Below are 57671 nucleotides of genomic sequence, written 5' to 3'. Positions count from 1 at the left end.
CCTCAACGATCTTTGCTCCGATCTGCTGATCTCCACCAAGAGGACCGCTGTTATATCCACGAACCGGGAGTCCTGTCTGATCCGTGATCATGCGTGCCGTGGTTCCTGTTCCACAAAGGAAATGATTTTTCAAGATTTCTTTATTTGTTTCGCACCATGCGATCAGCTCTGCCTTTTTATTGTCATGCGCGATCAGTGCTATATTTTTCTGTTTTCCAATGGTCAGTGTTACATAATTTTCATTCATATGCGCCATCCTCCGTTATCTGTCTGTGCCTGTATCTATTGCATACCAATTCAAATTTTCTGCAATACATATCGTTAAGTATAACATATTTTTCTTCGTTCTTCCACAAAAAAATAATAGAATGACCAGTGTTCACCCATACTGTGTGACCAGTAGCGATATGTGAACACCAGCCATTCTATTATTATGATACGAAATCTTTTATTCCGGCAGCTTTACTTTTCCATCCAGTATCATTTTCACAAACGCCGTATCCCGGATGATCCATGGATCTTTCGCCATCCGCATATTCGTTTCATATACTGTTTCCGGCTGCTCCCATCTGAGGTAATACCCTTTTGCCACTTCACTTGGAGTCAGATGAAGTTCTCCTTCTTTCTCTGACACCTTACAATAAAAGAAATATGAATGGCAGATATATTTACAGGACGGATCAAATATGTCACGGCGCATCTCAAGGATTTCTCCCAGTTCATGCCATGAATCCTCTAAAACTGTAAGTCCGGTTTCCTCACTGATCTCGCGTTTCAGGGTTTCTGACAACTTCTCCCCCTCTTCCATTCCACCGCCCGGCATCTTATATTCGCCATCCGTACTGCACTGCATTGCAATCTTTCCATCCCGGAAGATTACTCCACGCACATTATATTTCTCATATACCTTCGTTGTGTCATCATAATTATTCTCATCAAAAACAGCAAGCACTTCCATCTTTTCTGCCTCCGTATTCTGCAGCTTAGGGCCGTATTTTTATCATATATTAAAATGTCTGATATTGTGTGCAAGCATATCTGCCATATTACGCAGATTTTCTGTGGAATCTTCAATATTTTGAAAGCTGTCCGTTATTTCGGTAATAGATGCACTCGTCTGCATAGTTCCCTCAACGTTCTGCTGTGCAATCTCCGACAGGGAATCGATGACATCTATGATCTCTGCTCTTGCACTCTCTAATTTTCTTGTCCGGCTCTCAATCTGACGGATCCGTTCGATAGATGCATCAATCTCACCCATGACACCGTTTACCATCTGTTCCGTACTCTCAATATGCATATTTTGTTTTTCAATAATTTCCTGTGTCCTGCCCATCGTCTCAACCACACGTTCGGAATTTGCGATCAAAGTATTTACAATTTCACCTATATTACCGCTCGCCGTATCGGACTGTTCTGCAAGTTTCTGTATCTCTGATGCCACAACTGCAAAACCTTTTCCCGCTTCACCTGCGCGTGCAGCTTCAATGCTTGCATTTAAAGAAAGCAGGTTTGTCTGGGACGCGATTTCAGAAATAAACTGTGATGCTTTCTGAATATTCTGTGCCGAGATATTCGTCTGTTTCGTCTGGTCTGCGATCGTTGCAACAGCCTCCTTTACCTCTTCGCTGATACGTTTTAATTCATCGATCGTAACAACTGCTGCATCGCTTGACTGCTTCATCTGATCTGCACTGTCATTCAGCTCATCTGCTGCCTTTCCTGTCTCAATGATCAGATTTCCCATATATTTCACATTATCTGACGCCTTCTTCGCATCCTCTGCCTGTAAATTTGCACCGTTTGTAACAGAATCAACGGTTGCCTCCACCTCACGCATTCCATCATAAGTCTGATGGGAGGTATCTTCTAACGTATTGGATGCCTCCATCAGCATATCCGTACTTCCCTTGATACCCTTAATGATCTTTAGCAGCTCATTCTGCAGATTCTGTATTGCTTTCGTCAGATCACCGACTTCATCTTTCCGCTCTAAAATTTTACTGTCAAACGCTACATCAAGATGTCCTGCTGACACTTCCTGCACACTGGCGATTCCCTTTTTTAATGCACGTGTAATGGAAGTTGCGCTGATCTCCACGATTATAATACAGATGACAAGTACCACAAGTACGATCGCTACGATCGTATTGATAATCTTTATGACGCTGTTGGATATTTTCTCTTTTTCTGCACCTGCGAATACCATTCCGACCGGAGTACTGCTGTCACCTTTCTGATAGACTGGAACGTAGTATCCGTAGTAAATCGTACCATCCATGGATACATTATCGCTGAAATACCCCTCGCCGCCATTTAATACTTTTTCAACAATTTTATCCCCCGCCGGACTTCCTAATATCCTGTTACCATTTTTGTCAACTGCAGAGGTCATGATTCTCTGCGATCCGTAGAAAAATGTTACATCCATCCCGGACTCCTGTTTAATCGTATCAACCAGGTTTTCCGACTGGGAAATATTATAACTTCCTTTCCAGATATCCCCATTTTCTGCCTGTAAATAAGTTCCTGCATTCTGGTCATAAGCGGCCTGCGTTGCGATTGCCGTTCCCTTTAACGAATTTTCCATCTGATCAATGATCACACCTTTTACGATCGTTGATGCGATCAGAAGGATAATCCCGCCTAACAGGAGCAGTGGAATCAAAGAACAGAGTAAAACTTTTTTCCGAATTGTTAATTTCATAATTTTATCCTCCCCTAGTCCACAATCACAACGTTTTTATAATACCAGTCAATACCACCTGAGATCGTTGCATCATCCAAGGTTCCGTTTTCTGTTCCAACTGTCTCCCCTGTATTCGTCTCCATCACTCCGTCAAAAATATTGTTTGTACCGCTTAAGATCTCTGCAGTCGCCTCGTCAACTTTTTCCTGTGTTCCTTCTGCCGCAAATGAAGCCAGATTCGTCAGCTGTACCAGTCCCTCTGCCATACCTCCATAATAATTGGACCCATCCCACGTTCCATTGATAATACTTTTGACCGCTGACGTATAATATGCACTCCAGTTCCAGATCACGCTTGTCAGACAGGCATCCGGCGTTTCTTTACTCATATCCGAGTTATAACCGATCCCATAAACTCCCCGCTCCTGTGCCAGTGTCTGTGGATACGGTGTATCGCAATGCTGTGCCATCACATCACAACCCATATCTAAGAGCTGTTCGGATGCTGCTTTTTCCTTATCTGGATCATACCAGCTATTTGTGACTGCCACATAAATCTCTGCATCCGGATTTACAGATTCCACACCGATCGCAAATGCATCGATTCCCCCTGTCACCTCAGAATTTGACGAATCCTGCGCTGCCACATAACCGATCTTATTCGACTTTGTATTCATACCTGCTACGATACCACTCAAATATCTTACCTGATAGATGCGGCCGAAATAATTATTAAAATTCTTTCCATTTGACATATAGCCGGTTCCATGTGAGAAATAGATATCCGGATATTTTTCCGCCATCTCTGCCGTCACTTCCATATAACCCCAGCTTGTTGTAAAAATAATATTACATCCATCCGAAATGCAGGCTTCGATTGCCTCCTCCGTTGCTTTTGCATCTGAATCGTCCACAATTTTTCTCTCGATCTGATCATCGCTTAATCCCAGATTTTCCTGCATTCCCACGATACCCAGATCATGTGTGTAAGAATATCCGCTCCCCTCATCCGGGTCTGAGATATAAAGTACGCCAACTTTTATATCTTCTTTGGCAATTCCTGCTGTACCTGATGTCTGTCCCGTTTCCGACTGCGAACTGCCGCTGCCGTTTCCGGCTGCTTCCGTCGTTAAATAACCATTGTTTGTTGCATAATCATCCGGCGTACCACCTGTTTTTCCGCCGCATCCTGCAAGTATGCCTGTCACTGCAAACAATACAATCAGCTTTCCAACTCTTTTTCCTTTCATCCTTTGTTCTCCTCATCACAAATTTTCACAACAACTTTGTTTCATTATACAAAACAGGAGAACATTTGTAAATAAATCTTGGTTTTATGACAATAAATTGATACTTTTGACCTATTTTTCTGAAAATGCTCTTTGGGCATGCAGATAAGACAGATTAAATGTCCGGAGTGTCACAGGCTGGTTCATTCTGTTATTTTCCTGCATATATTCCCACTTCCAGTTATACATTTCATCCCCATAATAAATGTTTTCCGGATGATCTTTTAAGTACTCTGCGATCACAGGTGCCGCATCGGTTGATAAGCATGAGAGATAACTGTAATCTCCCGCGGCATTTCCATTTTCAATCTGCGCCAGATCATAGGCGGCAATCCCAGCATCCACATGGGCAAAGGCAAACAGCACATAACTGATGCACACAACCGCCATTCCATACGTAAACAACGGGAACCTGCGGTTCCAGATATAACAGATCGTTCCTGCCATAAGAAACGCGATCACTGCCAGCACCGTCAGTACAACAACACGCAGAAATGTAAGCTGATATGCCCTGATATACAGGATCATTCGCCATGCGCTTGATGCCGTCATAATCATCGTACATACGGAGATCACAGTCCAGACGATATCTGCTGCCCTGCTCCTCTGAAAGAAATGTTCCATTACAAGAACTGTTCCAAGATTTAAGATGCATACCAAAAGAAGCTGAAAAAATCCCTGTCTTGCATATTCGGCATAGGTAACTCCTTCCGGAAGCTCCCCGCCACCGCCAAACAGATATATGATCTGTATGCCGCAGAATACAACATATAATACTGCAACCAGGACTGTTACCGTAAGCATCGCTGTCGTTTCTGTAAAAATTTTTGTTTTCCTGTCCTGCCGTTCTTTTCTATATGCCGAATATCTGACACCACAGTAAGATGAAATAAAACCAAAGCATAACATGCAGCAAATTCCTGCCAGATTTGCCGGAATCCTGATTCCTGCAAAAAATTTTGTGATCATACTTGAAAATACCAGATCTGCTGACACTAACAATCCACCGATCAGAAGAACCACCGGTATTGCTATTGCAATTCCGATCAGGATCTCACGCACTTTTCCATTTTCCTTCTTCTCACGTAAACGGATAAAATCGTTTCCATCACCAAATGGTCTTGTAATACTGCTAATCGCTCCACATACAGCATTTACTCCACTGCACAGATACTCCCAAAAATCCCATTGATTTTTATCTGCCAGATTTCGTATAAGGAAGCACACTGTGAATGCAAAAATCCAGCAATAATTCATCCAGATAATCCACTCATTTCCGGTCGTAAATGTATTGACCGCCAGAATCAGCATATATGCAGCGAAAAATATTGTTGTGTTAAAAATTTTCCTTTCTTTTACCGTTTTAACGATGTAACAAATATATCCGATCGTTGCCGCAACCCACAGAAGCACTGCAGCTCCTGTCATATTTTTGTAAATACAGACCGTATAGATCAGTGCGTAAACAAAACTTGCCGGCGCAAGTTTCTTAAAAATCTCCGCATTTTCTTTCTGTTGCTGTTTTCTTTTTTCCTGCCACTGCGCTTTTTGCTCCTCGTAACTGACTGTAAGATTCTGATCCATTTTTTATGCTCCCTTCTCTTCTTCCTTCTCCAATAAACTGTCATGTTCCCGCTTCATCTTTCCATAACCTGTTATGATTCCGCTTCATTTCACACAAAACGTTAAGTTTCCTCATCTGTTTTAACATATTCTAAAATATCTCCCGGCTGGCAGTCCAATGCCCGGCAGATCTTGTTTAAAGTGTCCACTTTGATTGCTTTTGCCTTTCCATTTTTCAGTATGGAAATATTTGCCATTGTAATGCCTACTTTTTCCGAAAGTTCGGTCACACTCATTTTCCGTTTTGCAAGCATTACATCTATATTTATGATAATTGCCATTTTTCTCTCCTTCACTATATCATGTGCAAAATCAGCACATGATCCAATTCGTCGTTCGTCAATCATACAAGCATGTTGACTCTCTTGCTCTCATTATATCGTAAGTTCATTTTCCTGTTTTAATTCATAAGCCTTCAGAATCAGATGTGATAATGCTGCTGCCAAAATGGATATCATAACTGAAATCAAAACCGCAGTAATCATAAAAATACTGACTCCCGGCTGTCTGACTGCTAAAAATACCAGAAAAACAATTCCTGCAAACCACACAACCGCAAGCAGTAATGCGAAATGGCTGATATTTCGAAAACATCTTGCATTTTCTTTCGAGAATGAATTATCTTTTCCAATCTGCACACATACTTTCCAGAACTGGTACAGAATCGCATAACAGATCACCCCTATGCACCAGCCGTACAACAGTCCCGGCATAAAAAGATACGCCAGTGTTTCATCCGCATCTCTCCATGATATCGCAAGTACCGGCATAATATACAGAAAAAACACCGCTCCCATCAGTGCCAGTACAATTGTGATTGCTTTTAACCATCGTGAAATTTCTTTTTGCTGCATAAATACTTCTCCTTTTTCTGATTCATTTTTCAATTCAGCTTTCAAGTTTTTGACTGCAAAAATGCTGAATCCAAACTTGCTTCTTCCTGCATTTTATTATACACATATATTTTATTTTTGCAATATGTTTTTATCGTATATCAATAAAGTTTTATTATAAAATAATATTTGTACTTTTTCATTCTTTTTCGTCAGAACAAATAAAATCCCCTATAAACAGCCAGATGCTACCTGCCACCTGTTTTTCTGTTTATAGAGGATTTTGTTATTTACCGCTCATTGCATTATTTTTTAATCCGATATCATCGTTGATTATTCCTTAAATATTTTTTCCACTTCTTCTATAGTTTTATCAACATCTTCGGCAATCTTTTCTGTAGAATAACCCAATCTGTACATATTCCGAATAACGTCGTCTTTATCTGCTCGATTATAAATATTGTTCTATTTCTGAGAGTGTTTTTCCAGTTGCGTCTATGATTTTTTCTATTGGGAAGCCGGACTTAATCATATTGTGAATCATTTCTGCCATAGCTTCTTCTCTGCCTATTTCAATTCCTTCGTTTTTGCCTTCCTCTTTACCAGCTTCATATTCTGCCTTTCGGAGTTTCTTTTCTTCCCATTCTTTATCATACTCTAATATACTTACCATCTTTTCTCCTTTTTACGCTGTCTTTTGCGCATAACAAGTTTGGACGTAAGTACAAACTTGCATGTGAAAAATCTCATTTTTCACATTACCTCCGAGCGATTCTTCCGCAAGAAATCGACTAAGATTCCTTCTTTGATGCATTCCGTGATTGCCCTTTCAACTGCATCATTCAGATTCAGCGCTGATGCATATTTTCGGACTCTCGCAACATAAATGGCATATTCCTTCAATGTCTGACACTGTTCCATCAGGTCTTTGTTGTGTCCTTCGTTCACATTCAGCATCAGAACTTTTAACTCTAAATCCGGCTCTCCAGCCAGATGCTCATATGCCTCAGACAAACGCAGTTCGACCCGGTCGTCCACTGCATCCGTTCCATTATAAAACACCATAAACTTCGGTGTCGGAATCTTCTGCAGCTTTGACAAATACAGTGACTTATCGTTCACAAACTGCTGATACTCAATCCCAATATAGATCAGATCCCGCAATGGTATATTGGGATTGATCGTTGACTGATGTTCATAGAGATAAATATTCGTCTCTAACATAAATGCCAGGTCATTTTTCATTCCCATATAGATTGCGTTTTCCAACGTGACGATCTTAAGGGCTTCCGCATTCTGATAATGGTTTCCGGTCACTGCGTTGTACAGGGATAAGAGATTCTCTTTCTCTGAGAACAGCATGCGGAATACAGTGTCTTTGTACTGACGGTTGGCTGTCGGTATCTTTTCTGATACCTGTGTGCTCTTCTTCATATTCGGTTCCTCCTGTGTGCAGGAGGCTCATCCAGATCTCCTGCTTTTCATTTTTATGGATAAAAAGCATAGATTTCTGAAATGTTTTTTTGAATTTTAGACGGATGTATACATCCTGATAGTCATACAGACAGAATTGCCGGATTCGTAATTATAGCACCGGATAGATGTCTGCATCGTAGAAATATGCTTTGAGTTATTTTATCATACGTCATCCTTAGTATGCAACTCATTTGAATTTTCTTGTGCAATTTACACAAAAAGCGCTACTGTTCGCACCTGTAATGCAGGCAACGGCAGTTAAGCCGCACCTACACCATACACGCCCGCGCATTATAAGTTCCCGATATTTCCGGCAGTTCTGACATCACAGTCAATTCTAAAATATCTCCCGACGCCCACACAAGAATCGTTTCTTTTTGAACCGGAGTAAGTCCGGTTTTTGAAACACTCGCGGAAGATTCCATGGAACACCCTTCCATGGAACAATATTTCACAGAACAACATTCCATGGAATACGCCGTAGAGCATTGATTTCCACCCGGACTGCTGCCTGCGTTTCGACTTTCCTGTGACATACCAGTACTTATCATAAGCTCCGCATGCGAACCCCTTCTCTGCTCTTCCGATCCATTTGACAATCTTATTTCCGGTACGACCGGCATATCCTGCACATTCTGTGCAGGCGGCACAGACCGTGTTCCGGATACCATCGATTCTTTTGGCTTGTGCGCATCACAGTTTTTTGTGACAGTCTCTTTTTGCCGCTCCACTTCATCACATTTTTTCGGATCCAGATCTTTTTTTCTCCGCTTTATGCGCACGACCCGAGGTGCTTTTACCGTCTCAATATACAGTACCCTTTCTTTCTGTTGCATCTTATCTAACAAAATCTCAAGAAAAATCGTACCATAATAATTTCTCCGGTATCTCTCCTGTTCCCTGAATTCGGACTGCACCCATTCTTCTTTTGCGGTCTTTTTTATTCTGACAGAGTCATCCCCATAAAACTGCTCTGTCATTATGCCTTACTGTTATAATAGCCATTGTTATAATAACTGCTGCTATTTTGTGTGCCGTTTGTATAGCGTGCATAACGGTTATAGTTACTGCTCGCCGTCACATTTGATTTTTCGAGTTCCGTCACCTTTTCTTTTGCATATTTGCTGATCTGTCCTGACAGATCTGACACTTTTTCGGCAAACCCATCTTCACCGGCAAACATTTTCTTTATCTGGCTGATGTCGGCTGCCTTTAATTTCTTTTCATCCAGCTCTAATGTTCCGTCACCATTTATCGTAATTCCGATCTCACGGAGTTCTTTATTTTCCGCATTTGCATAATTCTTCAGCTTTTTGGCAAAATTTGAATCCACGCTGTCGCCGGACTGTGTAAGACGTTTCATCAGATAATTATAGTCATTTACAAATGACTCTATATGATCTGTCACATTCTCTTTCACTTTTGCCTCATCTTCCCCGTCAAATACAGAAGTACCATCTGTTTTTAAAAACTTCCCCAACCGTTTTTCCACACGTTCCGCAGCCGTCTCCATTCCACTGTATAAAAGTGTCTGGTCTCTGTTTGCGATCAACTGCGCCGCAGATGATGTTTTCCCACTATTTGCATTTAATTTTGAAAGAAGCTGACTGATCGACTGACCCGAACTTCCTGAAATACTCTTTTTTGTTCTCTGCTGTTTTGTCGAAAATATTCTTGTCTTTGCAATACGGTTCATCCGCGCACGCACAATGGTGCTATTTAATCTGTTCCCAACTCTCATACTCATTTTCCCCATTTCACAACTCATTTTATAACAGATAAGCGCTCCCCCGGAGGGTTCAGTATAAAAATACATTTTTCACACGCAAGATCTGTGCTTACGCACAAACTTGAAATGCGCTGGAAAGCAACGCAAAAATGGCGCCTGTTTCCCGGTTATTTCATTCCTTGAAAATCAGACGCCATCCTTAGCTTTCTTCTGTTATATCATTTATATCGTCACAAATTAAAAATACTTTACAAAAAAATTCTTGACACTCCTCTTGTACTATTGTATTATTTCATTAGTACAAAGAAACGAGGTGATACGATGGCATGGAACCTTAATTCCGACCGCCCTATTTTCATACAGATCGTAGAGCGGATCGAAATGGACATCATTTCCGGCAAATATAAACCCGGAGACAAACTGCCTTCCGTCCGTGATCTTGCTGCCGAAGCAGCGGTAAACCCAAATACGATGCAGAAGGCTTTTTCAGAACTTGAACGAACCGGTCTTGTTTTCTCACAGCGGACAACCGGACGATTTATTACGGAGGACACTTCCATGATCGATGAATTAAAATCAACACTTGCAAAAGATAAAATTACAGAACTGCTCTCATTTATGCAGCAGCTCGGCTTTCAGGAAAATGAAATTCTGGCTATGATCGATCAGACCATGAAAGGAGAAAAATGATGGACACATTACTTGGATGTAAAGATCTTACGAAAAAGTTTGGCAATAAAACTGCGATCGATCACATTGATTTTTCGATCGAAAGTGGTCATATCATAGGACTTCTCGGTCCAAACGGCAGTGGAAAAACAACACTGATTAAAATGATCAACGGACTTTTAACCCCGACTTCCGGCACACTCTATTACAAAGAAAATCCGATCGGTGTCGAGAGTAAACGCCACATTTCCTACCTGCCGGATCACACTTACCTGAACATGAACCAGCGTGTGAAAGAAGTCATCGCTTTCTTTCAGGACTTTTATGAAGATTTCGACAGGGAACGCGCCTACGATATGCTGCAAAAACTGAATATTAATCCAAATGATTCTCTAAAAAGCATGTCAAAAGGAACCAAAGAGAAGGTACAGCTTATCCTTGTCATGAGCCGGAAAGCGGAATTATATATTTTAGATGAGCCGATCGCGGGTGTCGATCCTGCTGCAAGAGATTATATTTTAGATGTGATCTTAACCAATTACGACCCGTCCGCTTCCATCCTGATCTCCACACATCTGATCGCTGATATCGAAAATATTTTAGATCAGGTCGTTTTTATCCAGAATGGACAGATCCGTCTTTCCTCTTCCGTTGATGATATCCGCGCCGAGGAAGGCAAATCCATCGATTCACTGTTCCGGGAGGTATTCAGATGTTAGGAAAATTATTGAAATACGAATTTAAAAACACATACAAATTAATGTTCATCATCTACGGCATCATGGCATTCGTCACCATTCTCGGCTGCATTGCCATGTACAGTAACAGTGATCCTGCAGGTATGACGAACCAGATACAGGAGATTTTCTTTACAGCAGCTATGGTATTTTATGTACTTGGTGTATTTGCACTTTTCGTGGTAAGCTACGTATATATGTGTGTTCATTTTTATAAAACCATGTATTCCGATCAGGGATACCTGACACACACACTGCCGGTTGGTCAGATGTCGACGTTCAATGTAAAACTGTTCGTTTCCTTTTGCTGGCTGATGTTATCCTTAATCATCCTGTTTCTGTCGATCATTTTCTTAGGCTGCGCAGCAAACAGAGGATTTTCGTTTGATTCAGACTTTTATATGGCTATGGCAGATTTCAAAAATCTGTTTGGCATACCATTTCATACCTTTATTATTTATATGATTCTTTCCATGATCATATCCTGCCTGCAGTATCTTCTGATGGTATTCGCCAGCGGTTCTATCGGCCAGCTTTTTACAAAACATAAAATAGGTGCTTCCATCGGTGCCGGAATTGTGTTTTACATGTTAGGTCAGATCGCAGCTTCCATCCTCATGGTACTTACCGGATATTTCGGTTTCATGAATAACATCAATGTCGCTGTCTATGATGTCTCTGAAAACGCTGCATTCGGTACAGCCTTTTCTTCTATGTTGCATTCCGGATTGCTCTTTTCGATCATCGAATGTGTGATTTTCTATATCGTGTGCATGGTTATTATTAAAAAACATCTGAATCTGGAATAACCGTTCATTCCAAAATCACTACTTTCACTTGAACAGCCGCTCCGTCTTTCAAACCGGGGCGGCTATTTCTTTATCTTGTTATTTCTTACCAAAGCACTATCCCATTTTATGCTGTCACCCGGTGTATCTTCTTTTTCAATACCAGCAGACTTCCACGCAGCCACTCCACAAATTTCGACAGATAACGTAAAACCGGTTCCGTTGCGATTGCAAATACCGCTGTCAGCATCATACACTGCATTGAGATATCCCTGATTGCGAACAGATGGCTGACAAATATCATGCAGAACAGCCATCCGGCAACCATTCCCACCATTAACACGCGGTGCCCGATTGTCATTGGTTTTGCGATCTGATATAAGATCATAAATCCAACAATGGCGACCAGGATCGTACAGGACGTTGATATATCTCCTTCGTTTACACCAAATTCCTGACAAAACAGCACCAGACTGCTGACAGCCAGAAAATCAGTAAGTCCGGCTGGCAACGCCTTTAATAATACATTTGTCATAAAATGTCCCTGTATACGGTCTTTATTCGGCTCTAACGCAAGCACAAAGGATGGTATGCCGATCGTAAACATACTGATCAATGATATCTGAGATGGTTCCAATGGATAATTGATCATAAAAATCATGGAAAAAACTGCCAGCAGCATGGAAAATATGTTTTTTACCAGATATAAACTTGCTGAACGCTGAATATTGTTTACCACTCTTCTGCCTTCCATCACTACTGATGGCATCCTCGAAAAGTCATTATCCAGCAGCACAAGCTGCGCCACCTGTGATGCCGCCTCGCTCCCCGATGCCATCGCAATACTGCAGTCCGCATCCTTTAGTGCCAACACATCATTGACGCCATCGCCTGTCATGGCAACTGTTCTTCCCTGTGCTTTCAGTGCTTCCACAAATTTTAACTTCTGATCCGGTGTCACCCTGCCAAAAATCTGATATTTCATCACTGCCTGCGCAATGCTCTCATCCGTCGTCAGTGTGGAAGCATCCACGTAGTTATCTGCGCCACAGATTCCGGCTTTTTGTGCAATCTCTGCAACTGTCTTTGGATTATCACCGGAAATTACCTTGATCTCAACACCTCTCTCTGTAAAATAGGAAAAGGTTTCCTTTGCCCCCTCTCTAATAGCATTTGTCAGCATGATAAATGCAACCGGCAATGCCTTTTCCGTAAGTTTCTGTCCGTCTAAAACTCCTTCGTATCTGCCATACACAAGGACACGATATCCTTTCTCACTGTATGCTTCAATTTTTTCTTTATAATGCTCATAATCTTCCCGAAGCACAAACTCCGGTGCCCCGATCAGATAACTGTCTCCCCCGGAAATGATTCCGCTGTACTTTGTTTTGGATGAAAATGCAAACACTTTGTCTGCTTTTTTTATATTCACGGTATTCCCTGTCTTAAAGTATGCTTTGACCGCCTCCATCGTTGCATTATCTGCATTCATGTTTACAGCAAATTCAGCGATTTTTTCTCTGACCTGTCGATATTTCTGTTCCTGTTCTTCCCTGTCTCCTGCATCGACATAAACCCTGGTACCATCATCTCCATCCGGAACCGTTTTCATCAGATCTTCTGTGAGAACAAAAGTATCTACCTCCATGTCAGGAACTGTGATCGTTCCCGTCTTGTCCACACAGAGTACATCCACTCTCGCTAGCGTCTCAATACATTTCATGTCGTGAATTAAAACCTGCTGTTTTGCCAGACGCATGGCACTTACCGCCATAGCAACGCTTGCTAACAGATAAAGTCCCTCCGGTATCATACCAAGGATCGCAGCCACCATGCTTGTTACACTGTCCCGCAAAGGAGTACCTGCATACACAAACTGCTGCACAAAAAGAACCACACCGATCGGAATGATTACAATACCAACTGCCTGTACCAGACGGTTTAAAGAACGGATCATATCTGACTGTTCCCCTTCTTTTGTCTGGGTTGCCCGATGGGTCAATTTCGATATGTAAGACTCTTCTCCAACCTTTGTCAGTCGTGCAAGACAGCTTCCTAACACCACAAAACTGCCGGACAGAAGTTCGTCCCCGCTTTTCTTTACGATCTCATCTGACTCACCGGTAAGAAGTGATTCATTGACATTTAACTGTCCGTTTAACACAACCGCATCCGCTGGTATCTGTCCACCCGCAGAAAGCTCCACAATATCATCCAGTACCAGTTCATCCGCGGGAATCTCCTTTTTACTGCCATCCCGGATCGCCCTTGTTTTAGGACTGTTTAAAATAGAAAGATCATCCAGTACTTTTTTAGAACGGATTTCCTGCACAATACCGATCAATGTATTTGCAATGATGATCGGAAGAAAAGTCAGGTCACGGAAAGCACCAACGCCGATTAACAATAACGCGATCACTAAAAATATCAGGTTAAAATATGTAAATACATTTGATTTTATAATTTCTTTTGTCGTCTTTGTAGCCGACTCTGCTTTTTTATTCCAGAGACCTTTTTCCATTCGCTCTGCCACCTGCTGTGCGGTCAGTCCCCGGATTGTTTCTGCCTGTTTCTGATTTTTGTTTTCTGTCACTGCTTTTTCTGCCTGTTTCTGCTTCTCATTTTCTGCCATTTCTTTCTCTGTCTGGTTCACGTTTTCCTCCATATAGCCATACCTCTTAGTATTTACTCACTATCGCTCTGGCGCATTTACAATTCATCATAACTTTGCTTACAAGTATAACCATTATTTTGAAAAAAAGTGGGTTTTAGGTAAGATTTAATGAATATTTTAGATGTGTTAAGAAACATTTATAAAAAAATTAGATATCTGATACAATTTCTAACAAAAAAGTACCGGATATCAGCTTTTTATCACTGATTCCGGCATTTTTCTTAAATATATCTTTCTTCGCAGTTATTTTTATTTATTGCTTAAATATTCATCAATACCTTTTGCGGCAGCTTTTCCTGCACCCATGGCAAGAATTACAGTTGCAGCTCCGGTTACAGCATCACCACCGGCAAATACACCTGCCTTTGAAGTAGCACCATTTTCTTCTTCTGCGATGATACATTTTCTGCGGTTGATTTCAAGTCCCTTTGTAGTGGAAGAGATCAGCGGGTTCGGGGAAGTTCCAAGTGACATGATCACGGTATCTGCCTCGATCTCATACTCAGATCCCGGAATCTCTACCGGGCTTCTTCTTCCGGATGCATCCGGTTCACCGAGTTCCATCTTAATGACTTTCGCGCCTTTTACCCAGCCATTCTCATCTACAAGAATTTCTGTCGGGTTCTGGAGCAGATCAAAGATCACTCCCTCTTCTTTTGCATGATGTACTTCCTCCACACGCGCCGGAAGTTCTTCCTCGCCACGGCGGTATACGATATGTACCTCCGCGCCAAGTCTCTTTGCAGTTCTCGCAGCATCCATAGCAACGTTACCGCCGCCGACAACGATAACTTTCTTGCCTGCTTTGATCGGTGTATCATACTCATCTTTAAATGCCTTCATCAGGTTGTTTCTGGTCAGGAACTCATTTGCAGAAAATACACCCATTGCCTGCTCGCCAGGAATACCCATAAATCTTGGAAGTCCGGCACCGGAACCGATAAATACGGCCTCAAATCCCTCGTTTTCCATTAATTCATCGATTGTAACAGATTTTCCGATAACAACGTTTGTCTCGATCTTAACACCGAGTGCTTTTACATTTTCCACCTCAGCAGCAACAACCTTCTGTTTCGGAAGACGGAACTCCGGGATACCGTAAATCAGTACACCGCCTGCCTCATGAAGTGCCTCAAAGATTGTCACATCATAGCCAAGTTTTGCCAGATCACCGGCACAGGTTAAACCTGCAGGACCGGAACCAATGACTGCAACTTTATGTCCGTTTAACTTCTCTGCTTTTTTCGGTTTAATGCCGTGTTCTCTTGCCCAGTCAGCAACAAAACGTTCCAATTTACCAATTGCAACAGCTTCGCCTTTGATTCCACGGATACATTTTCCCTCACACTGGCTCTCCTGCGGACAGACACGTCCACAGACTGCAGGAAGTGCAGATGACTGGCTGATGATATGGTATGCCTCCTCAAAATTCCCCTCTTTAACCTGTGCGATAAATGCAGGGATATTGATGGAAACCGGACAGCCTTTCATACACTGTGCATTTTTACAATTTAAGCAGCGTGCTGCCTCAGCTTTTGCCTCTTCCTCGTTATATCCTAAACATACCTCTTCAAAGTTAGCCGCACGAACCTGTGGTTCCTGCTCGCGAACCGGTACTCTATTTAATACGTCCATTCTCTCTATCTCCTTTTCAAACGCTCAACCCTACTGACAGTTGCCACAGCCGCCGTGATGTGTATCACCTTCCTGCAGCTTTAACATCGCTCTTCCCTCTTCTGTCTTGTACTGTGCCTGACGTTTCATCGCCTGGTCAAAATCAACCTGATGCCCGTCAAACTCCGGTCCGTCCACGCAGGCAAATTTTACTTCCCCGCCTACTATCAGACGACATGCACCGCACATTCCGGTTCCGTCTACCATGATCGGATTCATGGAAACAACGGTCGGGATTCCAAGCTCTTTTGTCAGCTTACATACGAATTTCATCATGATCATCGGTCCGATCGCTACACAGTGATCATAGCGTTTTCCTGCATCCCAGAGTTCCTGTAACTGATTGGTTCCCATACCGTGGAATCCATAAGAACCATCATCGGTCGTCACATAGAGATTTGTCGCAACTTCTTTCATCTGGTCTACTAAGATCAACAGATCTTTTGTCTTAGATCCCATGATCACATCACAGTCCACACCGTGCTCATGCAGCCATTTTACCTGCGGATATACCGGTGCTGTACCAACACCTCCGGCAACGAAAAGGATCTTCTTTTTCTTTAATTCTTCAATATCTTCGTCAATCAGGTCAGACGCACATCCAAGTGGGCCTACAAAATCCTGGAATGCATCTCCTTCCTGTAAATATGCCATACGCTCTGTAGATGCTCCGACAGTCTGGAATACGATCGTGATCGTACCTGCTTCCCTGTCATAATCACAAATGGTAAGCGGAATACGCTCGCCCTCCTCATCAATCTTTACAATTACAAACTGCCCCGGCTCACAGTACTGTGCCACACGAGGTGCTTTGACATCCATAAGATAAATCTTATCTGCCAGTTTTTCTCTTCTTACGATTGGATACATGGTCTCCTCCTAACATTTTTATATACATCAACATGCCCGTCAAAGTATTTATTTTCATACTTTAACATAATAAAGGAAAACACGTTAAATTTCAACGGCTTTCCTCTATTTTTTCTCAATTAGTTCTGTTTTTTTTCAAATTATTACTGCCAGATCCTGCAAAAAATTCCATTTTCTTTATTTTAAACACTATTGCGCCTGTGAAAACAGGATACGGTCGTTATCTAAACGCTTTCCGGCACAGACCGCAAACTGTTCTAACAGATCCTCCACAGTCATGCCTGCCCGTTTTTCCCCGCTCACATCCAGAATAATATTTCCGGAATCCATCATAAGCGTGCGGTTTCCAAGTTCTAATGCCTGGTGCATATTGTGGGTTACCATAAGGCAGGTGATCTTTCTCTCTGCAACGATCTGTCTGGTCAGGTCGAGCACTTTTTTTGCGGTTGCCGGATCCAATGCCGCCGTATGCTCATCTAACAGCAGGATCTTTGGTGTGACCATCGTCGCCATAAGAAGCGTCAGTGCCTGGCGCTGTCCTCCGGAAAGAAGTCCTACCGGCTGCTTCATGCGATCCTCTAACCCCATATCAAGCAGTGCAAGGTGCTCCCTGAATTTTGCTTTATCCGCCGCATTGATACGGCTGAAGTAGGCATTTTTTGAAGTTTTTGCACGCAGATACGCAAGTGCCATATTTTCTTCGATTGTCATGTGCGGTGCAGTTCCTTTTAAAGGATCCTGGAACAGATGACCAATCACCTTGCTCCGCACATGTTCTTTCTGGTAAGTAATATCCTCCCCATCTAACACAATCAGTCCCCGGTCGATAAAAAATGCTCCGGTGATCGCATTAAATAATGTAGATTTACCTGCTCCATTGCTTCCGATAATTGTTGCAAAGTCGCCATCCTTCAATTCCAGATTCAGATTTTTTAATGCGCATTTTTCATTGACAGTTCCCGGATTGAAGGTCTTGCTGACATTTTTCATAATTAACATCACGGTTCCTCCTTCTTCTGGTTCTGTTTCTGGATCTGCTGCATATATAACTGGTTTTCAGCCTTTGCCTGGCGGCGTTGTTTCACAAACGCAGCCTGCTTCTTAAGATAAGGCAATGCGATCGCAAACGCAACGATGAGTGATGATACCAGTTTTAAACATTCTGCCGGAACATTTAATCTTAACGCGATCGCTACGATAAAACGATACAGACAGCTTCCTAGCACTACACCGACCACACGCTTTAACACTCCGCCTTTTCCAATGATCGATTCTCCGATGATCAGGCTCGCAAGAGCGATCGTCACCATTCCTGTTCCAAGATTGATATCGCAGGATTTCTGATACTGTGCAAGCAGTCCGCCGGAGAGTCCTGTCATGGCATTTGCCACACAAAGACCGATCGTGATCATAAGTCCGGTATTGATACTTGATGCCCTTACCATATCCGGGTTATCACCGGTCGCACGGATGGAAAGTCCCAGTCTCGTATTTAAAAACCATGCCAGTATCACGCCTACAATCATAACAAATACTGCTGCGACAATGAGTTTATACCAGGTTCCTCCGATGTGGTCTTTCGCCCATGAAAATACCGTATCGCAGGAAAAAAGATTGAGATTGGATGCAAACCCCATGACTGCAATATTGATCGTATACAGTCCGGTATTTACAATAATTCCGGCTAAGATTGACTGAATGCCCATTCTGGTCTGTAAAAATGCGGTAACAAATCCAGACAGCACACCTGCTGCGGCTGCCGCAAACAATCCTAACACCGGATGTCCGGCAAGCGTCACTGTCGCACAGACCGCACAGCCCAACGTGAAACAGCCGTCTGTTGACAGATCCGCAATATCCAATATGGAAAATGATACAAATAATGCCAATGCAACAAGTGCATAGATAAAACCAAGTTCCAACGCACTCTGTACAATGGAAAGTGTAATGATCGAACCCATAATCCCCTCCGGCTCATTTTTTCTTATATTCCGCTTTTATTCAAATTCTTCTGCAGTCGTAACTTCTTTTAATTCCTCACACATATCTTTGAACACGCCATCATCAATACCAACGGCTGCCGCTGTCTCTGTATTGACAGTCACAATACCGCTGTCTAAGGTACGGACTGCTGTTGTTGCAGGATCCGCACCATTTACAAGAACATCTGCTGCCATATCTGCTGTTGCAGTTCCAAGTTCTGTGTAGTTAACTCCATAGCCTAAGAATGCACCGTTTAATGCAAAAGAATCTGCTCCTGTATAATGAGGAATCTTTGCATCTGCAAATTTTTCAAAAATCGCAAGTTCTGCTGTCATGATCGTATTATCGGTTGGAGTAAATACTGCATCCACTCCTTCTGCCACAAGTGCATCTGCCGCTGCGGATACTTCTGCATTGGTGGTTCCTGTCTTTTCAATGTACTCAATACCATTTTCCTCACAGAAAGAAATCGCATCTGCAACCGGTACCTTAGAAGAATCCTGGCTCTTATCATATAACAGTCCGATCTTTTTAACATCCGGGTTGGCTGCCATGATCAGCTTCATGACTGCCGTGGTGTCAAGTGCATCGGATGTACCTGTGATATTTGCTCCCGGTGCCTCTAAGTCTGCAACAAGCCCTGCACTGACCGGATCTGATACTGCGGAAAATACAACCGGGATCTGGTTATCCTCTGTTGCGTTCTGCATGATCATGGCTGCCGGGGTTGCAATCGGAATGATCACATCCACTTTCTCTGCCACAAGATCTGTTGCGATCTGATTTAATGTGGAAGAATCTGCCTGACCGTTATAGGTATAATCTGCATAATCGAATGTCACACCAAGTTCTGCACCTTTTGCATCAAGCTCTGCCTCAATTGCTTTCTCAATCTGATTTAAAGATGCATCATCCACATACTGGACGATACCTACTTTATAAACTGTTCCATCTGCATTTGCAGCTTCTGTCACATTTCCGTCCTCATCCTCTTTTATCTCTGCAGTATCTGCATTATTCTGTGCATTTCCATCTGCATTTGCATTACTTCCTGCGTTATTTCCGCATCCACCAAGCACACCTGCTGTCATTGCCATCATTAATACTACTGCCATCATTTTTCTTTTCATTATTTTTCCCTCCAGATTTTAAATTTGGAAAATCCGTTTTGAGAGGTGGAATTCGTCATGCAGCGTAACAAAAAATACTTTTTTATTACACAAAAAACCGCCTCAGGTTCTTGCCTGAGACGGTAATAGTATCTATTATCGCGGTACCACTCATATTGACTGAAAAGTCCACTCGCTTCATGTACAACCATACATGCCGGATGGGTAACGGGTCCGGTTCCCGGCGACGCCTACTGTATCTGTTCAGGCCGCCCTCAAAAGTCCATTCAGCAAATCCATCCATACTGCAATCCCACCGCCTGCAGCTCTCTGTGATATCAAAAATCGCTTACTACTCTTTCTCAACGGTTTTTCTTTATGGGTATACTTTAATATATTAAAGTGATTTTGTCAACACATTTTTTATTTTCTTTTTTATTTACTTTTTTCTCACACGGATTCATGTTATAATGTTGATGTATTATCCCATATAACTCCATAAATATAATTATGGGCTGGGAAATCCATATTTTTATTCAAAAGAAAAGTGGTATTTACCACGGAAGGGAGGATTTTATAATGTATAAATTTACAGACGACTATTTAATTGGAATTGACGAGATTGATAATGAGCATCGTCGGTTATTTCAGATGATAAATGAAGCGATTGACCTTTCAAAAGAAAGTTCAGATACCTCTGTTATCTCCAAGAATCTGGTTTCCGGATTGAAAAATTACGCCGCAACACATTTCGCCCATGAGGAAGCTTACATGGAGCATATTCATGATCCTGAGCTTCCGATCCAAAAAAAAGAACATGAAGCATTTACAAAAAAAATCAACACTTTTGCTCTGGATACTTCTTCCCCGGAAGCAGCAAGGCAATCCCTAAACGACCTGCTGGCTTATCTGGCTCGCTGGTTATACCGGCATATCTTAAGCAGTGATACGATGATCGGAAAAATGTCTTCTATTTCTGCTGATGAAGAAGATCCATTTGCATTTTGCGAAAAATACAAAACCGGCGTTGAGTTAATTGATACTGAGCACCGACGGCTGTTTGAGATCATTCACGATACCAACGATCTGATTCACGCAGAACTTCTGCATGACAAATATGATGAGATCATGCACCTGCTTGTAGAATTAAAAGACTATACAGAATTTCATTTCCGTGATGAAGAAAATCTCATGGAACGCATCCATTATCCGGAAATCAGTGCTCAGAAACGTGCACATACTGCCTTCGTGGAACGTCTTGTTGAGGTTGATTTAACAGATTTGGACGAAATGGATGACAATCAGCAGGAATATCTGATTGACCTGATCAATTTTTTGTCCGGCTGGCTGATCAATCATATCTTAGGTTCCGATAAAAAGATTGGTGAGTATATGCGTGAACATGGAATCAAGGAAGAATAGGCTCAAAGAAAAACAAGAACACAAAAAATAATATCTGCTTACTAAAAATTTTAAAAGGACAGAAACTGGAATCTTCGGATTCCAACTTCTGTCCTTTTCCTATGCATCTATTTGTTACTGTTCACATCTCCAAGTGTGACCAGCAGCGATTATTCTCCCCAGCTTACACATGCAGAACATATCCGGTTTACGAGAAATAAACCAGCTCATCTTCCGGTTTTTCTGCCGGTTCAATGGATACCGGATAAAGCACCGGTCCTTTTCCTTTGTATTCCCTCGCAAATTCCACATGCACTTCCGCTGTGATATTGATCCAGGATTTGTGCGGGATCTTGTCCTCATCCGCATATTTACACTTAAATCCGATAAATGTCACATCCTCAATGCAGCATGTCATTGCAAAACGCCCCGGTACAAACACACCTTTTTTGAGTTTTTCCGGATTATATACCAGAGCAAGAAAAGATACTTTTTTGCCTTCATATTTCTTAGGGTTGTCCATGCAGTCCATGTACCAGATCGCATAATCTGCATCTGTAACTTCGATAACATCCGCGGAAAGATCAAACGGAAGTTCCTCCGGGCGCTCATCTAAGCTGCCATCCTCACGTTCGAAAACAAGCTGTGCCTTACGATTCTGTGCCTTAACATTACGGCGGCATTTTCCTTTATCCGTACTGTCATCACAACGGTTAAAGATCACAACATCCGCCTGGAATAACTGTTCCATTACCATAGTACGCATATTTGCAAGATACATATCAAATGTTGTTGCATCCACGGTTGCTAACTGCTGTACGATCACCCAGTGTTTCGGAAGCTCCATATCCATCAGCGTTCCCATGCCCCAGGTACCGTTGTATTCGATAAACACCTGCTCCGGCAGATATTCCGCCTGAACCTTGTTTAAAAATTCTTCTGTAAAATCTTCTTCGTTTTCTACCATGACGAGTCTTGCATTGATCTTTTTTAACTCTGCCTCATCATATTCGATATCTCCGTCCTCGCAGCAGATCACGACGCTTCTTCCGCCCTCGGTAAATCCATCATCAAACAGCGTCTCTTTTACAAGAGTCGTCTTTCCACTGTCCATAAAACCGGTAAATAAATATACTGGTATTTCGTTCATATAAATCTCCATTCTTTCGCTGCCATCCAGCGCATCTCAAGTTTGTGCGTAAGCACAAATCTTGCGTGTGAAAAATGTTATTTTTCACACTAGTCTCCGATCTTCCGCTTTTACGCGATTCCAAACAGCTCCTCTAATCTGTGTTCGTCAATATGTGTACCGATCACACAGAGTCTTCCGGTATAATCCGGCTCTCCCTCACGGATCTCATACTCACCCGGAACCATATCAAAGTAGATCCAGGAACCATTTACATCTGCAACCATACCTTTTGCACGGAGGATCTCACCGTAATCGTCTGTCTCACAAAGCGTCTTTAATACTTCCTCGATCTGCTCTTTTGTAAATTTATGAGGAGTCTCTTTGCCCCAGCTTGTAAATATCTCATCTGCATGATGATGGTGATGGTGTTCATGGTCATGACAGCCACAGGTGCAGTTCTCATCATGTTCGTGATGATGCTCATGCTCGTCGTGATCATGGTCATGATGGTGTTCATGCTCGTCGTGATCGTGGTCATGATGATGTTCATGTTCGTCATGATCATGGTCATGATGGTGTTCGTCCTCTTCATGATCATGGTCGTGATCGTGGTGATGTTCATGCTCGTCATGATCATGGTCATGATGGTGCTCATGCTCATGTTCCTCTGCTTCTTCCTTTGCATGCTGCTCTGCAAGAAGTTTTACTTCCAGAGAATCCTGTCCCTCTACTACTTTTAAGATCTGCTCACCTTTGATCTCATCCCATGGAGTAGTGATAACAGCAGCTTTTGGATTCAATGCCTGAATCTGTTTTACACAAAGCTCTAACTGCTCTGGTGTTGCCTTCTGGCTTCTGCTTAAAACAACAGTCGTCGCATATTCGATCTGGTTATTAAAGAACTCGCCAAATGCTTTCATCTGCTTGCTTGCCTTTAATGCATTGACAACTGTGATCAGTCCGTTTAATTTGACATCCTCATCTTTTTCCACGTCGATCACAGATTTCATAACATCAGATAATTTACCGACACCGGACGGCTCGATCAAAATACGGTCCGGATGGAACTTCTCGATAACTTCATGTAAATTCTTACCGAAATCACCTACTAAAGAACAGCAGATACAACCGGAGTTCATCTCTGTAATCTCAATTCCGGCATCCTTTAAAAATCCTCCGTCGATACCGACTTCACCAAACTCATTCTCAATCAGAACGATCTTCTCGCCCTTAAAAACTTCCTCGATCATTTTTTTAATAAATGTTGTTTTTCCGGCTCCAAGGAAACCAGATATAATATCAATCTTTGTCATTGTCTTATCTCTCCCTTCACAAACACTACTATTTTACTCTAGTTTTTCTTCTTTTGCAATTTTTTGCACAGATTTCATGAAACTTTTATATTTGGCACGGTGATCCCTGTTTTTCACTGATCCATAGTTCCGGATAACCTGTTGCAATAACCCTTACTTATGAAACTGCATCTGATACAGTTTCTCATACACTCCACCTTTTGCCAGCAATTCTTCATGTGTTCCTTCCTCGGCAATCCCCTCTTCCGTCAAAACAAGTATACGCTGTGCATTTTTAATTGTTGAAAGTCTGTGTGCGATCACAAATGTTGTCCGGTTTTTCGCCAGTTTCTCTAAAGAATCCTGTACAACTTTCTCACTCTCATTATCAAGAGCACTCGTTGCTTCATCAAAAATCAGGATCGGCGGATTTTTCAAAAATACTCTTGCAATGGAAAGACGCTGTTTCTGTCCACCGGAAAGTTTGATTCCCCTCTGCCCTATATCGGTATCATACCCATTCGGCAGCGACATGATAAAATCATGTGCATTGGCATTTTTTGCTGCTTCAATGACTTCCTCACGTGTCGCATCCGGCTTTCCATAGCGGATATTGTCAAAAACTGTTCCAACAAACAGATATACGTCCTGCTGTACGATACCGATCTGGTCACGCAGGCTCTTTAATCTGATATCCCTGACATCACATCCATCGATCTTTACTGCCCCTGCCGTCACGTCATAAAATCTTGGGATCAAAGAACACAGCGTACTCTTTCCAGCCCCCGATGATCCCACAAGTGCCATATACGCCCCTGACGGAACATTCAGATTAATATGGTTTAATACACATTCTGTATTTTCCTCATACTTAAAAGAAACATCCTCAAAACTGATATTTCCTTTTACATTGACCAGTTCTTTTGCATCCGGTTTATCTGCAATATCGGGTTCGACCGCCATAATTTCCTGAAAACGCTCAAAACCGGTATAACCATTCTGAAACTGTTCCGTAAAATCGATCAGGGTTCTCACCGGGTCTGTAAACACACTGATATAAAGTAAAAATGTAACCAGATCACTGATATCCACGCTTCCCTTTGCGATCAGAATCACACCTGCAAGTATAACATTGACCTGGATCAGGGTAGTAAAAGTGCCAAGTCCCGCTGAAAAACTTCCCATATAATAATAGCTGTTCTTTTTTGCACGTAAAAACCCTTCATTTCCCTGACGGAATTTTTCTTTTTCAATATCCTCATTGGCAAAAGACTTTACCACACGGATACCGGATAAGTTATCCTCGATCTGTGCATTGATATCTGCAATCCGTTCACGATTACTGCGAAACGCACGACGCATTTTTCCATTCATGTAATAGGCAAACAGAAACATAAACGGCAGCACCGCAAACGCAGCAAGTGCCAGCGCCGGTTTAATACTCATTAAAATTATAAATGCACCGATAATCTTTATCAGGGACAGAATAATATTTTCCGGTCCATGATGCATCAGCTCCGTGATATCAAAGAGATCCGTCGTAATACGGGACATCAGCTGTCCGACTTTCTGGTCATCGTAAAAGGAAAATGACAGTTTCTGAAAATGCGCAAAAATTTCTGCCCGCATATCATATTCGATCTTAGCGCCCATCACATGCCCCTGGTTTGCAATAAAAAAACGGCTGTAACAGTCTATCGCTACAAGTGCAAACAGCATAACAGCGATCCACCGGATCTGTCCTAATATCTCCTGCGGCTTTAAATAGATCAATGTGGAAGTCACATAACGGATCACAAGCGGGATCACAAGGGCAACCGCTGCAGATACCGTAGCAAAAAACATATCTGCCCAGAATACTCCAAGATATGGTTTATAATATGAAATCATCTTTTTCAGATTTTCACTCATAAAGTTCCTCCATTTCAGTCTCTTTTCATTCGTAATGATTCATTATTTACGGAACACATATTCTTTTATTTTATCTATCCTGTCCCAAAAGTCAAGAATATGTGCTATACTAAAAGAAGCACACAGTGACAATGAATTTATCGCAATAACTGCCAATGTCCGGCTGAAATATATCCATTGTCAAATATGATAAAAAGGAGTACATGTATGGATACAATCAAAAGTAAATACCACGAAACACTTGCTGCAACAATCATCAAAAATCTTGAAAAACGCCAGATGGAAGGTTACTACTGTCCAACTGTGGAAGATGCGGAAAAACTTGCATTTTCTTTCTTAAAAGACGGACAGAGTGTATCTTTCGGCGGCTCCATGACTTTAGAGGAAACTGGAATGTTAACAGCTCTCCGCCACGATCCATCAATCCATTTAATCGACCGTTCTACTGCAAAAACACCTGAGGAAACAAAAAAAATGTATCATGATGCACTTTCCAGTGATGTTTATTTCATGAGTACCAATGCGATCACAGCAAACGGTGAACTTGTGAATATCGATGGAACCGGAAACCGTGTTGCTGCACTGATCTATGGTCCGGAAACCGTTATTATTTTGACCGGCATGAATAAGGTGGCTGCCAATGTAGAAGAAGCCTTAAGCCGTATTCATAATGTTGCCACACCACAGAACTGCATCCGTCTTAATAAAAAGACACCTTGTTCCACGACAGGTACATGTGCCGACTGCCTTTCACCTGACTGTATCTGCAACCAGGTTGTTATCACCAGAAGAAGCGGTATCAAAGGGCGTATCAAAGTACTGCTGATCGGAGATTCTTTCGGCTATTAAATACCTGATCTAAATAATAGAATATATCATGTGCAAAATCAGCACATGATCGTGATCTACACTCGCTTCGCTCGGCAGTCTTATTATATCATGAACTAAAAAAGGATCTGTGAAAATATGAAAGTTGAGCTATTACTTTTTAATATTTCACAGTTCCTTTTTTCATCTCTGTCATTTCTTTTTTGCAACCATTTTACAACCATACTCTTCGGTCTCCGGATTGCTGTTCTGCTTACGAACCACTTTATACTCATAACGCATTCCTGAATCAGTTACATCCATATAAAGCTGTAGCTGCATTCCAATATCCAGACAGCCGGAAATCCCTTTAAACAGTACACCATTTGCGCTCATATTTTTGATGGTAACCGGTATCGGCTTATGGAGCGTTATCATATTATTTTTTATCCTGACACCTTCGATCTTGCCAGATGCTTCAATCTCATAACGCTCAAATTTTCTGCCTTTTTTCTGTTCTTCATCGTACAGCGCAATCGACATTTCGTTTGCGATCACCGCCCCCTGTACGGTACCTAAATAAGAATATATTTTGTTCTCCAAAAAAACAAGCAGTCCCACTGGTTCTTTCGGCCGATATGCCATCGCACTCGCCCGCACTTTGATGATATTTGTCAGCAGATTATGACCAAGAATTACCGTGTCTGCAAGTACACTGTTTTTTTTCTGTTCACGGATAATTACCCGGCAGTTTTTTAAATTAATCATAAAATATCATCTCCGTTCTACTCATTTCGTATATTCTGTCTCTATCTTAAATTCGTATTTCATGCATCTTTTCTTATATTATAAACATATTTATGCATTTCTGCAATACCATGCCCTTTGCTCCACGATATTTCTAAAGATTATCCACCTTACGAATAGACTTATTATCGCAATAAAATATATCTGGTAAATAACCTCACTCAGAGAAAAAAAAGACTACCACACATGCGGTAGTCTTTTTGCACTACAACTAATTATTAGTTGTATTTTCTTTTTCTAGCTGCTTCAGATTTTTTCTTACGTTTTACGCTTGGTTTCTCGTAGTGTTCTCTTTTACGAATCTCCTGCTGGATACCTGCTTTTGCGCAGTTTCTCTTGAAACGACGTAAAGCGCTATCTAAAGTCTCGTTTTCTTTTACAATTACACTAGACATTATCTCACACCTAACCTCCCTCCAGTTGCGTATTGTGCATATTCAACTGTTTGGGTAATATTTATTGCACTATATAGCATTATAACATATTTTCCCGGTTCGTCAACCTATTTTTGAAATAATTTCAGATTTTTATTTGAAATTATTTTACGGTAATCTGAACTTTAACAGTTTTCCCATTCGCTGTGACAAGAATGGTTGTCTTTCCTTTCCGAATGCCCCGGACAACACCTTTACTGTTTACTGTAGCGACTTTCTTGTTCTTAGACTGATATGTTATTTTTGTTTTTGGCATTGCAGTGGCTTTGATCGTCGCTTTTTTACCCTTTTTTATAGTAAGCGATGCCTTAGTCACATCCAATGTTTTTCCTGAGAATGAAACAACTGCAGGTGTATATTCCTTTTCTGATCTGTTAAGATAATACCAGCAACCACTGTTTTTTCCATTCTCATAATTTTGCTTTACAACTGATTTCTTATCTACAGTAAGTGTCACATCATCAACATAAATACTTCCCTTATATGCCTTATTAAAACCAGAGATGAACAGATGTCCATACACACTTCCCTTTGATGCAGAAATCCTGTCACAGTTATCCAATGGTATTTTCACATTGACAACATAAAAATCACCATATTTTTTTACTTCTTTCGAATTCTTATCATAAGAATATCCTTCTTTCGAAGACTGTGCCATTCCGGCATATGTATCGCCATTTTTGCCTGTAAAAAAATTAACTGCAGGTTTTACCCATATTCTTCCAGTTTTCATATAAACGGCTGGCACATAAATTTTTGTCTGAAATACATAAGTCTTTCCAAAAGTAATTTTTTTATTGGAAATCAGGTTTTTTACATATATCCCGCTGTCATCTCCACTTGCTGCATTCCTGGCAAAATCAACATTTATCTCTAATGCTTTTGTTTTCGCAGCAGCGATTACTTCACTGCTTTCACCTGCAAAAATAAACATAAACATCATTGCAAATGCCATAACCACAGCAATTATCTTTTCCTTTATTTTCATCCGCATTTTCTCTCCCCTGTATTAAACATTTAACGCAGTTTAAAACGTTCTACAAGGCCCTCTAAGGAATCTGCTTCTGCAGAAAGTTCTTCACTGGTAGCAGATGTTTCTTCCGATGCTGCAGAGTTGCTCTGGATTGCGTCGCTGATTTGTTTCGTGCTGTCTTCGATCTCTTTTACAAAGGCTGCCTCACGATCAGATGCAGTACGGATCGTTGCTACCTCACCCACAATAGCATCCAGTTCGTTCAGAACATCCGTCAGAGATTCTGCCGTCTGCTGTGTCACCTGATTACCGTGTTCTACTTCATTCTGATTCTCTGTCAAAAGCTGTTTTGACGTATCTGCAGAATTTGCACTGCTCTCAGCAAGCATACGGATCTGCTCTGCAACAACTGCAAATCCTTTTCCTGCCTCACCGGCTCTTGCTGCCTCAATAGATGCATTTAAGGACAACAGATTTGTCTGTGATGCAATACTCTCAATTTCTTCGATAACCTGTCCGATTTCCTTGGATGTCACGGAAATACGCTCCATTGCCTCTGTCAGTTCTGTCATCTTCTGCTGGCTTACCGCTGCTGTTGTTCCAACGTCTTTCGCTTTATCATGTACAATATCAATCGACTTACTTGTTCCAAGAATCTGTTCTGTGATTTCTGAAACGCTCTGTGCTAAAGAATCAACGGCCACTGCCTGATCCGTTGCATTTTTGGCAAGATCCTGTGCGCTGACTGCAAGCTGGTCGGATCCCTGTGCCACCTGATTCGAAGATTCACGGATTGATTTTAAAGCGTCACTAACATGTTCTGTTGTTGCAATCAGTTTTGCATGCACCGTATCAAATTCTCCCACATACGCATCTTTGCATCCGGATTTTACCGTATAATCACCTTTTGCAAATGCATCCAGAATATGATTAAGATCTCCTATAATCCGTTGCAGCGTAGTTGCTGTTTTGCGAAAATCTTCTGCAAGTTCTCCGATCTCATCCTCCGACTGATAAGCAATTTCAATATCAAGTTCTCCACCAGAGATTTTTTCTGCCACACTGCTTAGTTCCCTGACCGGTTCTACAATATAGTGTATCAGCATCTTAGCCCGTTTCAATGTTGCCAGAATACTGCAGACCGTTATAATCGCAAGCACAACAATACCTCCGGCAAGCACAAAATACTCTGCTACAGACGGAACAATTTTTACTGCAAACATTAAAAATACTGCAAGCGCCACGCTGACCACATATAAAACTATGATCATTTCAAAGCTTCCGTTTACCTTTTCTTTAATACTCTTATTTTTAAATTCCATTTCTTTATCCATATTTTGCCTCCATTGCTAAAAAGCTGTCATCTTCCGTGATTTTTCAGTTAAGGGACATTGCAAACAGATTCTATGAAAGCTGTGCTTCAAGTGCCGTTTTTGCCTCGGCGATCGCCTCCAAAATACCAGCCGGATTTTTGCCTCCCGCCTGTGCCATATTCGGACGTCCGCCGCCGCCACCGCCGACTTTACCTGCAATGCTCTTGATCAGGTTTCCTGCATGTGCTCCCTGCTTCATTGCTGCATCAGTTGCCATAACGATCAGATTTACTTTTCCTTCACAGGAAGAAGCAAGTACGATCACGCCTTCACCAAGCTGTTCTTTTAACTGGTCTCCAAGATCACGCAGACCGTTCATATCTACACCGTCTACGGCAGAAGCAAGTAATTTCACACCTTTTACTTCCACAATCTGATCCATGACATCTCCAAGCGCCTCTTTTGCTGCTTTGCTCTTTAAGGACTCGTTTTCGCTGGTCAGTGCTTTGATCTCTGCCTGCATATGCTCGATTTTCTCTGTTAATGTTGCCGGTGTTGCCTTTGCCGCTTTCGCTGCCTCTAAAAGTTCTTTCTCTAAATTGCGATAGTAAGCAAATACGTTGTCTCCGGTCAGTGCCTCGATTCTGCGGACGCCTGCTGCAACACCATTTTCAGAGATGATCTTGAATGCTGCTATTTCGGATGTATTCTTTACATGAGTACCACCACAGAATTCTTTAGAAAAATCTCCCATGGATACCACACGGACAGTCTCACCGTATTTTTCGCCAAATAACGCCATGGCTCCTGTCTTTTTCGCCTCATCTACAGTCATCACATCTGTGCGTACCGGAATTGCCTCTGCGATCTTATCATTGACGATCTTTTCTACTTTTTCAAGTTCCTCCGGTGTCATGGCTGCAAAATGACTGAAATCGAAACGGGTACGCTCGCCATCCTGATAGGAACCTGCCTGCTCTACGTGGGTTCCTAATACTTCACGCAATGCTTTCTGCAGTAAATGTGTTGCGGAATGGTTCTTACAGATCTTTGCACGGAGTGCTGCATCTACCGAAAGATCTGCCTCATCTCCTGTTTTCATCATACCGGAGATCATCTTTCCGACATGTCCTACTTTTCCGCCAAGTAATTTGATCGTATCCTCTACCTGGAATTCTCCGGTTGCAGTGCGGATGATACCCTTATCTCCCTGCTGTCCACCCATGGTAGCATAGAATGGAGTCTGTTCTACGATCACGGTTCCAACCTCTCCATCAGATAATGCCTCAACGATCTCCGTCTCTGTGGTAAGTACGGTAATTTTTGACTTGCAGTTTAAGGAATCATAGCCTACAAACTCTGTGGTAACAGAAGGATCGACAGACTCATATACTGTCTCATCAGCGCCCATGTAGTTTGTCACTTTGCGGGCTTTTCTCGCTGTGGTACGCTGTACTTCCATCGCCTTTTTGAATCCCTCTTCATCGACAGAAAATCCTTTTTCTTCGAGGATCTCCTGTGTCAGATCCATCGGGAATCCATAAGTATCATAAAGTTTAAATGCATTCTCACCGGAAAGAACCTTTACGCCGTCTGCTTCCATCTGTTTTTCCATATCAGAAAGGATGGAAAGTCCCTGATCGATTGTTTTTCCAAATTTTTCTTCTTCCTGGGATAATACTTTAAAGATAAAATCTTTTTTCTCTTCAAGTTCCGGATAACCATCCTTACTCTCATTGATTACGGTGGCAGCCAGTTTTGCCATGAAGATACCATCAATGCCAAGCATTCTTCCGTGTCTTGCCGCGCGGCGGATGATACGGCGAAGCACATAGCCGCGTCCCTCATTTGAAGGCATGATACCATCGGAAACCATAAACGTTGCAGAACGGATATGATCAGTGATCAGACGGATGGATACATCGTCTAATGCATCTACCTGATATTTTTTACCGGACAGCTCACATACCTTGTCACGGATTGCTTTCATGGTATCGATATCAAATACAGAATCCACATCCTGCATAACAACAGCTAAACGCTCTAATCCCATACCTGTATCAATGTTTTTCTGTGCAAGTTCAGTATAACCGCCCTTACCGTCACCCTCAAACTGGGTAAATACATTATTCCATACTTCCATGAAACGGTCGCAGTCACATCCTACATTACAGTCCGGTTTGCCACAGCCATATTTTTCTCCACGGTCATAATAAATCTCAGAACAAGGACCACAAGGACCGGCACCATGCTCCCAGAAGTTATCACATTCTCCGGTCTCCGGATCACGGTAAAATCTGGTGATCTTCTCTGCCGGAACACCCACTTCTTTGTTCCAGATTTCGAATGCCTCATCATCTTCCCCGTAAATAGACGGATAAAGTCTGTCCTCCTCAAGTCCAAGAACCTGGGTTAAAAACTCCCATGACCAGTGTATCGCATCATGTTTAAAGTAATCACCAAACGAGAAATTACCAAGCATCTCAAAAAATGTCAGGTGACGTGCTGTCTTACCGACATTCTCAATATCGCCGGTACGGATACACTTCTGACAAGTGGTCACTCTTCTCCTCGGCGGTATCTCCTGACCTGTAAAATATGGCTTAAGCGGTGCCATACCCGCATTGATCAAAAGTAAGCTGTTATCATTGTGTGGTACCAATGAAAAACTCTTCATTGCAAGATGTCCCTTGCTCTCAAAAAACTCAAGATACATTCTGCGCAATTCATTTTCTCCGTAAAACTTCTTCACGACAAGTTCCTCCAACGTTGTATAAATTATTTCATGCCCTGTTTTTACAAGGTCACGACGGCATTACTCTTTTCCGGCATTTCCGGAAGCTGCAGCTTCTTTTTTCGCTTTGCTTTTCTCTGCCCACTTTCTGCCGGCAAATACTCCAGCAACTGCAACAGCTGCAAGAATTACCATTATTAACACATAATGTACAAACCATCCAAATACTGCCATAGATACCCCTGCCTTTCTATCTTCTATAACTTATTCAGTATAACGCACTTTTTTCCTATGCGTCAAGCGTTAACATGTTACTATTCACTCGTACCTCGTTCCAGCAACGGATTTTGCCGATGCTTCGCATTCCAAATCGGCAAAATCTGCTGCCACCACTGTATCATACGGCATTTTCAGTTCAGAAAATGCCTGCCTGTGAACAGTAGCGTTAACACTACTGTTCCTCAATCAGGAAAACCTGATTTTCATGTGTGATTTCCACCACACGCTCCGCCATCCCCGGATTCCATATTTTCTTTTTATAAACCGGGATATGTGAATAATCCTGCCACATATGCATCGGGAATACATATTCTGCAGATGTTGTCTCTAAAAAGTAGTCCATGCCAAGTTCCTGATTGGTTCCCTGTCTTGGATCCATCGGAACAAATGCAAGATTGACCGGTTTTCCCGCAAGTTTTTTGATCTGCGTCCGGTATTCTCTTCTCATCCTGCCGTTGATCAGATCTCCCGCACCTTCCCATGTCCAGTCGTTTAAATCACCTGCATGGAAAAATGTAGCACCGTGTGTCTCTACATAAAATGCAACTCCTGCATCCGTTGAGCGCAATGTCTCAATCTTCACATCATCTACCTGGTATTTTTCCCCTGCAGAAACATAGGTGATCTTCTCTCTGATATTTTCCAAAAATCCATGTTTCTGTAAAAAATGCGGACTCATTTTGCAGTCTTTCGAAAAAATATAATGAATATTTTTATATTTTTCTGCCCAGTGCAACACATCCATATCAAAATGATCCTGATGCTTGTGGCTTGCAAACACATAAATTGGCGTGTCCGGTTCATATTCCGGAATCACTCCATGAAATGTGTATCCTTTGATCCTGTCTCCTGCAAACCAGTCAAAAATCAGTACTTTTTCATCTACTTCAACAAGGAAACAGCTGTGATGTATAAATATTACCTGCATATTTCTCCTTCTGACTTTTTATTCATAGCAACCGAATATCTGCAAAGCATGTATTTTTATTTCATCCGACGGATGATCTCATTTGCACGACGGTAAATGTCTGCCGGATCAAATCCGATGTCAAATTTCTGGTCTTCGTATAAAATTTTTCCATTTACCATAGTCAGTTTTACATTCTGCTTACTGCCGCTGTATACAAGATTTTTCACGATATTATTTTCCGGCTGCATATTTGGCTGATTTAAGTCGATCATGACAAGGTCTGCTTTTTTGCCGACTGCAAGGCTGTCACAGTCAAATAACTGCATGGCATGTGCACCGCCTGTGGTTGCCATGTATAAAATTTCATCTGCACTGACACACTCTGCATCCATCTCACGCACCTTTGCAAGTGCGGATGTCAAAAACATCTCACGGAACATATCCAAGCAGTTGTTGCTTGCCGGGCCATCGGTTCCGATCGCCATGGAGATTCCCTCATCCACAAAACGTCTGGTCGGACAGATACCGGAAGCAAGTTTTAAGTTGGAAGCCGGGTTTGTCACTGCTGTCAGTTTTTTCTTCTTGTAAATTTCAAAATCAGCATCCTCAAACCATACACAGTGGTAACCGCCGCCGCCGTACTCGTACATACCAAGTGCATCCGTAAGCTGTGTCGGTGTCATACCCCAGCGCTCTTTGCACTCTGCCACTTCCAGTTTTGTTTCGGAATTGTGCAGCCATACCGGGGATTTTAATTTCTGTGCCAGTTTTGCCACGCCCTCCATCAGTTCTTTTGATGTCGTGTATTCTGCATGAAATCCCACGATAAAGCTTGTCAGGTCACTCATCTCATTGACAATGTGATAATTTTCCTCCATCAACTCTACCGTGCCACCAAAGTTGTTCAATCCGCTGGTCTGAACGGTACGGAATCCGGTATCTACCGATGCCTTTGCATCGACCGGCGGGAAGAAGTACATATCAAAGTTGGACGTGATACCGCTGGTTAAGTATTCCATGATTCCAAGGATATTGAGCCAGTATACATCATCCTCCGTAAGCTGTCCCTCTTTCGGAAATACCTGTTTGTTCAGCCAGTCCTGCAGCGGCAGGTCATCTGCATAGGAACGTAAAAATGTCATCGCTGTATGCGTATGTGCATCTTTAAATCCAGGCATCAAAAGATTGCCTTTTGCGTCGATCTCACGCTCCCATACGAAAGCCTCACCATTCTGGCAGACTGCATCGATGCCGGTCTTACCGTCTCCGATGTAGCAGATCTCTTTTCCTTTTACCCAGAGTTCGCCCTCTGTGATCTGAAATTTGTGGTTTTCTGCCGGTACTAATATTTTTGCATTGTAGAAACGTATGTTCATTTTTTCCTCTTTTCTTATTGTCTTTGTTCAACGGATCATATCTGTTGATCTGCTGAATCGTAGTAACTTTAATTCTGCTGTGCCCCGATTGCTTTGATCGTCCCGGTCACAAGTGCCTTGAATTTCGGAGCAACGGCATCCGCTGTCTCCTGGACTTCCGCGTGGGATAATGGAATTGCCGAGATCCCGCTTGCAAGGTTGGAAATGCAGGAAATTCCAAGCACTTTCATTCCCATATGTTTTGCTGCGACCGCCTCACAGGCAGTGCTCATGCCGACTGCATCGGCACCTAATGTGCGGCACATAGCGACTTCATGCGGTGTCTCAAACTGCGGTCCGGAAAGCTGGATATAAGTCCCCTCTTTGATCTGGATATCAAGTGCTGCCGCTGTATGTTTTACAGTCTCCTGCAGATCTAAGTCATAGATCTGGCTCATATCCGGGAAACGCACACCGAGTTCCTCAATATTGGCTCCCCTGAGCGGTGACGGTACAAAACTTGCGATCTGGTCTTTGATCAGCATGAAATCTCCGGCACGCATGCCAAGCTGGATACCGCCTGCAGCATTCGTAAGGAGCAGTACCTCTGCGCCCATCATTTTCATCAGACGTACCGGCAGTACAACATCACTCATCTCATATCCCTCATAATAATGCACACGCCCCTGCATGCACACAACCGGAACATCATCCACATATCCGAAGATAAATCTGCCCTTATGCCCCGGAACCGTCGACACCGGGAAGCCTTCGATATCACGATAATCTAACGTGTCCACCACGCGGATATCATCCGCATAATCGCCAAGACCGGAACCTAAGATCAATGCCACCTTTGGAGTGAAATCAATTTTTGACTTATAACTATCATAGCATTTTAATAATTTTTCATATAAAGGATTCATAATACCTCCATTCTTCTGCCTGCCCTCTATTTTCTGTCAACTCAGGATTCATTATATTCTTCCCATTTTTCTTTTTGTTGTTCGCAACACTGTCATTTTCGATTATAACAGAAGAAATCATAAAATCCAATCTCCATCCTAAACAAAAGCTGATTTTCCCCGATATATTTTGTAAGAAAACAACATAGGAATGGAGAAAATTTATGACTCAGTTCAATCTTTCCGGTTTAAAAAAGATTTTAAACCCATCTTCCGGCAAAAGGAATGTGGTCGATCAGATTACAGACCGTTTATCAAAATCTTCCATCGGTCTTTCTTCCGGTGATAATATTTTAAATGCAGGCAGTGTTTCCGGCATGGATGCCTTTGACCTGACGCAGAACATCTCCGAGCTTTTAAGCCCCGCCTGCGGTATGACCGACGAGGAAAAGCAGGCAGAATTAGCAAGGATCCAGGCAAAATTAAAAAGCGGGAAAAAACTGACCGAAGAAGAAATGCGTTTTCTTCAGGCAGTAGATCCCCAGCTCTATATGCAGGCAGCCAGAATCCAGGCGATGCGCGACTCTCTTGAACAGCAGTTAGAACACTGTAAAAGCAAGGAAGATGCTGCCAAAGTATTTTCAGATACCATGGCGATGGTGAGTGACAAGGATCCCATGAAAGAATACATTGTCGCCGCTTATCAGGATGCCTACAACGAATTTCAAAAAAGCGGGAAATACCAGCATCTCCCGCAAAAATCATCCGATGATAATAAATCTGATCCTTTAGTCACACTCAATAAACCGGCTGATCTTTTCACCGACAGCACCGATGACCGGTCCAAGGGTAAATCCCATCAGGATCGTTACGATTCCGATCTTGCCACCAAATAAAAATGCAATCACGATGATAGTAAAGTCAAATGCCATCCGCACTAGCCGAAACGGCACCTTCGGCACCCATTTTGCAATGATAAATGCAATCGCATCATACGGTGCTGTTCCTAATTTCACATCCATATACACTGCTGCCGCCACAACAAATATCGCCAATGCCGGAATCAGTACTAAAATGCGCACTGCCATCGAGTCAAACAATCCCACCGGCAATGTCTTTTCCCATACCCAGGAAAAAAACTGCAGCGAATAGCCGACCAGAAACATATTTGCAAGTGTTCCAAATCCGATATTTTCCCTGCCTAAAAAAATGACAAAAATAAATATGACCGTATTAAGCAGTGCCTGCCAGTTTCCGATTCCCATCCCCAGTTTTTCAGAAATGGCAAGATTCATGCTGGTACACGGATCTGTTCCCAGATCCACAAGTACCAGCAATGACAAGGAAAATCCCATTACAATCACTGCTAAGGTCACCGCTGTCAGTCTTAGTCCAAAATTCTTTTTCTGATACATTCCCTGAATGAATTTTTTCATCTGTTCTTCTCTTTTCTCTCTTATTTTTCGTCTATATAATGTACACTCCATGAACATTCTACGATCATGAATAATAATACCGCATCAAATGATGATGCATACCATGCCACCATTATTATCATTGACAATTTTCTGCATAGTATCCTGCAATTTCATCTGACATTCATCATCCATCATTGCAATTTTATTGCGGATGCCATCTTCCATCAGTTCTCCGACCGATTTACCGAAAATATTTGTTTCCCATGCGCCCTCTTTACTCTGCTGTCCTTGTTTAATATAGGATATCAGATCATTTGCCTGCTCCTCACTTCCGACGATCGGTGCGATCTCAGTTTCAATATTGGCGCGTATCATATGGATCGATGGTGATACCGCTTTCATTTTTACACCAAATTTATTGCCATGCCGGATCAGAACCGGCTCTTCCATTTGAATATCGGAAAGTCCCGGACTGACAACCCCATAGCCTTTTACCTGAACCGCTTCAAAAGCATCTGACACTTTTTCATAAGCCTCTTTCTGCCCTGCCATCTCTTTTATCATGGAGATCAGCTCATATTCACCTGCGATCGGCACACCAGTCAGTTCACTTATATTTTCATAATAATATTTATCGTCTAAATCCATCCGCACCACCACGCGCCCGGTCGCAAGATCCGTCTCGTCGATCTTGATCTGCGAAACATACTGCTCCGGTGTAAAGGAAAGTGCTCTTACATCTCCCGTTTTATGCATACTGTCTAAAATCCCGGATGCAGTTTTAATGATTTCCGCTTTCATCGGATGCTCCGGCTTTAGCATTTCCGTCCATTTTGGAATAAAAAATTCGACACGCGTCACTGGAAATTCACAGAGGATATTCTCTAAAATGCGGACAATATCATCTTTCCGCAGCTGCTCACAGTTGACCGGCAAAACGGCAGTCTGATATTTTTCTTTCAGTTCGGCTGCAAGTTCCATCGTCTCATCACTGTACGGTTTCTGTGAATTTAACAGAATGACATATGGTTTTGCGATCGCATTCAGTTCCTCCACCGTCTGTTCTTCCGCTTTTACATATGCATTTCGCGGCAGTTCCCCGATCGTGCCATCGGTCGTCACAACGATTCCGATCGTTGCATGATCCCGGATCACTTTCTGGGTACCGATTGAAGCCGCTGTTGTAAAAGGAATCTCCTGCTCTGACCATGGCGTTTTTACCATGCGGCTTTCATTTCCCTCCATATGCCCGGATGCACCTTCCACCATAAATCCGACGCAGTCGATCAGACGTACCTTTATCTTCGTCTGTGCGGCAGCTCCCTGTATTGCAGTCCCCTGCAGTACAGACTGTGGAAGTGCCGGCTGTGACATGCCGGTGCTGCCGGATGACAGTTCCGGCAAAACAATCTCTGCTGCTTCCTGTGGAATAAATTTCGGTTCCGTCGTCATGATTGTTTTTCCTGCTGCGGACTGTGGCAGCTCATCCATGGTACGCTCTTTCGCATGTTCATCTTCCATAAAAGGAAGTACCATCAGATCCATAAAACGCTTAATGAACGTGGATTTTCCGGTTCGCACCGGACCTACAACTCCTATGTAAATTTCTCCATTGGTACGGGTATTGATATCCCGGTATAAGTCAAATTCTCTGTTATCACTGAAATGTTCCATCAGATATTCTCCTCCATATGTTGTAACATTTTATGAAGAAGAATGCCTGTTTATGACGGCAGCATACCAAATCCCGTTATTTGAGCACGCAAAGTTTTCCCGGCAGGCAACGGAAATGGACTTCCGCAACTTCACCACAGTATTCCCCATCTGCATGCACAACCATCGGACGGCTTAAGTGTATCGTGCAGTCTTTTGCATCCGTCACTGAAAACCCATGAATAGAGGTATGTTTCGCTGCCACCAGAAATGGCAGGCAGAGAAACGTTCTCCATTTCGGGATTCCTGCTGCTTCACAGAATGACAGTTTCCCATCACAGGCAGATGCTGCCGGTGCCATTGGCACACCGCCTCCCTCGGCCTTAAAATTCATTGCCGCGGTAAATATCATTCTTTTTTTCTGTATGCTTTCCTCTTTGTCAAAAACAATTTCCATATCTGCGGTCTGCATCGTAAATAAAGACTGTACTGTCAAAACCAGATATGTCAGCTTTCCAAGCCGGATTTTGTTTAAAATATCTTTAATCGTTGATTTTAATGCTTTTTTACAGACTAAGGCATCAAGCCCGATTCCTGAACTGATGGCAAACAGTCTTTTTTTATCACCAAAGATTACCTCACCTAAATCCATACACCAGGTATCCTCACGTGTTTTTTTCATTGCATTTAAAATATGTACAATTCCGTTTTTCGGATCTTTCGAAAGTGCTAATCCTCTGGCAAGATCATTGCCGGAACCGGTCGGTATCACTCCGAAACGTACTTTTTCAAAATCTGTGATCCCATTGATCACCTCATTTGCCGTTCCGTCTCCACCGACTGCAACCAGACAGATATCGTCATCATCCATGGCACATATCTCGCCCGCAAGTTTTCCGGCATGTCCACGGTACTCGGATACAAATACCTGATAAGAAACATTTCTTACCTTAAGCACTTCCTCTATATCTTTCCAGATCTGCTTTGCATTTCCACTCTTTGACTTTTCATTGACAATAAAATACAGCATGTAGCCCCCACGTATAATATTTTTATGGCATTTTCTGCCTTTATGAATGTTATTTTAAAACATTTTCCGACAAAAAGGAACCCACAATATAAAAAGGGGATCACAGCCTGCTACATGCTGAGATCCCCAAAAACCTTTTTCACTTATAAACACTTTGATTTATTATTTTTCCACTGCAGGCACTTCTGCTTCATCTGCCTCTTCTTCCGGCTCCTTGTTCAGTCGTCCATACATTTCCATATATTTATAAAGACGTTTTGCAAGTTTTCCGGTGATCTGGTCTGAAGTTGCTCTCCACTCCCAGTTGCCGCCAAGTGTGGATGGTGTATTCATACGTCCCTCGGATCCGATTCCGATCAGATCCTGCATCGGAACGATCGCCATATCTCCGACTGATGCCCATGCACCGCGCATCATCCCCCAGTTAAACCCTTCTTCTTCCGTGAGATTCAAGTACTCTTTTGCAAATTTGACACTTGCCTTCGGAGCCGTCTTCATCCAGCCCATCAACGTATCATTGTCATGTGTTCCGGTATAAACAACACAGTGTTTCTCATAATTGTGCGGCAGATAGTCGCTGCCCTCTCTCGAGTCAAATGCAAACTGGATGACTTTCATTCCCGGGAATCCGGAATCTTTTACCAGTTTTAAAACGGAAGGTGTAAGGAAACCAAGATCCTCCACGATGATATTTAACTTTCCGAGTTTTTTCTCCATCGTACGGAACAGATCCATGCCAGGACCTTTTCTCCACTCACCATTTCTCGCCGTATCATCTTTTGCCGGGATCGCATAGTAAGAATCGAAACCGCGGAAATGATCGATACGGACGATATCGTATAATTTTGACATCGCTTTTACACGCTTTGTCCACCAGCTGTAACCGTCTTTTTTCATGGCATCCCAGCGGAATAATGGATTGCCCCAGAGCTGTCCGTCTGCGGAAAATGCGTCCGGCGGGCATCCTGCCACATCGATCGGATTTAACTCCTCATCGAGATAAAACTGTCCCGGATTTGCCCAGACATCAGCACTGTCTCCGGCAACATAGATCGGCACGTCACCGATGATCTCAATACCAAGATCATTGACATACGCTTTTAAATCCCACCACTGTTTAAAGAACAGATACTGTAACATTTTATAAAACGCAATATCTTCTGCATAGGTAACCCGCGCTTCTTTTAAGGCTTCCGTTTTTCTGGTTTTTAAGTCTTTTTCCCACTCAAACCATGCAACACCGCCGTTAGCATCTTTTAATGCCATAAAAAGTGCATATTCATCCAGCCACTCTGCTTCATCCTTGCAGAATGCTGCAAAATCTTCCGGCTCATTTTTCCGGAACCTGTCATATGCTTTCTTTAACAAAGGATAACGTGAGGCATACATCTGACCATAATCCACATACTGCGGATTGGTTCCCCACGAAAATGATTCACATTCTTTTTTTGTCAGTAATTTTTCTTTGCAAAGATATTCTAAATCAATAAAATAAGGATTACCTGCAAAGCTGGAAAAAGACTGATACGGGGAATCTCCGTAGCTGGTCGGACAGATTGGCAGGATCTGCCAGTATTTCTGACCTGCCTTTTTCAAAAAATCTGCAAATTTTCTTGCTTCTTTTCCCATAGTACCGATTCCGTAAGGAGACGGCAGGGAAGATATGTGCATCAGCACACCGCTGGTCCTCATAATATTTGTTCCTCCTACTATCTATATGTGTTACCTGATTTTTTGAATACTCTCTCCACTCGCCAGTTCAAACGGGACGATCTCATGGATCTGACTCCTTTTTAACTCAATTTGTCCAAACAGGATTTCCACACTTCTGGTTGCAAGCGTCTGATACTGCTGTTTGATCGTTGCAAGTTTTGGATTGTAATATTCTGCCAGTGCAGTTCCGTCAAATCCGATAACCGACACATCCTCCGGCACACGGTATTCTAAATCCCGCAATGCACGGATCGCACCGATCGCCATGACATCTGACATAGCAAACACCGCTGTGATATCCGGGCATCGTGCGATCAGACGTTTCATCGCACGATATGCACTGTCATAGGAAAATCGTGCTTTTTCGTAACTTTTCTCTGGCACAAACACCATATCATGCTCAAGAAAGCTCTGCTGACAGCCAATAAACCGCTGATGACTGGTGTATGATTTTTCAATATCACCACCTAAAATACCGATTTTTGTATGCCCTGCATCAAATAACGCATCCACTGCACATTTTGCAGCGGCAATATCGTCTGTCGCAACAGAAGAAAGGTTTGGAAAATCCATCTGGTCTGCAAGGTTTGTCACAAGCACACACGGCACATCGACCTGCGCAAATTCTTTTTTGAAATACTCCGGATTACCTCCTAAAAAGAGCAGTCCAAGCGGCTTTCTCTCCCTGCAGAGGAGAACTGCCTGCTCCACCTCATCTGCATCCTCATCTAAATAGGATACGATCAGCGTATAGTCTGTATTTTCAATCATACACTGGATTTCTTCCACGATGCTGGCAAAAAGCATATTTTGGATACCTTTTACCAGCACACCAATGGATTTGGAATTACTCTGTTTTAGATGTTTCGCATTATTGTTTGGCACAAAATTATACGCTGCGACTACTTTTTCGATTTTCTTTTTTGCATCCGGACTGACATCATTTCTGTGATTCAGCACACGTGACACGGTACTGACGGAATATCCTGATTCCCTGGCTATGTCTTTTATCGTAACCATATTTTTCATTCCTGTCTACTATTTTTTCGTATTTTTTCGTAAAATTTGAATTTTTGTCAAATTTCAACAAAAAATATACATTTCTTAATAATATATCAGCCTTTTACCGCTCCTGCAACTACTCCTTCAATAATATATTTCTGACAGATTCCATAAAAAATGATGATCGGGATGATTGCGAGTACCAGCATCGCCATCATGGTACCCCAGTCTACCGCACCGTAACCGCCTTTTAAATACTGGATTACAATCGGGATCGTCTTATATTTTTTCAGGTCAAGTACCAGATACGGCAGCAGATAATCATTCCAGATCCACATTGCCTGTAAGATTGCAACCGTGATAACCGTTGGTTTCATGATTGGGAATACGACCTGGAAGAAGGTCTGGATGGGTGTACAGCCATCGATCATGGCGGCCTCCTCGATCTCTAACGGAATGCTCTTTACAAATCCACAGAACATAAATACCGCAAGCCCTGCTCCAAATCCCAGATATACTAATATAATACCGATCGGGTTGCTCAAATGCATCATGTTTGCCAGCTTAGATAACGGGAACATTACCATCTGGAACGGCACGATCATGGAGAAAAGACATAACATGTAAAGTGCCATGGTAAATTTATTATGTACTCTGGTGATAAACCATGCACACATGGATGTGCAGAATATGATCACTGCCACGGAACCTACCGTGATAATAACCGAGTTACCGAACGCTGCAAAGAAATTCGTCTTCTCAATTCCCTTTACAAAGTTTGTCATACCGAAGAAAGAACGCTCATCCGGAAGTGCAAAAGGACTTTTCATAATAAATCCTTTTTTCTTTAACGAGTTGATCAACACTAAAAAGATCGGATACAGATAAAATACAGCTAAAATGCTGAAAAACAGTGTCAGTATCCATCCGTGTTTTGCACGCCTTACTGCGCTTACCTGATTGTCTGTCTGTTTTGCCATTACTGCTGTACCTCCTTACTTCTGGTCAGACGGTTCTGTGCCAGTGCGATGACTGCCACTATGATAAAGAAGATCACCGCCTTCGCCTGTCCGACACCTTCCCATCCATTTCTTCCATAAAATGTATCAAAGATATTTAACGCAAGCATCTGTGAATTGTTTGACGGCTCTCCTGCTGTCAATGCAAGGTTCTGGTCGAACAGCTTAAAGGAGTTCGTCAGTGTCAGGAATGTACAAATCGTGATGGATGGCATAACCATCGGAATCGTTACTTTCTTTAACAGCTGCCAGCTGTTTGCACCATCCATCTTTGCTGCCTCGATCAGTTCACCCGGAATGTTCTGGATACCCGCAATATAAATGATCATCATATAACCGATCTGCTGCCAGTTCATCAAAACGATCAGTCCCCAGAAACCATATGAGGAAGAATAGGTCAATGTTTTTCCGAAGTTTGCCAGAATTCCGTTTAAAAGGATCTGCCAGATATATCCTAAAACGATACCTCCGATCAGGTTCGGCATAAAAAATACAGTTCGGAACACATTTGTTCCCTTAATTCCCTTTGTTAAAAGCATCGCTATGGTAAATGCAAATACATTGATCGTAAGCACTGATACCACCGTAAATAATGCGGTATACCACAGCGCATGTACAAATGTTGGATCGGTAAATACACGTAGGTAATTTTTCAGTCCGACAAATGACGCATCCGTTACTGTGGTAAATTCACAAAATGATAAATAGATACCCATAAGAAAAGGAACTATAAAACCTATGGTAAATGCCACTAAAGTCGGGAGCGCAAAAATTGGAAAATATTTTTTTATTGATTTCTCCATAGTCTTTAACCTCTCATAAATCCGTTCAATCTCTAAATTCAGTTCTTTCAGAAAATTTCTGTTATATATGATTTGTGCGGTATCGGCACAGATACCGCACAAATTGTTACTGTTCACACATACTGTGTGAGCAGTAACGATTACAGCCCATTTTAAATGCATCTTCGATGCATGGGGCTGTAATCTGGCATGATATAGTCTTTGGCGCACAGCTTGACAGCAAGTGTCAAGCTTGCGAGTGAACAGTAACCACAAATTTACTATTTTCTAAAAGAGGAGTTATTATTTACTGTCCGTTTGCTGCTGCATACTCAGTTGCCCAGCCGTCTACGAATGCACTTACAACTGCATCCCAGTCACCGGTACCCTGTGCATACTCAAGTAATGCAGAACCAACACCATCTTTCCATGTCTCAGAAGGAATGGTTGAGAAGTTCCATGAAACAGGAGTCTTGCCATCTGCAATATACTGGTTTGCATCCTGAATGAATACGTTGTCAGCTACATAGTCACCGGTAAATGTTAAGAATGGTGTTGTGAATCCCATTACATGCGCCATGGAGTCACGTCCTTCATCCGAATTAATTACCCAACTTAAGAAATCAAGTGTTGCCTGAATATCTTCCTCCGAAGCCTGTTTGTTTACACACCAGTAGTTTTCGGAACCTGTGCAGAGTCCCTGATTTTCTTCACCAGGAGCACCAATGTAAATTGGCATCATGCCCATATCATCTGCTGTTACTAAATATCCATTATCCTCGTTTGTCAGATTGCCGTACTCCCATGTACCATTCTGATAGAATACTGCTTCTTCCATACCGAACTCTGACTCAGCTTCATCACCTGTCTTGCTGGAGAGGACACCTGGTTCACAGGTAGAATCTGTGATGTATAAATCCCAGATCTGTTTATAATTGTCAAGGTATGTTCCCTCAATCGCATCTGTGCTTGTGATGCCTTTGTCTTTGTATTCATAGTAAATTGGAAGATTTGCAAGATGTGTCTTAAATCTCCAGTCAGAAGATCCATCCATACCTGCGGATGTGAATGCACCCTGAAGATCGTATCCGAACTGGCTGTTGATCTCATCTTTTCTCGCCTGAATATCATCTGCCACTGCTTTTAATTTGTCAAAGCTGTTGATCTCATCCGGAGAAGAAATCACTGCGTTATCCATGGTACAGTAATCATTTAAAATCTTCTTATTGTAAATGATACCGTATGTCTCGAGCACATATGCGACACCGGAAACCTCGCCGGCATCATTCTTTAATGCAAAATCTTCACTTGAAAGCTGTTTGCAGATCTCGCTGTCAGATAAGTCATAGCAGTAATCTTTCCAGTTTGCAAGTCCTACCGGTCCATTTACCTGAAATAATGTAGGAGCTTCGCTCTTTGCCATTTCAGATTTTAATGTCTGCTCATATGTACCGTCTGCTGCGGTGATAACTGTTACCGGCACACCCGTCTGCTCTGTATAGATACCTGCTAAATCCTGCCATGCCTGATCCTGCTCCGGTTTAAAGTTCAGATAATATACAGAACCGCTTCCTGATGCACTGTCTGCAGTCTTTTCTGCATCAGATGCCTCGGTTGTCTTTGCAGCCTCTTCTGTCTTGTTTCCCGCATTTGCTGTTCCGGAAGCATCTCCCGTATTTCCGTTACCACATCCTGCAAACATAGTTGCTAACATAGCGGATGCTAACATCACTGATAAAACTTTTCTTTTCATCTTTTTTACCCTCCTGAAATTGTGTATGATATCTCGTGAAACGTTTCCGGTATTGTTTGCGGTAATGCTTCCGGTAACGTTTTCATTTGATAGTCAGATTATAAGACGCTATTCAAAAAAACGCAATACCATTTTGACATTTTCAATGTTTTATCTAAATATTGCATCCTGTTTTTGTGCATATTGCACTTGTTATTGTTTTATATTGTAAAAAAGGAAGGAAAATGTTAAGATTTTGTTAAATCATTGAAAGAAAATGGAGTTTACAGCTATGAAAGAAATCATCAGACATAAGATAAAGCATAATTTAAAACGAATCGAAACTTCTATTAAATGGGTTTTATTTGCAATCATCTCCGGTGTTGTTGCCGGCGGTGCAGGAACATTATTTTATTTTGGTATGACATTAGTTACACTCATCCGCATCAAACATCCATGGCTTATTTTTCTGCTTCCATTTGGAGGTCTCGTGATCGTTGGCTGTTACCGTCTGCTGCATGACGAACATGACACAGGAACAAATCTCGTAATCTCTGCGATCCATTCTGACGATAATCTGCCGCTTAAAATGGCACCGTTAATTTTTATCTCCACACTGATCACACATCTGTTCGGCGGTTCTGCAGGCCGTGAGGGCGCTGCTCTGCAGCTTGGCGGAAGCATCGGTAACGGAATTGGTAAACTGTTTCATTTTGACGACAAGGACAAACATATTATGATCATGTGCGGCATGAGTGCCTGTTTCTCCGCATTGTTTGGCACACCTATGGCTGCTGCTATTTTCTCCATGGAAGTTGTCAGCGTCGGCATCATGTATTACGCTGCACTGGTTCCATGCGTGATCTCTTCCCTTGTTGCGCATGGGATTGCCGTTTCTTTTGGGATTTCGCAGGAACTTTTTCTCATTGATTCGATTCCTTCCTTCGGAATCGGCAACGCCGTCCGCATCTCCGTGCTGGCAATTCTCTGCGCCGGTATCAGTATCCTGTTCTGCGTGATGCTGCACCAGTCCGAAGCTCTTTATAAACATTTTTTCAAGAATCCTTATGTAAGGATTTTCGTTGGTGGATGTATCGTAATCGTGCTGACATTGCTTGTCGGTAACCAGAATTACAACGGCACCGGTGTCAATATCATCGCACAGTGCATCGACGGCACCGTGCGCCCGGAAGCATTTTTGCTGAAAATGATCTTTACAGCTGCCACGCTTGGCGCCGGCTACAAAGGCGGCGAGATCGTGCCTTCGTTTTTCACGGGTGCAGCGTTTGGATGTCTGTTCGGAAACCTGCTTGGTTTTTCACCCACTCTATGCACAGCCGTCGGTATGGCCGCTGTTTTCTGCGGTGTGACCAACTGCCCGATCACCTCTCTTCTGATCAGTTTTGAGCTGTTTGGTTATGATGGAATGCCATATTTTTTACTTGCAGTTGCTTTCAGTTATATGCTTTCCGGCTATTTCGGACTGTATCACAGCCAGAAGATCATTTATTCAAAATATAAGACCAATTATATCAATAAGCGGACGGAATAACGCTATATTTAAAAGGCAGATCAATCCATTGGAAAAATTGATCTGCCTTTTTTTATTGACGATATAGAATATTTTTAAAGTATATTGCTCACTTGTAAGTAATATAAGCCTTATATCCAAGAGTCCATTGTTGCGGTAATCGTAACAGTTCCCTTCTTTTTTGTTTTTACGACTCCTTTTGATGTTACGATCGCAATTTTTTATCTGAACTTTTCCATGTAACATTTTTAGATGCTTTTTGGGGACTGACACTCTTTACTTTCAGTTTTACTTTGCTTCCAACCGTAGTACTGACCGCTTTTTTACTTAATGTAATTTTGACCGGTTTCCTAGTTGCAGCCTGCACTCTCTCTGTCTGCCATCCCACCATTCCGGAAACAACAAGCATAACGATCAGTGCCCATGCCATAGCCTGGCGCAAAAACAGGCAGAACCTCGTCTGCCTATTTTTTGCGTAATATTTCTTCTGCATTTTTCCGCCACATTTCATAACTACATAATCCTTCCTTATACCATCTACATTTTCCACAACTTCTCGTAAACTCTTTTGCATCCATTTTCCCGGCTGCATCCAGTAATAATTCGTAATAAGAATAGCTTTTATTTTCTTCCCATCCGAATAACTTTAACAGCTCCAGATCTTTGATCTTCACATGATTTTTTTCATCAAGACATGTATCATCCGGTGTCCGGTTCGGGCAGCGCGCACAGATCATATCAGGATCTGTCACAAGAATGAGTGCTCCATCTAAATTATCTTTCAGTTCATGCACTTTCTGTGTCATATTATCACAAAATGCCCCACTATACCCTTCCCCCTGGTAAAGAACGGTGCATAAAATATGGTGAACGCGAAACTTTTTCATAGATATGTCGCCTTTAAGCTGCTTTTGCATCCTGCAAAATATTTCCTGCGTGAAGTGCCTTACGCACAGCGATCGCAACCAGATAAGCACCAACCACGGAAATCACATCTTTTACAAGATACGGCAGTGACACAGCAACCAAAGATGCACCAAGGGTAATCTTCGCCAAAACTGCATACTGGATCGCACCAAGCAGATGACAGATGATCAGTCCTGCCAATCCAAGGACAATCTTTACTGCTGCATTTTTTCTGTGCACAGAAATACCACATAATAAAGTCAGAAAGATAAATCCAAAGATAAATCCACCTGTATAGCCAAATAACACGCCCGGTCCTGCACTCATTCCTGCAAAGATCGGAACACCAACAGTTCCCAGTACAATATAAAGCAATGTTGCTGAAATTCCAAGCTGCCATCCTAACACATACCCACATAACGCCATTGCAAATGTCTGCAGCGTGATTGGAACACCTGTCGGCATCGGAATCTGAAGAATGGAAAGAACTGCAAGAACCGCAGTAAACATTCCAACGGTAACGATTGTTTTTGTTGAAATTTTCATGTTTCTCCTCTTTTCTGCGGACAAAGCATTTTCCGCTTTTGTTTCTTTACAGTCTATTCCGATTCTCTTTTATTGTCAACCTTTTCATATATATTGTTTACATTTCATTGTTTGCAGGTCACTGTTCAATCGCTGTCAAGCTATACTCCAAAGACTATATTTTACCAGATCACAGCAAAACAGCTTCAGCACTTCCTGTTTTTTCCAAAGATCACATCATAATTAATATTTTTATAAAAAATATCGTTCGGATCTACGCTGTAAAGATCAAAATTTCCAAGCATCCACATCGTTTTTGCGATCACAGATTCTAATGTCATATCATAGGACTCTAAAAAACGGCAGTACTTCTTCATATCATGACCGACCTCGTATACCGTCATATCGCTTCCCTCATGAGCCACCTGCGTCGCCATAACAACCAGTTTGTCAGGGTACTGCCTGCATAACCGGTAAAATTCATCAGCTATTGATTTTGGTATGCCGCCCACACCAAAACTTTCCACAATGATACAGTCATAATTTTCAAAAATACTCTGTAAAACTCTAGGTCTGATGCCAGGGATCAGTTTCATCAAAAAAATATTTTCATCAAGTTCTTCATAAAACCGTACTTCATCCTCATAAGGGAGCATCGGCAGATAACGCATAATATTCCCATCCTGAATGACTGCCAGTGACGGAAAATCAATACTCGAAAACGCATTATAACTTTTGGATCTGACCTTCTTTGCACGCGTTCCGGCGATAACTTTACCATCAAAAACGATCTGCACACCCTGTGATTTTTCATCTGACGCATACAAAAAACTATCAATCAGATTTGACTTTGCATCCGTGATCTCAAGATCGATCGGTTTCTGTGCTCCCGTGATCACGATCGGCTTCGTTGAATTCTGGATCATATATGATAACGCTGCTGCTGTATACGCCATCGTATCTGTGCCATGGGCAATTACAAATCCATCATAAGCATCATAATATTCCCGGATCGCATGCACGATCTTTTTCCAGTGCTTTGGCTCCATATTAGAACTGTCAAGATTTAATAACTGTATCGCGGATACCTCACAGAATTCTTTTACCTGTGGAATGTACTCTAATAATTCTTCCGGTGTGATCTGCGGTTTTAAACCATTTTCAGATTTTTTAGAAGCAATCGTACCTCCTGTTGCAAGTAATAATATCTTTTTCTTTGCCGGCATTTTATCTGTCTCCATTCCTATATGATCGCTCTTATGTCAGCAAGAAGTGCATCGATATTTTCTTCTTTCGTTGCCCAGCAGGTACAAAAACGGACTGCACTGTGTGTTTCATCCATTCTTGCCTGATATGCAAAACTGTATTTTTCTCCCAGTTTCTCTAACACATCATCCGGCAAGACCGGAAACTGCTGGTTTGTCGGGGAATCAATATAAAATGTTACCCCCATTTTTGTCAGTTCATCTTTTAATTTTTCTGCCAGATGTGCTGCATGTGCCGATATCTCAAAATAACGGTTTTCTTCAAATAAAGTCAGGAACTGGATGCCCAGCAGTCTTCCCTTTGCTAACATACCGCCACGCTGTTTGATGTTATACCGGAAATCCTTTTTTAACTCCGGATTGGTGATCACAACAGCTTCTCCGAATAATGCGCCTACTTTGGTTCCTCCAATATAGAAAACATCCGTATTCGCTGCAATGTCAGCCAGCGTCAGATCATTTTCCCTGCATGCAAGACCGTAACCGAGTCTTGCACCATCCAAAAACAGATACAGGTCATTTTCCCTGCACACACGGTATAATGTCTCAAGTTCTGCCTTTTTATAAATAGTACCAAGTTCTGTAGGATTGGAAATATATACCATTTTGGGCTGCACTGTATGTTCAAAACTCTCATCTGCAAAATGCGCTTTTGTATATTTTAAAACCTGTTCTGCTGTCAGTTTGCCATCCGGTGTCTCGATTGTCAGACATTTGTGTCCGCACGCTTCAAGTGCACCTGTTTCATGTACATTGATATGTCCGGTTGTCGCCGTGATGGCTCCCTGATATGATTTTAATGCGGATGCAATGACTGTAACATTCGTCTGTGTTCCTCCCACCAGAAAATGCACATCTGCATCCGGTGCAAGGCAGGCAGCTTTTATCCGTTCTGCCGCCTCTCTGCAATATTCATCCTCTCCATATCCTGCTGTCTGCTCCATGTTTGTCTCTTCGAGTTTTTTTAAAATTGCCGGATGGCAGCCTTCCGTATAATCGCTGTTAAATCGTATCATTGCTTCTCTCCTGTTTCATTATGAATTTGAAACTCTGACTAATTCCTCAAGTTTTTTCATTGCTTTTCCGGAGTCGATCGTTTCTGCAGCTAATTTTACACCAGATTCTATGGAATCTGCAACCCCTCCGATATAAAGAGTAGCTCCGGCATTCAAAAGAACGATATCTCTTTTCGCTCCTTTTTCTTCTCCACTTAAAATTGCTTTCGTAATGGCTGCATTCTGCACACCATCCCCACCGCACAGTTCTTCTAAGGAAACCCTCTTTAATCCAAACTGTTCCGGGGTTACTTCATAAGTTTTAACATCATCGCCATTGATCTCGGATACGGTAGTCGTGCCGCTTAATGTAAATTCATCCATATTGTCATTTCCACTGATGACAAATCCGCGCTCTACACCAAGTTTACTCATTGCTTTTGCTATTTTTTCCGTCAATGCCGGACTGTATACACCAACGACCATATTTTTTGCACGCGATGGATTCGCTAACGGTCCTAAAATATTAAATACGGTACGGACTCGCATCTCTTTTCTCGCCTGACCGACATACTTCATGGATTTATTGAAAAGCTGGGCAAACATGAAACCGATGCCAACTTCATCAACACATTTCTGAACCAGTGCAGGTTCTGCCATGATATTGACTCCAAGTGCCTCAAGCACATCCCCGGCACCGGATTTCGAGGAAATCGAACGGTTTCCATGCTTTGCGACCGGAAGTCCTGCCGCTGCAACAACGAAGGCAGATGTTGTTGAAATATTAAATGTATAGGTACAGTCTCCACCTGTTCCGACCAGATCCACATAGTTTTCTGCCTTTGGTGTGATCGTCTCGGCTTTATCCCGCAATACCGATGCAAGACCGATCAGTTCCTCTAATGTTTCCCCTTTCATACGCATCGCTGTTAAAAATGCTGCGATCTGTGCCTGTGTCGCCTCTCCACTGAGCATGATCTCCATTGCTTTTTTTGCTTCTTCTTCAGTTAAATCTTTTCCATCTACAACTTTTGCTATGTATTCTTTCATGATGATCCTCCCTGTTTTGCGGAGCAAAATGCGACTGCCTTTGCAGGAGCAGAGGATTTTCCTCCCTGTTTTGCGGAGCAAAATGCATGCTATGTTTTTTATAGCATTTGCCTCTTGCAGGAGCAATGCCCAGCATGCAGTGCATGATTTTCCTCCCTGTTTTTATTTAAAGCTGATTTAATTCTTTCTTAAATGTGCTGCAATATTCTGCTGCCACTTTTGTGCTGTAATCATTTTCCTCCATCAGACGGATAAAATGGCTTCCGACGATCGCACCATCGATCGTATCCTTCATCGGCTTCACATCCTCTGCCGTACGGATGCCAAATCCCATCATAACCGGGATCTTTGATGCCTCCTTAACTCTCTTAAGATAACTTAAAACCTCCTTATGGAAGTCTGCTCCCTGACCTGTCACTCCCATGGATGACACACAGTATACAAATCCTTTTGCACCATCTAATATCTTTGGAATACGATCGCCTGAAACAGGTGAAACAAGCTGAATTAATATCGTCGTATCATCCTGATTTAAATATTGGTTTATTTCTTCCTGCTCCTCGAAAGGAAGATCTGGGATGATCAGTCCATCTACACCAACCTCATTACATTTTTTTACAAACGCCTCTACTCCGTAATGCAGTACCGTGTTGTAATACATCATAAAAACGATTGGAAGTTCAGAGCCTTCTTTTCTTAACTCTTCTACCGTCACAAATACCTTTTTCAGATTAATACCGTTACAGATTGCTTTATAGGACACATCCTGGATAACCGGGCCGTCTGCCACAGGATCGGAAAATGGGATTCCGAGTTCCACCACATCAAGTCCTGCCTTCTCCTGCGCTTTTAAAAGTTTCTTTGTGCCCTCCAGATCCGGAAGTCCCGCTGTGATATAGGTAATAAATGCCTTTTCTCCTTTTTCCTGTAAGGCTTTCATTTTTGCTTCAATACGATTCATATCTGCTATTTTCCTTTCTTTTCTGAAACCATGTTTCTATATTTCCGCTCTGATCCATGACAATAGAATGTCTGCGAATCGTAAATTCTATTATTTACTATTTTTATATCAGTTCAGGTAGCCTTTTCCAGCAAGATAATCAGCGATCGTATTGACATCTTTATCTCCACGTCCTGACAGACAGATGATCATCGTCTTATTCTTTGCTTCCTCTGCTCCCAGTTTTTCGGTAAGCTCTTTCGCATATTTACATGCATAAGCTACGGCATGCGCACTCTCGATCGCAGGAATGATACCCTCTAATTTACAGAGTTCCATTAACGCATCCATTGCCTCTGTATCGGTTACAGATACATATTCTGCCCTTCCTGTGTCCCTGAGATAAGCGTGTTCCGGTCCGACACCCGGATAATCAAGTCCTGCGGAGATGGAATGTGCCAGTTTTACATTTCCATCTTCATCCTGCAGGAGATAAGAACGCATTCCGTGTAAAACTCCCGGCTCACCAAGTGCCATTGCAGAAGCGTGCTCCCCTGTCTCGATTCCTTTTCCGGCTGCTTCGACACCGATCAGCTTTACCGATGGCTCCTCAATAAAATCTGCAAACATTCCGATGGAGTTAGAACCGCCTCCCACACATGCCATCACAGCATCCGGCAGTTTATGTTCTACTTCCAGGAACTGTTTTTTTGCCTCTTTACTGATCACGCTCTGAAATTCCTTGACCATCTTCGGATATGGATATGGACCTACCGCAGAACCGATGATATAAAATGTATCTTCGGCTGTCTTTGCCCAGGTACGGATTGCCTCATTGGTGGCATCCTTTAATGTATTGCTGCCGGAACGGACGCTGACGACCTTTGCGCCTAACATTTCCATTCTCATAACATTTAATGCCTGACGCTTAATGTCTTCCTCACCCATATAAACCGTACATTCCATATCAAACAAAGCTGCACCTGTCGCTGTTGCCACACCATGCTGTCCTGCACCGGTCTCTGCAATTACCTTCTTTTTTCCCATTCGTTTTGCAAGTAATATCTGTCCGATGACATTGTTGATCTTATGTGCCCCGGTGTGGTTTAAATCTTCACGTTTTAAATAGATCTTTGTGCCATATTTTTCACTGAGACGTTCTGCAAAATAAAGAGGTGTCTCGCGTCCCACATACTGTTTTAAATAATAGTGATACTGATTCATAAACTCTGGATCATGGATTGCCTCCTCAAATGCTTTGTCTAATTCCTCTAATGTATTCATCAGAGACTCTGCTACATACTGTCCTCCAAATTCTCCATAATATGCTTTCTGGTTCATAGTTTTATTTCCTTTCTTAGATTGATCTGCTTTATATAACACTTTGCACCTTTTGTACAAATTTCTGTATTTTTTCTTTGTCCTTTCCGCTTCCTGTTCCAGGCTCTTTCTCCACTCCGGAACTTACATCTACAATATTCGGTGCAAAAATATGGATTCCACGGCTGACATTATCCGGGTTCAGTCCTCCCGCAAGTACAAACTGGATATTCCATGCCTTAAGTATCTGCCGGAAATGTCTGAATTTTTCCTCTCCTTCTCCCTGCAAAAAGGCATCCCATCCAAACGTTTTTCCGCTTCCAAATTCTTTTGCATCCATAAGAAGCGCTGTAATCTTTTCTTTCCCCATCAGTTTTTTTTCCTGCGTGAAAGGACTTTTTCTATTCAAAGACAGATTCGTATATTCCCGTGCAATTTTTTCAAATATACCTTCATCCGTCATATTGACTGCCTGCCAGACTGGAATTTCTGCCGCTGTAAGGACTTCTTCTGTCAGACTTCCATGTACCTGCAAGATATCAAATCCTGCATCCATGATCTGTTCTACCAGCTTTACATCCGGACTTACCGTGACGGCAACTTTTTTTATATTTTCATTTAATTCCTCAAACAGCTCACTTACTTTACGAATCGGAACATACCGGCTGCTTTTCTCATACAGGACAAATCCGGCATAAGAAACATCTTCCTCATTCAGCCATCTAATTTCTTCTTTTCCTGTGATCCCACAGATCTTAATCTGCACACTTTTTTGTTCCGGCATCACGCACCCCCTCTTTTCTAAAATGCAGCTTATTTTAATCTCCATTTCAAAACCACTTCAGATTTGTATCTTCCAGCAAGGATATTGTTCATGCCTTCCAGCGCTTTGCAACCTCCTTTGGATGCTCTGCCTCCATCAGCGCCCTGCCGATCAGAAATGCATCCACACCACACTCCTTTAAAAGCTCTACATCCGCATCCTCTAAGATGCCGCTCTCTGCCACTAACACTTTATCCTCTGGTACCAGCTTTGAAAGCCGCACTGTCGTGTCAAGGCTGATCGTAAAATCTTTTAAATTCCGGTTGTTGACACCAATGATATCCGCATCCATCTTCAGCGCCCGCTCCAGTTCCGCCTCATCATGCACTTCTACCAGTGCATCCAGTTCCAGTTCTTTCGAAAGCTGATAAAAATCTTTCATCTGTGCATCATCCAGAATCGCTGCGATCAAAAGCACCGCATCCGCACCGATTGCCTTTGCCTCATAAAACTGATAAGGATCGATCATAAAATCTTTTCTTAAAATCGGAAGCTCCGTGATCGTTCTAATTTTTTTCAGATAATCCACGTTTCCATCAAAATGATCTTCCTCTGTCAGACAGGAAATCGCATCCACTGATTCATTGTATTCATCAATCCGGTCCAGTAAATTTATCTTACTTTTTATTTTACCAAGACTTGGAGATGCGTTTTTAAATTCTCCGATAATGGAGATCCCGCTCTTACTTAACGCATCATGGAAACTGTGTTTTTTCCCTTCATATATTTCTGCCAGCTCACGCATTTTTATCTCACTGATATTCTTTTTGTGCTCCGGCAGACGTTTCTTTTTATCCTCTACGATGACATCCAGTATCATGACTTCCTCCTCTTAACTGATTCCATTGATGAAATTTTCCACCATTCGTTTTCCATGTTCCGTATAAATCGATTCCGGATGGAACTGTAAACCGATCACCGGATATTCTTTATGCTGCATTGCCACGATCTCGCCATCTTTTGTCTGCGCCGTAACCGTAAGGCACTCCGGCAGATCATCCATCTGCACTGCTAAGGAGTGATATCTTGCCACTTTAACCGGCGATGTAATTCCTGCAAAGATTCCGGTTCCGGTATGTGTGATCTCCGACTGCTTTCCATGGAACAATGCTTTTGCGTATGTCACGGTTCCTCCAAATGCCTCGCCGATACACTGATGTCCGAGACAGATACCGAGAATTGGGATCTCTTTATAAAATTCTTTTACCACATCCATACAGATTCCTGCCTCCTTCGGACTTTTCGGTCCTGGTGAGAGAACGATCTTTTCCGGATGCATCTCTTTTATCTCATCGATCGTAATTTTATCATTACGGACAACTTTGATATCCTGCGTGAAAGTTCCAATATATTGATACAGATTAAACGTAAATGAATCGTAGTTATCGATCAGCAATATCATAAGTTTTCCTCCTCCACAAGGGTTTTTGCCAGAGCCATGACCTTGTTACAACATTCTTTGTATTCATTTTCCGGAACAGAATCTGCAACGATTCCGGCTCCTGCCTGTAAATAAACATTTTTTCCTTTTTTGATCATCGTACGGATCGTGATACAGAAATCCATATCGC

The 57671-nt window shown here is 42.3% G+C and carries 54 protein-coding genes, 1 pseudogene and 1 other annotated feature (2 of these 56 running past the window's edge); of the genes and pseudogenes, 7 read left to right on the top strand and 48 right to left on the bottom strand.

What is annotated here, in order from left to right; genetic code table 11:
• The 10 genes and pseudogenes from H8S51_RS08285 to H8S51_RS08240 all read right to left on the bottom strand — a co-directional run.
• On the bottom strand, positions 1–256 hold the 5' portion of the coding sequence (locus H8S51_RS08285) for a methylglyoxal synthase (RefSeq protein WP_117919149.1). It extends 224 nt beyond the left edge of the window; the window shows 256 of its 480 coding nt (coding positions 1–256); it begins with the start codon at positions 254–256; its stop codon lies off the left edge, out of view.
• A 192-nt stretch (positions 257–448) separates the two neighbouring features.
• Positions 449–958, bottom strand: coding sequence for an NUDIX hydrolase (locus H8S51_RS08280; protein ID WP_186899542.1), 510 nt, complete (start codon positions 956–958; stop codon positions 449–451).
• Between the two features lie 42 nt (positions 959–1000).
• Complete coding sequence (locus H8S51_RS08275) at positions 1001–2707, bottom strand: methyl-accepting chemotaxis protein (RefSeq protein WP_207724032.1); 1707 nt, start codon at positions 2705–2707, stop codon at positions 1001–1003.
• A gap of 14 nt (positions 2708–2721) precedes the next feature.
• On the bottom strand, positions 2722–3939 hold the full coding sequence (locus H8S51_RS08270) for a BMP family ABC transporter substrate-binding protein (protein WP_186899541.1): 1218 nt from the start codon (positions 3937–3939) through the stop codon (positions 2722–2724).
• Between the two features lie 111 nt (positions 3940–4050).
• Positions 4051–5562 carry a DUF4153 domain-containing protein gene (locus H8S51_RS08265; protein ID WP_241070968.1) on the bottom strand — a complete coding sequence of 504 codons (1512 nt, stop codon included), beginning with the start codon at positions 5560–5562 and terminating at the stop codon, positions 4051–4053.
• A gap of 101 nt (positions 5563–5663) precedes the next feature.
• A complete protein-coding gene (locus H8S51_RS08260; RefSeq protein WP_117919141.1) occupies positions 5664–5882 on the bottom strand; it encodes a helix-turn-helix domain-containing protein in 219 nt (72 codons plus the stop codon).
• A 93-nt stretch (positions 5883–5975) separates the two neighbouring features.
• Positions 5976–6455, bottom strand: coding sequence for a DUF2975 domain-containing protein (locus H8S51_RS08255; protein WP_117919139.1), 480 nt, complete (start codon positions 6453–6455; stop codon positions 5976–5978).
• A gap of 430 nt (positions 6456–6885) precedes the next feature.
• A pseudogene (locus H8S51_RS08250) lies at positions 6886–7868 on the bottom strand (hypothetical protein).
• Between the two features lie 311 nt (positions 7869–8179).
• Positions 8180–8890 (bottom strand): hypothetical protein, encoded by a 711-nt coding sequence (locus tag H8S51_RS08245; RefSeq protein ID WP_117919137.1) that lies wholly within the window; start codon positions 8888–8890, stop codon positions 8180–8182.
• Entirely contained in the window at positions 8890–9651 is a 762-nt protein-coding gene (locus tag H8S51_RS08240; protein WP_241070967.1) for a flagellar filament capping protein FliD, read from the bottom strand. Before H8S51_RS08240 ends, H8S51_RS08245 begins: the two co-directional genes overlap by 1 nt.
• 309 nt (positions 9652–9960) lie before the next feature.
• On the opposite strand from H8S51_RS08240, the gene H8S51_RS08235 reads away from it, so the two are divergent.
• From H8S51_RS08235 to H8S51_RS08225, 3 genes are read left to right on the top strand one after another with little or no spacing between them, the layout of a single operon-like run.
• Positions 9961–10329, top strand: coding sequence for a GntR family transcriptional regulator (locus tag H8S51_RS08235; RefSeq protein WP_117919133.1), 369 nt, complete (start codon positions 9961–9963; stop codon positions 10327–10329).
• Positions 10329–11027, top strand: coding sequence for an ABC transporter ATP-binding protein (locus H8S51_RS08230; RefSeq protein WP_186899540.1), 699 nt, complete (start codon positions 10329–10331; stop codon positions 11025–11027). Before H8S51_RS08235 ends, H8S51_RS08230 begins: the two co-directional genes overlap by 1 nt.
• Positions 11021–11854, top strand: a complete 834-nt coding sequence (locus H8S51_RS08225; protein WP_117919129.1) for a hypothetical protein — start codon at positions 11021–11023, stop codon at positions 11852–11854. The genes H8S51_RS08230 and H8S51_RS08225 overlap by 7 nt, the downstream gene beginning before the upstream one ends.
• Before the next feature lie 106 nt (positions 11855–11960).
• Here the strand turns inward: H8S51_RS08225 and H8S51_RS08220 are convergent, their stop codons facing one another.
• The 6 genes from H8S51_RS08220 to H8S51_RS08195 form a co-directional block, all read right to left on the bottom strand.
• Positions 11961–14498: a cation-translocating P-type ATPase gene (locus H8S51_RS08220; protein WP_186899539.1), complete on the bottom strand. Its 2538-nt coding sequence runs from the start codon at positions 14496–14498 to the stop codon at positions 11961–11963.
• Positions 14499–14756: 258 nt separating this feature from the next.
• On the bottom strand, positions 14757–16142 hold the full coding sequence (gene gltA / locus H8S51_RS08215; RefSeq protein ID WP_118208999.1) for an NADPH-dependent glutamate synthase: 1386 nt from the start codon (positions 16140–16142) through the stop codon (positions 14757–14759).
• A gap of 30 nt (positions 16143–16172) precedes the next feature.
• Positions 16173–17051 carry a sulfide/dihydroorotate dehydrogenase-like FAD/NAD-binding protein gene (locus H8S51_RS08210; protein ID WP_006856173.1) on the bottom strand — a complete coding sequence of 293 codons (879 nt, stop codon included), beginning with the start codon at positions 17049–17051 and terminating at the stop codon, positions 16173–16175.
• Positions 17052–17240: 189 nt separating this feature from the next.
• Positions 17241–18050: an ABC transporter ATP-binding protein gene (locus tag H8S51_RS08205; RefSeq protein ID WP_117919121.1), complete on the bottom strand. Its 810-nt coding sequence runs from the start codon at positions 18048–18050 to the stop codon at positions 17241–17243.
• Positions 18050–19012 (bottom strand): ABC transporter permease, encoded by a 963-nt coding sequence (locus tag H8S51_RS08200; protein ID WP_117919119.1) that lies wholly within the window; start codon positions 19010–19012, stop codon positions 18050–18052. The genes H8S51_RS08205 and H8S51_RS08200 overlap by 1 nt, the downstream gene beginning before the upstream one ends.
• 36 nt (positions 19013–19048) lie before the next feature.
• Complete coding sequence (locus tag H8S51_RS08195; RefSeq protein ID WP_186899538.1) at positions 19049–20164, bottom strand: ABC transporter substrate-binding protein; 1116 nt, start codon at positions 20162–20164, stop codon at positions 19049–19051.
• Positions 20165–20276: 112 nt separating this feature from the next.
• Positions 20277–20518, bottom strand: a binding site (T-box leader).
• A 135-nt stretch (positions 20519–20653) separates the two neighbouring features.
• On the opposite strand from H8S51_RS08195, the gene H8S51_RS08190 reads away from it, so the two are divergent.
• Complete coding sequence (locus H8S51_RS08190) at positions 20654–21565, top strand: bacteriohemerythrin (protein ID WP_186899537.1); 912 nt, start codon at positions 20654–20656, stop codon at positions 21563–21565.
• Between the two features lie 187 nt (positions 21566–21752).
• Here H8S51_RS08190 and H8S51_RS08185 read toward each other — a convergent pair whose 3' ends face one another.
• The 3 genes from H8S51_RS08185 to H8S51_RS08175 form a co-directional block, all read right to left on the bottom strand.
• Positions 21753–22694 carry a TIGR03943 family putative permease subunit gene (locus H8S51_RS08185; RefSeq protein ID WP_241070966.1) on the bottom strand — a complete coding sequence of 314 codons (942 nt, stop codon included), beginning with the start codon at positions 22692–22694 and terminating at the stop codon, positions 21753–21755.
• 110 nt (positions 22695–22804) lie between these two features.
• On the bottom strand, positions 22805–23989 hold the full coding sequence (locus H8S51_RS08180; RefSeq protein ID WP_117919109.1) for a CobW family GTP-binding protein: 1185 nt from the start codon (positions 23987–23989) through the stop codon (positions 22805–22807).
• Between the two features lie 153 nt (positions 23990–24142).
• Positions 24143–25879 carry an ABC transporter ATP-binding protein gene (locus tag H8S51_RS08175; RefSeq protein ID WP_186899536.1) on the bottom strand — a complete coding sequence of 579 codons (1737 nt, stop codon included), beginning with the start codon at positions 25877–25879 and terminating at the stop codon, positions 24143–24145.
• A gap of 207 nt (positions 25880–26086) precedes the next feature.
• Here H8S51_RS08175 and H8S51_RS08170 point away from each other — a divergent pair, with 207 nt between their 5' ends.
• A complete protein-coding gene (locus H8S51_RS08170; protein WP_186899535.1) occupies positions 26087–26728 on the top strand; it encodes a lactate utilization protein in 642 nt (213 codons plus the stop codon).
• Between the two features lie 171 nt (positions 26729–26899).
• On the opposite strand, the gene H8S51_RS08165 is transcribed toward H8S51_RS08170, so the two are convergent.
• The 9 genes from H8S51_RS08165 to H8S51_RS08125 all read right to left on the bottom strand — a co-directional run bounded on the left by H8S51_RS08165 (position 26900) and on the right by H8S51_RS08125 (position 36417).
• The gene (locus H8S51_RS08165) at positions 26900–27454 is read right to left on the bottom strand and encodes a PilZ domain-containing protein (RefSeq protein ID WP_186899534.1); all 555 of its coding nucleotides are present in this window, start codon (positions 27452–27454) and stop codon (positions 26900–26902) included.
• Between the two features lie 257 nt (positions 27455–27711).
• A complete protein-coding gene (rpsU, locus tag H8S51_RS08160) occupies positions 27712–27888 on the bottom strand; it encodes a 30S ribosomal protein S21 (protein WP_006856185.1) in 177 nt (58 codons plus the stop codon).
• 142 nt (positions 27889–28030) lie between these two features.
• Positions 28031–28915 carry an Ig-like domain-containing protein gene (locus H8S51_RS08155; protein ID WP_241070965.1) on the bottom strand — a complete coding sequence of 295 codons (885 nt, stop codon included), beginning with the start codon at positions 28913–28915 and terminating at the stop codon, positions 28031–28033.
• 29 nt (positions 28916–28944) lie between these two features.
• On the bottom strand, positions 28945–30234 hold the full coding sequence (locus H8S51_RS08150; RefSeq protein WP_186899532.1) for a methyl-accepting chemotaxis protein: 1290 nt from the start codon (positions 30232–30234) through the stop codon (positions 28945–28947).
• Positions 30235–30304: 70 nt separating this feature from the next.
• The gene (gene alaS, locus H8S51_RS08145) at positions 30305–32965 is read right to left on the bottom strand and encodes an alanine--tRNA ligase (protein ID WP_186899531.1); all 2661 of its coding nucleotides are present in this window, start codon (positions 32963–32965) and stop codon (positions 30305–30307) included.
• 63 nt (positions 32966–33028) lie between these two features.
• A complete protein-coding gene (locus tag H8S51_RS08140) occupies positions 33029–33181 on the bottom strand; it encodes a vanadium nitrogenase (protein WP_117919099.1) in 153 nt (50 codons plus the stop codon).
• 217 nt (positions 33182–33398) lie between these two features.
• Positions 33399–34154, bottom strand: a complete 756-nt coding sequence (locus H8S51_RS08135; RefSeq protein ID WP_186899530.1) for an MBL fold metallo-hydrolase — start codon at positions 34152–34154, stop codon at positions 33399–33401.
• A 56-nt stretch (positions 34155–34210) separates the two neighbouring features.
• Complete coding sequence (locus H8S51_RS08130; protein WP_118209004.1) at positions 34211–35512, bottom strand: amidohydrolase family protein; 1302 nt, start codon at positions 35510–35512, stop codon at positions 34211–34213.
• A 68-nt stretch (positions 35513–35580) separates the two neighbouring features.
• On the bottom strand, positions 35581–36417 hold the full coding sequence (locus tag H8S51_RS08125) for a purine-nucleoside phosphorylase (RefSeq protein WP_118209005.1): 837 nt from the start codon (positions 36415–36417) through the stop codon (positions 35581–35583).
• A 203-nt stretch (positions 36418–36620) separates the two neighbouring features.
• On the opposite strand from H8S51_RS08125, the gene H8S51_RS08120 reads away from it, so the two are divergent.
• Entirely contained in the window at positions 36621–37292 is a 672-nt protein-coding gene (locus H8S51_RS08120) for a hypothetical protein (RefSeq protein WP_118209006.1), read from the top strand.
• Here the strand turns inward: H8S51_RS08120 and H8S51_RS08115 are convergent.
• The 8 genes from H8S51_RS08115 to H8S51_RS08080 form a co-directional block, all read right to left on the bottom strand.
• Complete coding sequence (locus H8S51_RS08115) at positions 37185–37832, bottom strand: YczE/YyaS/YitT family protein (protein ID WP_118209007.1); 648 nt, start codon at positions 37830–37832, stop codon at positions 37185–37187. The genes H8S51_RS08120 and H8S51_RS08115 overlap by 108 nt on opposite strands.
• A gap of 84 nt (positions 37833–37916) precedes the next feature.
• Positions 37917–39488, bottom strand: coding sequence for a stage IV sporulation protein A (locus H8S51_RS08110; RefSeq protein ID WP_186899529.1), 1572 nt, complete (start codon positions 39486–39488; stop codon positions 37917–37919).
• A gap of 76 nt (positions 39489–39564) precedes the next feature.
• On the bottom strand, positions 39565–40497 hold the full coding sequence (locus tag H8S51_RS08105) for a diacylglycerol/lipid kinase family protein (protein ID WP_118209009.1): 933 nt from the start codon (positions 40495–40497) through the stop codon (positions 39565–39567).
• 162 nt (positions 40498–40659) lie between these two features.
• Complete coding sequence (gene malQ, locus H8S51_RS08100; protein ID WP_186899528.1) at positions 40660–42189, bottom strand: 4-alpha-glucanotransferase; 1530 nt, start codon at positions 42187–42189, stop codon at positions 40660–40662.
• A 30-nt stretch (positions 42190–42219) separates the two neighbouring features.
• Entirely contained in the window at positions 42220–43239 is a 1020-nt protein-coding gene (locus H8S51_RS08095) for a LacI family DNA-binding transcriptional regulator (RefSeq protein WP_186899527.1), read from the bottom strand.
• 86 nt (positions 43240–43325) lie between these two features.
• Positions 43326–44192, bottom strand: coding sequence for a carbohydrate ABC transporter permease (locus tag H8S51_RS08090; protein ID WP_015520530.1), 867 nt, complete (start codon positions 44190–44192; stop codon positions 43326–43328).
• On the bottom strand, positions 44192–45034 hold the full coding sequence (locus H8S51_RS08085) for a carbohydrate ABC transporter permease (RefSeq protein ID WP_117919294.1): 843 nt from the start codon (positions 45032–45034) through the stop codon (positions 44192–44194). The genes H8S51_RS08090 and H8S51_RS08085 overlap by 1 nt, the downstream gene beginning before the upstream one ends.
• A 286-nt stretch (positions 45035–45320) precedes the next feature.
• On the bottom strand, positions 45321–46766 hold the full coding sequence (locus H8S51_RS08080; protein ID WP_117919079.1) for an ABC transporter substrate-binding protein: 1446 nt from the start codon (positions 46764–46766) through the stop codon (positions 45321–45323).
• A 271-nt stretch (positions 46767–47037) separates the two neighbouring features.
• On the opposite strand from H8S51_RS08080, the gene H8S51_RS08075 reads away from it, so the two are divergent.
• Positions 47038–48297: a chloride channel protein gene (locus H8S51_RS08075; RefSeq protein ID WP_186899526.1), complete on the top strand. Its 1260-nt coding sequence runs from the start codon at positions 47038–47040 to the stop codon at positions 48295–48297.
• A 184-nt stretch (positions 48298–48481) separates the two neighbouring features.
• Here the strand turns inward: H8S51_RS08075 and H8S51_RS08070 are convergent, their stop codons facing one another.
• The 12 genes from H8S51_RS08070 to trpE all read right to left on the bottom strand — a co-directional run.
• Positions 48482–48769, bottom strand: a complete 288-nt coding sequence (locus H8S51_RS08070; protein ID WP_186899525.1) for an Ig-like domain-containing protein — start codon at positions 48767–48769, stop codon at positions 48482–48484.
• Positions 48741–49163 carry a DUF1284 domain-containing protein gene (locus tag H8S51_RS08065; protein ID WP_117919292.1) on the bottom strand — a complete coding sequence of 141 codons (423 nt, stop codon included), beginning with the start codon at positions 49161–49163 and terminating at the stop codon, positions 48741–48743. The genes H8S51_RS08070 and H8S51_RS08065 overlap by 29 nt, the downstream gene beginning before the upstream one ends.
• 13 nt (positions 49164–49176) lie before the next feature.
• Positions 49177–49728, bottom strand: a complete 552-nt coding sequence (locus tag H8S51_RS08060; RefSeq protein WP_118209012.1) for a biotin transporter BioY — start codon at positions 49726–49728, stop codon at positions 49177–49179.
• 185 nt (positions 49729–49913) lie between these two features.
• Positions 49914–50933, bottom strand: a complete 1020-nt coding sequence (locus H8S51_RS08055; protein ID WP_117919290.1) for an asparaginase — start codon at positions 50931–50933, stop codon at positions 49914–49916.
• Between the two features lie 17 nt (positions 50934–50950).
• Positions 50951–51988, bottom strand: a complete 1038-nt coding sequence (locus tag H8S51_RS08050; protein WP_186899524.1) for a threonine aldolase family protein — start codon at positions 51986–51988, stop codon at positions 50951–50953.
• A gap of 18 nt (positions 51989–52006) precedes the next feature.
• Complete coding sequence (trpD, locus tag H8S51_RS08045; protein WP_207724031.1) at positions 52007–53017, bottom strand: anthranilate phosphoribosyltransferase; 1011 nt, start codon at positions 53015–53017, stop codon at positions 52007–52009.
• A 166-nt stretch (positions 53018–53183) separates the two neighbouring features.
• Entirely contained in the window at positions 53184–53978 is a 795-nt protein-coding gene (gene trpA / locus H8S51_RS08040; protein ID WP_118209015.1) for a tryptophan synthase subunit alpha, read from the bottom strand.
• Between the two features lie 108 nt (positions 53979–54086).
• The gene (gene trpB, locus H8S51_RS08035; protein ID WP_118209016.1) at positions 54087–55298 is read right to left on the bottom strand and encodes a tryptophan synthase subunit beta; all 1212 of its coding nucleotides are present in this window, start codon (positions 55296–55298) and stop codon (positions 54087–54089) included.
• A 31-nt stretch (positions 55299–55329) separates the two neighbouring features.
• Positions 55330–56061, bottom strand: a complete 732-nt coding sequence (locus H8S51_RS08030; protein ID WP_158576203.1) for a phosphoribosylanthranilate isomerase — start codon at positions 56059–56061, stop codon at positions 55330–55332.
• A gap of 88 nt (positions 56062–56149) precedes the next feature.
• Positions 56150–56920 carry an indole-3-glycerol phosphate synthase TrpC gene (trpC, locus tag H8S51_RS08025; RefSeq protein WP_117919062.1) on the bottom strand — a complete coding sequence of 257 codons (771 nt, stop codon included), beginning with the start codon at positions 56918–56920 and terminating at the stop codon, positions 56150–56152.
• Positions 56921–56932: 12 nt separating this feature from the next.
• Positions 56933–57502: an anthranilate synthase component II gene (locus tag H8S51_RS08020; protein WP_117919060.1), complete on the bottom strand. Its 570-nt coding sequence runs from the start codon at positions 57500–57502 to the stop codon at positions 56933–56935.
• Positions 57499–57671, bottom strand: partial view of an anthranilate synthase component I gene (gene trpE / locus H8S51_RS08015; RefSeq protein WP_117919058.1) — the final stretch only. The gene runs 1249 nt beyond the window's last position; 173 of the gene's 1422 nt are visible here — the last part of the coding sequence; its start codon lies off the right edge, out of view; it ends in the stop codon at positions 57499–57501. Before trpE ends, H8S51_RS08020 begins: the two co-directional genes overlap by 4 nt.

It is taken from the genome of Roseburia rectibacter (assembly GCF_014287515.2).
Lineage (GTDB): Bacteria > Bacillota > Clostridia > Lachnospirales > Lachnospiraceae > Roseburia > Roseburia rectibacter.
The sequence above is the reverse complement of the archived record's forward strand: the minus strand, read 5'-3'. Positions and strand labels throughout refer to the sequence as shown.

Bases quoted from the DNA above. Each gene is read 5' to 3' on its own strand.
- H8S51_RS08125 (WP_118209005.1), bottom strand. From the start codon at position 36,417: ATGAATCCTTTATATGAAAAATTATTAAAATGCTATGATAGTTATAAG.
- gltA (WP_118208999.1), bottom strand. From the start codon at position 16,142: ATGGACGTATTAAATAGAGTACCGGTTCGCGAGCAGGAACCACAGGTT.
- H8S51_RS08060 (WP_118209012.1), bottom strand. From the start codon at position 49,728: ATGAAAATTTCAACAAAAACAATCGTTACCGTTGGAATGTTTACTGCG.
- H8S51_RS08205 (WP_117919121.1), bottom strand. From the start codon at position 18,050: ATGTTAATTATGAAAAATGTCAGCAAGACCTTCAATCCGGGAACTGTC.
- H8S51_RS08225 (WP_117919129.1), top strand. From the start codon at position 11,021: ATGTTAGGAAAATTATTGAAATACGAATTTAAAAACACATACAAATTA.
- trpB (WP_118209016.1), bottom strand. From the start codon at position 55,298: ATGAACCAGAAAGCATATTATGGAGAATTTGGAGGACAGTATGTAGCA.
- H8S51_RS08095 (WP_186899527.1), bottom strand. From the start codon at position 43,239: ATGAAAAATATGGTTACGATAAAAGACATAGCCAGGGAATCAGGATAT.
- H8S51_RS08140 (WP_117919099.1), bottom strand. From the start codon at position 33,181: ATGGCAGTATTTGGATGGTTTGTACATTATGTGTTAATAATGGTAATT.
- H8S51_RS08200 (WP_117919119.1), bottom strand. From the start codon at position 19,012: ATGGGTTCGATCATTACACTTTCCATTGTACAGAGTGCGTTGGAACTT.
- H8S51_RS08195 (WP_186899538.1), bottom strand. From the start codon at position 20,164: ATGAAAAGAAAAATGATGGCAGTAGTATTAATGATGGCAATGACAGCA.
- H8S51_RS08020 (WP_117919060.1), bottom strand. From the start codon at position 57,502: ATGATATTGCTGATCGATAACTACGATTCATTTACGTTTAATCTGTAT.
- H8S51_RS08030 (WP_158576203.1), bottom strand. From the start codon at position 56,061: ATGCCGGAACAAAAAAGTGTGCAGATTAAGATCTGTGGGATCACAGGA.
- H8S51_RS08065 (WP_117919292.1), bottom strand. From the start codon at position 49,163: ATGAAAAAGTTTCGCGTTCACCATATTTTATGCACCGTTCTTTACCAG.
- H8S51_RS08255 (WP_117919139.1), bottom strand. From the start codon at position 6,455: ATGCAGCAAAAAGAAATTTCACGATGGTTAAAAGCAATCACAATTGTA.
- H8S51_RS08220 (WP_186899539.1), bottom strand. From the start codon at position 14,498: ATGGAGGAAAACGTGAACCAGACAGAGAAAGAAATGGCAGAAAATGAG.
- H8S51_RS08110 (WP_186899529.1), bottom strand. From the start codon at position 39,488: ATGGAACATTTCAGTGATAACAGAGAATTTGACTTATACCGGGATATC.
- H8S51_RS08280 (WP_186899542.1), bottom strand. From the start codon at position 958: ATGGAAGTGCTTGCTGTTTTTGATGAGAATAATTATGATGACACAACG.
- H8S51_RS08075 (WP_186899526.1), top strand. From the start codon at position 47,038: ATGAAAGAAATCATCAGACATAAGATAAAGCATAATTTAAAACGAATC.
- trpD (WP_207724031.1), bottom strand. From the start codon at position 53,017: ATGAAAGAATACATAGCAAAAGTTGTAGATGGAAAAGATTTAACTGAA.
- H8S51_RS08275 (WP_207724032.1), bottom strand. From the start codon at position 2,707: ATGAAATTAACAATTCGGAAAAAAGTTTTACTCTGTTCTTTGATTCCA.
- H8S51_RS08185 (WP_241070966.1), bottom strand. From the start codon at position 22,694: ATGAACGAAATACCAGTATATTTATTTACCGGTTTTATGGACAGTGGA.
- H8S51_RS08235 (WP_117919133.1), top strand. From the start codon at position 9,961: ATGGCATGGAACCTTAATTCCGACCGCCCTATTTTCATACAGATCGTA.
- H8S51_RS08190 (WP_186899537.1), top strand. From the start codon at position 20,654: ATGGGCTGGGAAATCCATATTTTTATTCAAAAGAAAAGTGGTATTTAC.
- H8S51_RS08055 (WP_117919290.1), bottom strand. From the start codon at position 50,933: ATGCCGGCAAAGAAAAAGATATTATTACTTGCAACAGGAGGTACGATT.
- trpC (WP_117919062.1), bottom strand. From the start codon at position 56,920: ATGATACTGGATGTCATCGTAGAGGATAAAAAGAAACGTCTGCCGGAG.
- H8S51_RS08260 (WP_117919141.1), bottom strand. From the start codon at position 5,882: ATGGCAATTATCATAAATATAGATGTAATGCTTGCAAAACGGAAAATG.
- H8S51_RS08085 (WP_117919294.1), bottom strand. From the start codon at position 45,034: ATGGAGAAATCAATAAAAAAATATTTTCCAATTTTTGCGCTCCCGACT.
- H8S51_RS08080 (WP_117919079.1), bottom strand. From the start codon at position 46,766: ATGAAAAGAAAAGTTTTATCAGTGATGTTAGCATCCGCTATGTTAGCA.
- malQ (WP_186899528.1), bottom strand. From the start codon at position 42,189: ATGAGGACCAGCGGTGTGCTGATGCACATATCTTCCCTGCCGTCTCCT.
- H8S51_RS08265 (WP_241070968.1), bottom strand. From the start codon at position 5,562: ATGGATCAGAATCTTACAGTCAGTTACGAGGAGCAAAAAGCGCAGTGG.
- H8S51_RS08070 (WP_186899525.1), bottom strand. From the start codon at position 48,769: ATGCAGAAGAAATATTACGCAAAAAATAGGCAGACGAGGTTCTGCCTG.
- H8S51_RS08210 (WP_006856173.1), bottom strand. From the start codon at position 17,051: ATGTATCCAATCGTAAGAAGAGAAAAACTGGCAGATAAGATTTATCTT.
- H8S51_RS08180 (WP_117919109.1), bottom strand. From the start codon at position 23,989: ATGACAAAGATTGATATTATATCTGGTTTCCTTGGAGCCGGAAAAACA.
- H8S51_RS08105 (WP_118209009.1), bottom strand. From the start codon at position 40,497: ATGCTGTATTTTATTGTCAATGAAAAGTCAAAGAGTGGAAATGCAAAG.
- H8S51_RS08115 (WP_118209007.1), bottom strand. From the start codon at position 37,832: ATGAAAAAATTCATTCAGGGAATGTATCAGAAAAAGAATTTTGGACTA.
- H8S51_RS08170 (WP_186899535.1), top strand. From the start codon at position 26,087: ATGGATACAATCAAAAGTAAATACCACGAAACACTTGCTGCAACAATC.
- H8S51_RS08240 (WP_241070967.1), bottom strand. From the start codon at position 9,651: ATGAGAGTTGGGAACAGATTAAATAGCACCATTGTGCGTGCGCGGATG.
- H8S51_RS08155 (WP_241070965.1), bottom strand. From the start codon at position 28,915: ATGAAAATAAAGGAAAAGATAATTGCTGTGGTTATGGCATTTGCAATG.
- H8S51_RS08120 (WP_118209006.1), top strand. From the start codon at position 36,621: ATGACTCAGTTCAATCTTTCCGGTTTAAAAAAGATTTTAAACCCATCT.
- H8S51_RS08230 (WP_186899540.1), top strand. From the start codon at position 10,329: ATGGACACATTACTTGGATGTAAAGATCTTACGAAAAAGTTTGGCAAT.
- H8S51_RS08245 (WP_117919137.1), bottom strand. From the start codon at position 8,890: ATGACAGAGCAGTTTTATGGGGATGACTCTGTCAGAATAAAAAAGACC.
- H8S51_RS08090 (WP_015520530.1), bottom strand. From the start codon at position 44,192: ATGGCAAAACAGACAGACAATCAGGTAAGCGCAGTAAGGCGTGCAAAA.
- H8S51_RS08270 (WP_186899541.1), bottom strand. From the start codon at position 3,939: ATGAAAGGAAAAAGAGTTGGAAAGCTGATTGTATTGTTTGCAGTGACA.
- H8S51_RS08150 (WP_186899532.1), bottom strand. From the start codon at position 30,234: ATGGATAAAGAAATGGAATTTAAAAATAAGAGTATTAAAGAAAAGGTA.
- H8S51_RS08050 (WP_186899524.1), bottom strand. From the start codon at position 51,988: ATGATACGATTTAACAGCGATTATACGGAAGGCTGCCATCCGGCAATT.
- H8S51_RS08165 (WP_186899534.1), bottom strand. From the start codon at position 27,454: ATGATTAATTTAAAAAACTGCCGGGTAATTATCCGTGAACAGAAAAAA.
- H8S51_RS08130 (WP_118209004.1), bottom strand. From the start codon at position 35,512: ATGAACATACGTTTCTACAATGCAAAAATATTAGTACCGGCAGAAAAC.
- H8S51_RS08135 (WP_186899530.1), bottom strand. From the start codon at position 34,154: ATGCAGGTAATATTTATACATCACAGCTGTTTCCTTGTTGAAGTAGAT.
- rpsU (WP_006856185.1), bottom strand. From the start codon at position 27,888: ATGTCTAGTGTAATTGTAAAAGAAAACGAGACTTTAGATAGCGCTTTA.
- trpA (WP_118209015.1), bottom strand. From the start codon at position 53,978: ATGAATCGTATTGAAGCAAAAATGAAAGCCTTACAGGAAAAAGGAGAA.
- H8S51_RS08175 (WP_186899536.1), bottom strand. From the start codon at position 25,879: ATGAGTGAAAATCTGAAAAAGATGATTTCATATTATAAACCATATCTT.